This window comes from Candidatus Uabimicrobium amorphum (genome assembly GCF_009002475.1).
In the GTDB taxonomy this organism is placed as follows: Bacteria; Planctomycetota; Uabimicrobiia; order Uabimicrobiales; family Uabimicrobiaceae; genus Uabimicrobium; species Uabimicrobium amorphum.
This window is the reverse complement of record NZ_AP019860.1, coordinates 4,613,717-4,671,387: the sequence shown is the minus strand read 5'-3', so window position 1 is coordinate 4,671,387 and position 57,671 is coordinate 4,613,717. Positions and strand designations below refer to the sequence as shown.

38 protein-coding genes and 1 pseudogene (2 of these 39 running past the window's edge) are annotated in these 57,671 nt (G+C 39.5%); 18 read left to right on the top strand and 21 right to left on the bottom strand.

Translation table 11 applies throughout. The annotated features are described in order from the left end of the window. Positions 1-440, top strand: the end of a protein-coding gene (locus tag UABAM_RS16960) for a hypothetical protein (RefSeq protein ID WP_151969198.1). It extends 1,801 nt beyond the left edge of the window; only the last 440 of its 2,241 coding nucleotides appear in the window; the start codon falls outside the window, past its left edge; the stop codon is at positions 438-440. Positions 441-527: 87 nt separating this feature from the next. On the opposite strand, the gene UABAM_RS16955 is transcribed toward UABAM_RS16960, so the two are convergent. Together UABAM_RS16955 and UABAM_RS16950 are read right to left on the bottom strand one after the other, a co-directional pair. Then, positions 528-1,697, bottom strand: a complete 1,170-nt coding sequence (locus UABAM_RS16955; RefSeq protein WP_151969197.1) for a serine/threonine protein kinase — start codon at positions 1,695-1,697, stop codon at positions 528-530. Positions 1,698-1,705: 8 nt separating this feature from the next. Beyond that, a complete protein-coding gene (locus UABAM_RS16950) occupies positions 1,706-3,136 on the bottom strand; it encodes a sigma 54-interacting transcriptional regulator (protein ID WP_151969196.1) in 1,431 nt (476 codons plus the stop codon). Positions 3,137-3,375: 239 nt separating this feature from the next. Here UABAM_RS16950 and UABAM_RS16945 point away from each other — a divergent pair, with 239 nt between their 5' ends. Next, positions 3,376-4,149, top strand: a complete 774-nt coding sequence (locus UABAM_RS16945) for a metallophosphoesterase family protein (protein WP_151969195.1) — start codon at positions 3,376-3,378, stop codon at positions 4,147-4,149. Between the two features lie 11 nt (positions 4,150-4,160). Here the strand turns inward: UABAM_RS16945 and UABAM_RS16940 are convergent, their stop codons facing one another. Continuing rightward, positions 4,161-4,913 (bottom strand): sulfotransferase family protein, encoded by a 753-nt coding sequence (locus UABAM_RS16940; protein WP_151969194.1) that lies wholly within the window; start codon positions 4,911-4,913, stop codon positions 4,161-4,163. A 304-nt stretch (positions 4,914-5,217) separates the two neighbouring features. Here UABAM_RS16940 and UABAM_RS16935 point away from each other — a divergent pair, with 304 nt between their 5' ends. Together UABAM_RS16935 and UABAM_RS16930 are read left to right on the top strand one after the other, a co-directional pair. Beyond that, on the top strand, positions 5,218-6,918 hold the full coding sequence (locus UABAM_RS16935; protein WP_151969193.1) for a serine hydrolase: 1,701 nt from the start codon (positions 5,218-5,220) through the stop codon (positions 6,916-6,918). A 70-nt stretch (positions 6,919-6,988) separates the two neighbouring features. Continuing rightward, positions 6,989-8,200: a DUF4331 family protein gene (locus tag UABAM_RS16930; RefSeq protein WP_173013372.1), complete on the top strand. Its 1,212-nt coding sequence runs from the start codon at positions 6,989-6,991 to the stop codon at positions 8,198-8,200. Positions 8,201-8,237: 37 nt separating this feature from the next. On the opposite strand, the gene UABAM_RS16925 is transcribed toward UABAM_RS16930, so the two are convergent. From UABAM_RS16925 to UABAM_RS16905, 5 genes are all read right to left on the bottom strand, one after another. After that, positions 8,238-10,271 carry an FHA domain-containing serine/threonine-protein kinase gene (locus UABAM_RS16925; RefSeq protein ID WP_151969191.1) on the bottom strand — a complete coding sequence of 678 codons (2,034 nt, stop codon included), beginning with the start codon at positions 10,269-10,271 and terminating at the stop codon, positions 8,238-8,240. Between the two features lie 68 nt (positions 10,272-10,339). Next, complete coding sequence (locus tag UABAM_RS16920; RefSeq protein WP_151969190.1) at positions 10,340-11,695, bottom strand: hypothetical protein; 1,356 nt, start codon at positions 11,693-11,695, stop codon at positions 10,340-10,342. A gap of 84 nt (positions 11,696-11,779) precedes the next feature. Beyond that, complete coding sequence (locus UABAM_RS16915; protein WP_151969189.1) at positions 11,780-13,504, bottom strand: ABC transporter ATP-binding protein; 1,725 nt, start codon at positions 13,502-13,504, stop codon at positions 11,780-11,782. Positions 13,505-13,516: 12 nt separating this feature from the next. Then, a complete protein-coding gene (locus UABAM_RS16910) occupies positions 13,517-16,621 on the bottom strand; it encodes an efflux RND transporter permease subunit (protein ID WP_151969188.1) in 3,105 nt (1,034 codons plus the stop codon). Next, positions 16,605-17,714 carry an efflux RND transporter periplasmic adaptor subunit gene (locus UABAM_RS16905; protein ID WP_151969187.1) on the bottom strand — a complete coding sequence of 370 codons (1,110 nt, stop codon included), beginning with the start codon at positions 17,712-17,714 and terminating at the stop codon, positions 16,605-16,607. The genes UABAM_RS16910 and UABAM_RS16905 overlap by 17 nt, the downstream gene beginning before the upstream one ends. A 270-nt stretch (positions 17,715-17,984) precedes the next feature. Between UABAM_RS16905 and UABAM_RS16900 the strand changes: the two genes are divergently transcribed. After that, a complete protein-coding gene (locus tag UABAM_RS16900; protein WP_151969186.1) occupies positions 17,985-20,438 on the top strand; it encodes a prenyltransferase/squalene oxidase repeat-containing protein in 2,454 nt (817 codons plus the stop codon). Between the two features lie 214 nt (positions 20,439-20,652). Continuing rightward, on the top strand, positions 20,653-21,231 hold the full coding sequence (locus UABAM_RS16895) for a PEP-CTERM sorting domain-containing protein (protein ID WP_151969185.1): 579 nt from the start codon (positions 20,653-20,655) through the stop codon (positions 21,229-21,231). Between the two features lie 87 nt (positions 21,232-21,318). Here UABAM_RS16895 and UABAM_RS16890 read toward each other — a convergent pair whose 3' ends face one another. From UABAM_RS16890 to iscB, 3 genes are all read right to left on the bottom strand, one after another. Beyond that, on the bottom strand, positions 21,319-21,531 hold the full coding sequence (locus UABAM_RS16890; protein ID WP_151969184.1) for an MbtH family protein: 213 nt from the start codon (positions 21,529-21,531) through the stop codon (positions 21,319-21,321). A 137-nt stretch (positions 21,532-21,668) separates the two neighbouring features. After that, a complete protein-coding gene (locus tag UABAM_RS16885) occupies positions 21,669-23,936 on the bottom strand; it encodes a serine/threonine-protein kinase (protein WP_151969183.1) in 2,268 nt (755 codons plus the stop codon). Next, positions 23,936-25,336: an RNA-guided endonuclease IscB gene (gene iscB / locus UABAM_RS16880; RefSeq protein ID WP_151969182.1), complete on the bottom strand. Its 1,401-nt coding sequence runs from the start codon at positions 25,334-25,336 to the stop codon at positions 23,936-23,938. The genes UABAM_RS16885 and iscB overlap by 1 nt, the downstream gene beginning before the upstream one ends. Before the next feature lie 458 nt (positions 25,337-25,794). On the opposite strand from iscB, the gene UABAM_RS16875 reads away from it, so the two are divergent. Further along, positions 25,795-30,282 carry a serine/threonine protein kinase gene (locus UABAM_RS16875; protein ID WP_151969181.1) on the top strand — a complete coding sequence of 1,496 codons (4,488 nt, stop codon included), beginning with the start codon at positions 25,795-25,797 and terminating at the stop codon, positions 30,280-30,282. A gap of 306 nt (positions 30,283-30,588) precedes the next feature. Here the strand turns inward: UABAM_RS16875 and uvrA are convergent, their stop codons facing one another. After that, the gene (gene uvrA, locus UABAM_RS16870) at positions 30,589-33,447 is read right to left on the bottom strand and encodes an excinuclease ABC subunit UvrA (RefSeq protein WP_151969180.1); all 2,859 of its coding nucleotides are present in this window, start codon (positions 33,445-33,447) and stop codon (positions 30,589-30,591) included. A gap of 10 nt (positions 33,448-33,457) precedes the next feature. Next, on the bottom strand, positions 33,458-34,411 hold the full coding sequence (locus UABAM_RS16865; RefSeq protein WP_151969179.1) for a hypothetical protein: 954 nt from the start codon (positions 34,409-34,411) through the stop codon (positions 33,458-33,460). A 173-nt stretch (positions 34,412-34,584) separates the two neighbouring features. Between UABAM_RS16865 and UABAM_RS16860 the strand changes: the two genes are divergently transcribed. Continuing rightward, the gene (locus UABAM_RS16860) at positions 34,585-35,613 is read left to right on the top strand and encodes a leucine-rich repeat domain-containing protein (protein WP_151969178.1); all 1,029 of its coding nucleotides are present in this window, start codon (positions 34,585-34,587) and stop codon (positions 35,611-35,613) included. Between the two features lie 58 nt (positions 35,614-35,671). Continuing rightward, positions 35,672-36,163, top strand: a complete 492-nt coding sequence (locus UABAM_RS16855) for a GFA family protein (protein ID WP_151969177.1) — start codon at positions 35,672-35,674, stop codon at positions 36,161-36,163. A gap of 32 nt (positions 36,164-36,195) precedes the next feature. Here the strand turns inward: UABAM_RS16855 and UABAM_RS16850 are convergent, their stop codons facing one another. Further along, entirely contained in the window at positions 36,196-36,603 is a 408-nt protein-coding gene (locus UABAM_RS16850; protein WP_151969176.1) for a pentapeptide repeat-containing protein, read from the bottom strand. Positions 36,604-36,921: 318 nt separating this feature from the next. On the opposite strand from UABAM_RS16850, the gene UABAM_RS16845 reads away from it, so the two are divergent. The 3 genes from UABAM_RS16845 (at position 36,922) to UABAM_RS16835 (ending at position 42,978) form a co-directional block, all read left to right on the top strand. Further along, positions 36,922-37,503 carry a hypothetical protein gene (locus UABAM_RS16845; RefSeq protein ID WP_151969175.1) on the top strand — a complete coding sequence of 194 codons (582 nt, stop codon included), beginning with the start codon at positions 36,922-36,924 and terminating at the stop codon, positions 37,501-37,503. Between the two features lie 61 nt (positions 37,504-37,564). Continuing rightward, entirely contained in the window at positions 37,565-42,448 is a 4,884-nt protein-coding gene (locus tag UABAM_RS16840) for a protein kinase domain-containing protein (protein ID WP_151969174.1), read from the top strand. A gap of 11 nt (positions 42,449-42,459) precedes the next feature. After that, positions 42,460-42,978, top strand: coding sequence for a YdcF family protein (locus tag UABAM_RS16835; protein WP_151969173.1), 519 nt, complete (start codon positions 42,460-42,462; stop codon positions 42,976-42,978). Positions 42,979-42,983: 5 nt separating this feature from the next. Here the strand turns inward: UABAM_RS16835 and UABAM_RS16830 are convergent, their stop codons facing one another. The 5 genes from UABAM_RS16830 to UABAM_RS16810 form a co-directional block, all read right to left on the bottom strand. Next, positions 42,984-43,184 carry a hypothetical protein gene (locus UABAM_RS16830; protein WP_151969172.1) on the bottom strand — a complete coding sequence of 67 codons (201 nt, stop codon included), beginning with the start codon at positions 43,182-43,184 and terminating at the stop codon, positions 42,984-42,986. A gap of 12 nt (positions 43,185-43,196) precedes the next feature. Then, positions 43,197-43,964, bottom strand: coding sequence for a ZIP family metal transporter (locus UABAM_RS16825; RefSeq protein WP_151969171.1), 768 nt, complete (start codon positions 43,962-43,964; stop codon positions 43,197-43,199). Positions 43,965-43,972: 8 nt separating this feature from the next. Next, on the bottom strand, positions 43,973-45,130 hold the full coding sequence (locus UABAM_RS16820) for an acetate/propionate family kinase (RefSeq protein WP_151969170.1): 1,158 nt from the start codon (positions 45,128-45,130) through the stop codon (positions 43,973-43,975). Then, positions 45,127-47,169, bottom strand: coding sequence for a phosphate acetyltransferase (gene pta / locus UABAM_RS16815; protein ID WP_151969169.1), 2,043 nt, complete (start codon positions 47,167-47,169; stop codon positions 45,127-45,129). The genes UABAM_RS16820 and pta overlap by 4 nt, the downstream gene beginning before the upstream one ends. A gap of 117 nt (positions 47,170-47,286) precedes the next feature. Continuing rightward, on the bottom strand, positions 47,287-48,066 hold the full coding sequence (locus UABAM_RS16810) for a prolyl hydroxylase family protein (protein WP_151969168.1): 780 nt from the start codon (positions 48,064-48,066) through the stop codon (positions 47,287-47,289). A 232-nt stretch (positions 48,067-48,298) separates the two neighbouring features. Between UABAM_RS16810 and UABAM_RS16805 the strand changes: the two genes are divergently transcribed. Then, positions 48,299-48,868 (top strand): DUF4291 family protein, encoded by a 570-nt coding sequence (locus tag UABAM_RS16805; protein WP_151969167.1) that lies wholly within the window; start codon positions 48,299-48,301, stop codon positions 48,866-48,868. Between the two features lie 15 nt (positions 48,869-48,883). On the opposite strand, the gene UABAM_RS16800 is transcribed toward UABAM_RS16805, so the two are convergent. Next, positions 48,884-49,261 (bottom strand): response regulator, encoded by a 378-nt coding sequence (locus tag UABAM_RS16800; RefSeq protein WP_152022021.1) that lies wholly within the window; start codon positions 49,259-49,261, stop codon positions 48,884-48,886. A gap of 449 nt (positions 49,262-49,710) precedes the next feature. On the opposite strand from UABAM_RS16800, the gene UABAM_RS16795 reads away from it, so the two are divergent. The 5 genes and pseudogenes from UABAM_RS16795 (at position 49,711) to UABAM_RS16775 (ending at position 57,112) form a co-directional block, all read left to right on the top strand. Beyond that, positions 49,711-49,974: a hypothetical protein gene (locus UABAM_RS16795; protein WP_151969166.1), complete on the top strand. Its 264-nt coding sequence runs from the start codon at positions 49,711-49,713 to the stop codon at positions 49,972-49,974. Positions 49,975-50,022: 48 nt separating this feature from the next. Further along, positions 50,023-50,859, top strand: coding sequence for a transposase (locus UABAM_RS16790; RefSeq protein ID WP_173013371.1), 837 nt, complete (start codon positions 50,023-50,025; stop codon positions 50,857-50,859). 259 nt (positions 50,860-51,118) lie between these two features. Further along, positions 51,119-51,563, top strand: a pseudogene (gene tnpA / locus UABAM_RS16785) (IS200/IS605 family transposase). Further along, on the top strand, positions 51,560-52,777 hold the full coding sequence (locus UABAM_RS16780) for an RNA-guided endonuclease InsQ/TnpB family protein (protein ID WP_151969164.1): 1,218 nt from the start codon (positions 51,560-51,562) through the stop codon (positions 52,775-52,777). The pseudogene tnpA and the gene UABAM_RS16780 overlap by 4 nt, the downstream one beginning before the upstream one ends. Positions 52,778-53,071: 294 nt before the next feature. After that, on the top strand, positions 53,072-57,112 hold the full coding sequence (locus tag UABAM_RS16775) for a serine/threonine-protein kinase (protein WP_151969163.1): 4,041 nt from the start codon (positions 53,072-53,074) through the stop codon (positions 57,110-57,112). 259 nt (positions 57,113-57,371) lie between these two features. Here UABAM_RS16775 and UABAM_RS16770 read toward each other — a convergent pair whose 3' ends face one another. Next, positions 57,372-57,671, bottom strand: the 3' end of a protein-coding gene (locus tag UABAM_RS16770; protein WP_151969162.1) for a S9 family peptidase. 1,626 nt of this gene lie beyond the right edge of the window; only the last 300 of its 1,926 coding nucleotides appear in the window; its start codon lies beyond the right edge, outside the window; its stop codon occupies positions 57,372-57,374.

The window sequence follows — 57,671 nt, the reverse complement described above, 5'->3', positions numbered from 1 at the left end:
TTCCGGTTTTTGAATCTTACATTCCGCAACAAACGTACACAAAAGATGGTATCAGAATCGCCACTTCTTTCAATACGGCAAACAAAACTTGGAATTTTGAAAAGGATAAGAGAAAACTTACCCCAAATGTCAACGCTGAGTTGCAACCGTTTTCTGTCTACATACACAGCAAAATCGTAGATAATCGCGAACTTATGGGAAAGAATATTCCACTAAAAGTATACGTAACAGTGCAATACCCTATTCGCAAAAACGGTCAGATTGTGCAAAAAACCCAAGAACTGGAAAAAAATATTGAGTTGCGCATACTTACTGACAACCATTGGATTATCCACGAAATCAGTCGTTACTTGATGGCAATGGGTATATTTACATGGATTGCCTTTGCTATATGGTTGGTCATTTTATCTTCTTACCTAAAAAAGCAAAAACAAGCTTAACTTTCTAAGTGCTTGTAGCTACAAGTAACTCTAATGTTTCAAAGTACTAGTGGATCATCCGATTTGCAAATCGGATGGCCCACTAGCTTATTTTTCTTTGATCATTTGCTGATAGTAGGTAATCATCTCTCTTTGACGTATCACAGTAATCGCCAGACCAATAACAACAACCATTAATAAAAAAATCATCACCAACAATGTCTTTTTACTATACAAAAATTTTTTCACATAACGCCATTTACTCAGCTTTGCCAATACGGGTTTATTATCTAAAAAGTTTTGTAAATCGGCGATGAGTTCTGCGGCGTCTTGGTAACGTTTACGTGGATTTTTTTCTAAACATTTTAGGCAAATTGCGTCGAGAATAGGTGAAACTTGTGACGTTAAACTGCGCAAAGGTGTAGGTTCGTGATGTACAACTTGGTATAACACATCAAGATACGAAGACCCCACAAAAGGGGGACGCCCCCCCAACAATTCGTAAAGAGTAACCCCCAAGGAATAAATATCCGTTCTTTTGTCAATAATTTCACTCTTCGCTTGCTCAGGCGACATATAAGCGGGCGTACCAAGAACATCTCCAGTTTTAGAAATGCTCTCATGAGCCGAAATTTTAGCTAAACCAAAGTCCATCACCTTTGGTTCGCGATTTTCCGTAAGCATAATATTAGAAGGTTTCAAATCGCGATGAATTACTCCACAACTATGTGCGTAACCAATTGCCTCAGCGACCTTAATCATAATGGAGACTATTTGCGAAATCGTAAGAGAGTAGTTTTGCACAAATCGTTTTAACGATACCCCGGAAATAAAATCCATAATAAAAAAATTTTGATCATCTTCATTGCCAATGTCATACAAGGCAACGATATTTGGATGACGTAATTTCGCTGTGGTTTTCGCTTCTCGCAAGAAACGCTCAATATCTTTATCACTAGCTCCTTCACCATATCTTAGAACTTTTAAAGCGACTTCGCGATCAAGCTGTGGATCGTGAGCCTTAAACACGCGTCCCATGCCACCACGCCCAATTTCACCAATGATACGATAACGTCCAAATTGGACATGGCCCGTTTTTTCTACCGCAAAATTTTGTTCCCCAAGAATTTCCTGAACTTGGCTCTCTTCCATATAATTCAAAAAACACAAAATTTCCCCAATCAGCCAACCGCGTTTCTTTTTTTGTACATCAAGCGCGTGCTCCAACTGCTGTGAAGTAATCCATTCTTTTTTGAGTGCAATTTGTCCAAAAAGCATATTCGTCCCTAATTTTTTGGCCAAGTGATTTTATATTCGCGTAGTTTTTTCGTCATGGTATTAGGATGAATTCCTAACATTTGCGCTGTCTTGTTTTGTGTACGTTCTCGGGGACTTTCCTGGGCCCACTTTTGCGCCTGCAAAAAAACTTGGTACTCAATGTCTTTTAAGGTTCCTCCACCAGGGAAAAGCCTTGGGAAAGTATCGTCTTCATGGAATTCATGCGTAACAAACTCAATATGAGAGGGCTTTATTTTACCACGCATTTTGTGAACCTTGTAATATGCACGGCGTACCGTAGCGCGCAACTCACGTACATTGCCAGGCCAATGATGAACGTGAAGTAAGTTACGCGCAGCATCGCTTATCGTTTTTTCAGCGCTATTGATTTTATTCTCTTCATCAATAAAATAATCTATTAATAAATTGTGATCGTGTATTCCTCTATTTCTTAGAGCCGGTATATTGATGATGAAAGAACAAAGACGATAGAATAGATCTGCGCGAAAGGTTTTTTTCGCCACCAACTCTTGTAGTGGTTTATTGTTGGCACAAATTAATCGCACATCAACTTGTTGAAATTCTTTGTTTCCCAGAGGTTGCAACTTTCCATCTTCTAGGATGCGCAGTAATTGTCCTTGCGCTTCTAAACTCAACATTCCAATCTCATCTAAGAATAGCGTACCTTTATCCGCCAAAGAAAAAAGACCTTGCCTAGCAGCAACTCCTGTTGCAACCCCCGATTCACAACCAAACAGTTCAATACGTTGCATTTGGGGGTCGGCACTGGAAAGCTCCGCACAATTAAAAGGAAGATATATTTCCTTGGCTCTTTCACTGCGATAATGCAGCGCACTGGCAACCAGTTCTTTGCCTGTCCCGCTCTCACCATAAATGAGTACCGGAGAACAATTTTGTGTTTTGTACATCTCAATGGCACTAAAAACTTGCTCTTCCATAATAGGGTCAATACCAACGATCTTTTTCCCACCACAGCTCATTCCCATACTGAGAAAACGCTGTAGACGCTGCGAAACTCCACTAGTTTGTGACTCAACCTCCACCTTGGTTTTTTGGCGCAAAATTTCATAGTAACTATGCGATATCATTGCAATAAAATGCTCGACCTCTTGCGAGGGAATCGCCTCAAAGGAGGCAATATATATAGCGCCAATCACAATATTTTGCTCTATAACCAAAGGTAGGCATGCAAAAGCTCCTGCAATATTCATACTTTTGAACAGACTATCCGCAGCGATATCCTCACAGTACTCGGGTTCTTTTAACTGCATCACGCGTTTGAGAAGATGGGAGACCTGTTTACGCAGTGATTCCTCATCGGTAAAATTGTACTCATATACCACATCACTATCAACGGAAACACAAAGGACTGAACGTATATTTTCCCTAGAACAAAACTCATCAAATACTTTTTGCATCTCATCACCATTTCTATGATTCACTACCACAATAACTGTGATCGTATTTTAGCAGTTCGGCACAGAATAGAAAACAGTTATTTTGCGGAAACCCTTATTTTGTATAAGCTTAAACTCTTTCTAAAAAAAAGAAAAACCTTTGGCATTCTTATTGCCTATGTCTGGCTCACATAGTTTGTGATTTGCACCCCAAGATGTAGATTCATCTAGGGCCTGTCATCATTCAAGGAGATAAAAAAATGAAAAAAATAGCCATTATTTCAGACATTCACGGTAATCTTTGTGCATTTGATAACGTTTTAGATGATATTGCCAAACGCAATGTCGATGCCATTTATTGTTTAGGTGACGTAGTAGGGTATGGGCCTAATCCTGTGGAATGTTTTTACAAAGCAATGAAGCATTGCGAAGTTATCATAAAAGGTAATCATGAAGAAGGTGTTATCGAAGGCCCTTTTGGAGTGACAAGAGCGGCAAAAAATGCCATGCTATGGACACGGAAATTAATGCGCCCGGGTATTTTTGATGGTTTATCTAGGAAAAAAAGAATTTGGGACTATTTACGCAATCTTCCTATTTCGCATACCATTGATAGATTACTATTCATTCACGGTTGCCCACATGACCCGATGGAGTATCTACAAAAACAAGACACCGAAGATGTTTTTGGGGAAATTCCCCAAAAAATTCAACAAGCTTTTGCAATGGTCGAACACATATGTTTCATCGGACATACCCATGTTCCTGGAATTATTACCGATAAAAGCGAATGGTTTTATCCTGAAAACTTTGACTACAAGTGGGATATCCATCCCCAACAAAAAATAATATGCAACGTCGGTTCCGTAGGACAACCCCGCGACCGTGATAATCGTTCTTCATATGTAACCTTCGATGGAGAAACCATTGAGTACCATCGAATTCCATATGATTTCACAACAACGCAACAGCAAATACTCACAGTCCCTGAATTAGACAACTACTTAGCGGAACGTCTAGAATATGGTAGATAGTCAAAACGACTTTACTTCATTCGCCATATTTTGTAGCGATAACGTATACGCCACTCGAGATCCTTGAGGATACCACGCTTTTTTTTATAACTACCAATATTGCTAGTTTCAACATGGTCTAAATGCTTTTGCCATGAACTATCTTTCTCATAACCACTTAGTTCTAGCATTTGTTGCATTTGCGGATATCTTTTCAATTGTTGCTTTACTCTAGGTAAATGCTTCATCCACGATTGAATGTTACTTGTATCTAAGGAACGCAGACCTCTCATTGCTTTAAGAGATTCTAATGAAGGAGTGGCATATTTGTCAAAGTCCACAAATGAATATTTTTGTACCAATTCTTCACAAAAACTTTGGATTTTTCGTTGAATGCTATCAGGGGTATGTAGTAAATCTTCATAGCGAATAATTAATACTTTTGGATGCTGCCGTATCTTTTGCATAACGTCATAGCATTTTTCCCACATCCAAAAATCGCAATAGTATTCTTCAGGATTTGAATAGTGTATGCTACTAACTACGCATCGTGGGTCACGTAGCATGCAGATAACATGCACATTATTTTTCTTCTTTAGTACGTATTCGATAATATGCAGATCGTCAGGTTTTTTACTAAAATAAATAGAATGAGAAGCGTCTACTCGTTTAAAAATTCCCTTCTCAAAATTACAAAAACCGCTAGATTCGTAACATGTGGACATCAGTTGGTGCATAAGGGTCGTACCGCTTCTTGGACATCCTACAATATGTATTCTTTTCACTTATACCTCATCAAAATGAATGTTAAGTACAAATTATAACAAAAAATAACTTTTGTTACAATTTTGTTTCCAAAATGAAAAACGAAAATATGTAACGATGGATGGAAAAATGGGAAAGCGTTAACAGTTCGAGGTGAACTCAGAGTGTCGTACAAAATTGCGACAGGTCAATAAACTTCATATCAACTTCAATCTATGATAAGATAGATAACTTGATAATAAAAATTTATATACGACTTGTCCGGGATCGGGATAAGCCGTAATTATAAAAAAATCTATTGAAACTTCCGTTAGGAGATTTACGTTGCGATACTTAATCATTGTCGTATTACTGTCACATTTACTACTTGCGCAAACCAAGTCAAATAGATTTGATGAAATTTTACATCGCAGTCACAACAACAGAGAATTTAATGGTAATGTTCTGATTGTGAAAAATGGCAAAGTTATCTACAAAAATGCCATTGGTTATGCTGAGTTTAAAAATCGTACGCCATTAACAATAAACTCACAATTTCGTCTCGCTTCTGTTTCAAAACAATTTACGGCAATGGCGATTGTGCTTCTCTACAAACAGCAAAAACTGAAATATGATGATGATATTGTGAAATACTTACCGCAATTACCATATAAAGGCATTACCATTCGCCATCTGTTGCATCATACTTCAGGTCTTGCGGATTATATGTACTTATTCGAGTCGCATTGGGACAAAGATAAAATTGCCACAAATAACGATATTATTTCTCTTTTTGCGAAACACAAACCCCCTGTAAATTTTACTCCAGGAGAACGCTGGGAATACAGCAATACTGGTTACGCACTACTCGCGTCCATCGTAGAAAGTGCTGCCCAAGTACCATTCCACGAGTTTGTCAAAAAATACATATTTACACCTTTAGATATGAAAAACTCTTTAGTATACAGTCCTCTGCGAAAAGATATAATGACAAATAGAGTATATGGAGTTTACTGGAATGCCGACGATTCTTTTCGCGAACATGACTTCCACTTCTTAAATGGTATTGCTGGAGATGGTGGGATTTATTCCACATTAGAGGACTTACTTAAATGGGACCGTGCTTTATACACAGAGAAGTTATTAAGTAAAAAGCTATTAGCTGAAGTTTTTACCTCGGGAAAATTGCAAGACGGCTCGCAAACTGGTTATGGATTTGGCTGGGGAATTAGTAAAAGTCCCACAGGTAAAAAACGCGTTAGTCATAGTGGTGGATGGGTTGGATTCCGCACCAATATTACCCGTGATGTGGAAGAAAATAACACGATTATTTTTTTATCAAATGTCAGTGAAACATTTCGCTCTGTACGCCGTGCATTGGAAGATGCTCTTTATGAAAAAAGACACAATCTTCCGCGAATTTCCATTGCACGTAAACTCATTGCCATGAAAGATAAAAATTTAGATATCTACGCGAAATACCAGCAACTAAAAGACTCAGAACAGCAGAACTACCGGTGGGGAGAACAAGAATTAGAAACGATCATCAATTACCTTCTAGATAATGACAAAACATCACCCGCCATTCAAATGACCCAATCAATGATCGATGAGTTTCCCGATTCTTTTATTGCATACTATATGTTAGCAAATGCCTACGAGAAAAAAGGTGACACAAAAAAAGCAATTGAAAACTACCGCAAATCACTAGAAATTCACCCAGGCTTTAAAGATGCACGTCGCAATTTAGAAAAAAGCGGGATAAAACTCGAACCAATAAAAGTAGACGCAAAAGTATTGCAAGACTATGTGGGCAAATATCAACTTGCTCCTACATTTTTCATAATAATTCGTTGCAAAGACAATCACCTAACTGTTCAGGTCACTAACCAAGAAGAATACGACTTATTTCCTATGTCACAAAATAAATTTTACTTAACAGTAGTGAACGCACAACTCAGTTTTCATCGTAATAAACAGCAACAAATTAGGCATCTAATTCTTCACCAAAACAAACGCGAAACCTTTGCGATAAAAATTAAGTAGTGTGTTGGTATTTAATTTGTTATGATGGTGAATATTTACTAACTTAAAAATCATGAACGGAGTCGTCATTGTGACTAAATATATTGTTTTACTTATTTTATGTGTATTTGCGACGACTGTATTCGCTACAGATCATGTCGATACACCATTTGAAAATGATTTAGCAGCAGCAGATATCACTGACTTGTTTGCTTTCCCAAAAAAGACTGGGGATAAAACAACTTTGGTATTAGCGATGACTGTGCACTTAAGCGCGAAACCTGAATCTAAGTTTGCGGAGATGGTAGAGTACAGTTTCCATTTACGTCGTCTCGGCCTAAATGGTTTTGGAAAAGATTTTTCTGTAACTACAGGCGAAGAGTTTATCGTCAAGTGCAACTTTCGTACAAATCGCGAAGGCGGACAAGATGTTGATTGCGTTGTACTTCGCTCGCCACAGCAGGAAATCAGCAGAACAAACACTGTTGTCAATGACCTAAGTGGTGGAAACAACCCTGCCGTTCGTCTTTTTGCCGGACATCGCGCAGATCCGTTTTTCTTCGACCCCATTCGCGTAGGTATGGATCGTCTTCGTACAGTAAGCTATGATGACGTTGGTTTTCCATTTCCAGGAATCATTCCCAAAAACGCTCTTGCCTATAGCAATGTACTTGCCATAGTTGTAGAGTTGGATGTGGAACAACTCTTTGGCAAAAATGCCAACCCAATGTTTGGAATTGCAGCTCACACACAAAGAGTTACTTTTTCGGGAACGGAAAAAGTAATGGTTAGTATCGATCGTGTAGGACGTCCCGAAGTGACCAACTTCATCATGGGAAAGTTCAGCATATCTGATGAAAAACTCAACGCTGTAAAAAAACAATGGAATAATGAAGCCAATAGCTTTGCTCTTACAAAAAGTAAATCAGGTTTATATCGCAAGACAATAGAAGATGGTCTTGTAAATATGGATTTGAAAGATACAGGATTCAGTTCCAATGGTAAGGACTGGCCGTCACCTCACCCACTTACAGACATTTTCATGAATGATTTCTTGATGGTGGATACTTCAAAACACGGTGACGTGAACTCAGCAAATTATTTTGAAATTGAATTGGCAAGATATGAAAATAGATCGCACACTAGTTGCGGTGGGCGTACACCCAATGAAGATTTTGTCGATGCAATGTTAACTCTTTTGATCAATGGACCTGATCGCAAAAAGCCACATCGTGGTGATGGTATCAAAGCGCAGCCGCGTCCTGCGACCAACACATTTCCATACCTTGGAACACCTGAGTAACAACTACGAATAAAGAGAGAGTTTTCCTCTCTCTTTATTATTCAGTACTAAACCCGTCTCCTGTAATTTCCCAACCCATACCGGTCTCGCGAAAAAAGTCGGAAAAATCATCGTCCTTAAGTGCAATGGGCTTTTCGTCAAGAGATTGTTGTATTGTGTAACTTTGTTCGTTGGTCTGCAATACGTTCTTCTGCAACTGCTTGGGAACAAAGGTAAAGCGATATTTTCCCATAATGAGATATGTTTTTTGGGTAATATTTGTTTTTTGACCAGCACTCAATCTTTGTTCACCCACAGTAATGGCGAAATTTTTGCTAACATTCTCAACGGAAATTTTGTTGCCTGAAATATATATAACACAGTGAATACGAGAAATTCCATCGTCATCAAGAATAATATCGTTGGTTAGGGCGCGCCCAATATAGTTTTTTTCTCGTGTCAGCGGCACCATGATTTTACAGCTGTTAATGTACAAGTGCGGCACACTGCTCACTTTTTGCCTGTCTGCAACATAGTTCATCAAGTCAAGACGTAGTTGATCTACGTTGTCGTATCTTTGTTCTTCAGGACTCAAACATTGTAAGCATATATTTTGCAATCGGCGATCTACAGGAGAATTCTCAGGAAATTGTTTTTGTAATGCGGCATTGTAAATCAATTCCACCAAACGCGAACCTTGGTTGGGAACTTTACCTGTAAGAATTTCATACATCACCCCTCCAAGGGAATAAATATCACTCTTTACACTTGGCGGCTTATTCTCAAACCGTTCAGGAGCCGCGTATTTATAGGTAAAGTTTTTTGTCTCGCCGAAGTCAATTAACTTTATTGTCCCCGAAGTAGAAACTAGTATGTTTTCGGGTTTTATATCTGCGTGGTAAACTCCTTTGTTGTGTAAATATGCAAGGACTTCACAGAGATCACTAAATAATTGACATATTTTAAAAGAGACCTCTGCTTCGCTTCTTTTGTGAACTTTCATCTTATTGATATACTGACAGATATTCATCCCCTGGATGTATTCCATCACAATATACAGTTTACCTTCATAATTTCCGAAATCATACAGCTGGACAATATTTTTATGATTTAGTTTTGAAAGGGTGTTCGCCTCTTCTGGCGACAGGCCAACACCTAACTTAATTGCGACATAACGATGTAGGGTTTTATCGAAGGCCATATAGACTTTGCCAAATCCTCCCGCCCCAATTTCGCCGAGGATCTGATACTTATCAGCAATGACCACTTGCTTTTCTGTCAACTTTTTCTTATCTTCGCGATCGACCTCTTCATCACGCGGTAAATTTGCTAAATCCACCGTCATTTCTTTTGCAATTGCCTCTTTTAACTTACTTTGCATCGCCGATGTTACTTCATTACGACTCGTATCTTGTAAGTTGAGATCGGTCATCGTTTGTTCGTTGACAACGCCACTTTGCATCTTATTTATTTCATTTTGCACATTGAAATCCACAGCGGTCTTGGCAGCAGTGCCAGAGTCTGTTACAAGCTGTGCGTCTTTTGTATTTTTACTCTCTTGTGCACCGACAATTTTCATAGACCGTACATCGTCTAGGGTAAATATTTTTCCTGTTGTCGTGCACGCATATCGGTCAAGGTCACGATAGACGCGTATACGATATTGCTTGTCACAATGAGGACACTGTATGACAATTTTTTTGCCAAACATCGTGCTGTCAAGCTTTTGCGACTCTCGCCTTACTTTACTTTCCGTTTCTGGCACGAGTGGCTTTATTTGTGTAGAGTTGAAGTCACGTACCCTACGCTCTGTTGGTTTAATGGTAGAGCTTGGGGACGCTTTTCGTGTTGTAGGTGCTTTTATCTGCGTGGAATTAAATGGATTCAAATCTGGTTGTTTTGATGGCCCTAACTGAGGAGACGAATTCAAAAGAGAGTTTGTCTTCACTACTCGTATGCGCATTGTGTCTGAAGAAAGCGGGAATATATGATCACACCCCTTGCATTTCTTCTTTTTACCCATAGGGGAAAATTCTTTTTTTATGGTAGTTTTTCTACCGCAATTTGGACAAAAAAAGTTCAAAACATCCATACAATTAGCCTTTGAGGAAAGGAAGTTTTCGGTTGAATGAAGATAGCTCAGAGAGCTATCTTTTTTAGTTATTTTCCTTTAGAAAGTGCATATGCTGCGCGAATATCTGTGTTTTCGGAACCTGTTGCGATACCTTCATTTTCCATGTAGATGTCTTTAGCAAAGTTAACCGCTTTGTCATCACCTGAACCCAGTTGGTTATCGTTTCCAATTCCAGAACTATTTTTCAGATCTCCGCCTTGGTCCATAATACAATGAGCATTGTTCTGATTATTCGTATGCCAACACCCCAAGAAATGACCAATTTCATGAGAAGCAATTTTACCCACAACTAGACCAACAGCATTCACCTTTGAAAAACCTCGTGCTAAAGGTAAACTATTGATAGAGTTTGGGTCAGAAGCAGGAGCACTTAATAAATCCAAAAGAACAACCGCCGTATCTTGAGTGGCAAAATTTCCTGGATCAACAGACGAGGCAATTCCAATGGTAGGAAAGCCTATTTGATCTATTGTTCCACCAATAATAACTCGTGACACATGAGGAAGTCCAAAATCATTAGGATGATCATAACTATTGCGAATTTCAAAATCAGCATTAGGATTGATCGCTTTTAGTTTTTCTAGATCTTGTGTGATGGTATTGATAATAGCGTCGGCCACTTGGCGTTCTTCAAACGCAGTCAATCCCCAGTTGGTTAAAAAATCAACCATGGGAGACAAGGTCGCACTCGCCTTACCTTGGCCAAATAGTTCTCGGGAGTTTATCGACTCGCCATCAAAATCGAGAAAAATAATTTGTTTTGTTCCACGAGGTTGTGTTTCGAGAAAAGGTCGTGTGTTGCGAATTTCAAGAGTATAGTCTCCAGAAACACTTTCATCAAAACCTTTCACAACAACGAAAAACGTGCCGTTTTCGGGAGCAATCCATGTCAAAGCTGAATTTTCAGTTGATGTCGGAGATGGTAATGGTGAACCAGCAGGATAGAAACTTGCTACACCGCTGTGGTCGTCATTGGAAATAATTTCATTGCCACTTGCATCGTAGATTCCGACGACAGTGTCAAGGCCATTTCCTTTGATTGCAATACCAACCACATCACCTTTTGTTACCTCTAAACGGTAAGAATCAATGTCATCTGATGTTAGATTACCAGAAACATCTAAATTTTGTCCAGAGGAAGTAATCGCTGGATTCGCGTTAATAGTATTGTCATTTGGCTCTATTTCCATTGAACCAGGATTGGCGAAGGAAGAAACAAAAAATAGGGTTGATGTCGATGGGCGTATGGGATACTGGCACACATGATTTCCCTTGGTTTTTTTGTCCACCTTTTTGAACTCGGGGATGTCGTATTCTTCCGCCATAAGTGCTGAGGTACAAATGAAGAGCACAATAAAAATATAGATTAATTTTTGTTGCATATTGAAGATCTCCCCTAATAGTTTTTAAAAACTAATGAAGCTTTATTATATGTAATCCCCCGCCATTTTCCCAGCATTTTTTTATTAATCCGATGACAAAACAAATTTTCTGACATTTCTGTTTTTAATTTCATAGATAAATTCGCAATTTTGAATTGTACTTAAGCGATGAGTCACGATAAAAATTGTCTTATTTTTACTTATGTTGTAGATCTCATCGATAATTTTTTTCTCTGTCGCTTCATCAAGTGCGGAAGTGGCTTCATCCAACACGAGAATTTCGGGATCATTGTACAAGGCTCTGGCAATACCCACACGCTGTTTTTGCCCACCACTTAGCTTTACCCCTCCATCGCCTACTTTGGTTTCTAAACCTTCTCGCGAAGCGAAAAATTCAAATAGATTAGTTTGATGTAGCACTTGTATAATTCGTGCTTCATCAGAATGTAAACACAATGATATGTTCTGTGCAAGAGTACCATCGAATAGATAAATGTCCTGGGGAATGTAGCCAATTTTTTTGCGCCAATTTAAATAAAAATCGGGGGTCAACTCTTCATTGTCAATGTATATTTGCCCGCCGTTAGGTGTATAAAGTGCTATTATTAAATCAATAAGCGTTGTTTTTCCACTACCACTTTCCCCCACGAATGCGACCTTGGAGTTTTTGGGGATACAAAAAGACACATCCTGCAAGATAGGCTTGTCACTCGCATAGTGAAAACAAACATTTCGCAATTCAATTTGCGATGTAAACTCAATGGAATTGTCAGGTAAATCGTCATACTTTTTTGCAAATTCATCGGCAATAATTTCTAAAGACGGATACGTGAATAGTATTTGATTGTAAGAGGTGAGTATGCGATTGAGTGCAGGTAAAATGCGATAGAGTGCCAAGAAAAAGATCGAAATGGTGGTGATAATGGAAGTGGCGTTGCCATAAAAATACACGCTACAAATCATAATAGTAATTACCACCACAATTCCGGTGGTTTCTAAAAAATTACGCGGAATAATACCAATACTGTTTCCCACGGCATTGGATCGCGACAAACTTTTACTTACATTTTCAATTTGTTGTATCGTTTTTTCCTGTCGCGATAAAATTTTTAACATTTTAAAATTGGCGAAACTATCTTTCATGACCCGCCAAAACACTTTATTATTTCTAGTACGCTGTTCCCCCATGCTTTTGGCCAGTGGTGAAATACATTTTTCTAGAAAGAATATCTGAACAACAAGTGCGATGGTCAGGAAAACTGTAATTTGCCAATTCACATAGATAAGAATGCTATACAGCAGCAAAATAGTCAAAAACTCGGAAAAAAGATAGAGAAAGTGTAGTATAAGTTGTGTGGCGTACGCAGCTTCTATATCTATGTTTTTCATCAATACAGAAGAATTACGCTCTAAAAAATCCTTGTAGGGCATGCGCAAATAGTGGCAAAAGAGTCCCACGGTTATTTTATGTTTTTGTTCCGAACTGAATTTATGTAGTAAAAAATAGTAGGTCGTGTTAAACAACGCACGCCCAATGTAGAAAGCAATGAGTATTATCCCCAAATACACAATTACTTGCTTTGTGTCGAGAGAAAATGTTGTGGCAAATTTTGAAAAATAACGATTTGTAAAAATAACATCCGGTCTTTGAACAAGGGCAATAAATGGCACCACCAAAGAAATTCCAATAGACTCGATGATGGACACCAAGAAGGATAGCCCCCCTAAAAAATATATATATTTTCTATCTTGGTACGTCGTGATGGCTTTAATACTACGCCAGGTGGAAATCATCTTATTTTCTCGCATAGAGAACCTTACTTAACTAGCAATTTTTTGCACTTCTTGCAATTGTGTTTCCAATATTTTTTGTGCATGACTACGTGGTTTCACAAAAGGAGCGATTAGAGCGTATCCGATAGGTGTGAGATACAAGGTCAAAAATGTCGCTAACCCCAAACCACCAAAAATCACCCAACCGATAGCTGAGCGCGCCTCACTTCCAGGACCACTACTAAGTACAAGAGGTAAACTACCTACAACTGTAGACAATACAGTCATCATCACCGGACGTAATCTTATTTGTGCACCGCGAAGAATAGCCTCTTTTACCTCAGCACCTTCTTCACGCAGTTGATCCATAAACTCCACGAACAAAATAGAGTTTTTCGTCATGAGCCCTACGAGCATCACCAAACCAATTTGACTGTACAAATTTATCGATTGCCCTGTAAAGTACAGTGCATAAACTGCCGCAGAAAGGCCAAAAGGAACCGTAAAAATGACAATAAATGCACTACCAATACTTTCAAATTGTGCAGCGAGAACCAAAAATACAATTAATATTGCTAAACCAAACGTGATAGAAAGTTCATACGACGTCTCCCCCAAATCCGCGGCGTCTCCCAGCAAAAGAATGTTGACCCCACTTGGAAGTATCTCCTCGCCGATCTTTTCGACTTCACGTACAACTTCGCTCAAAACAGCATCGGGCTTTAAACCAATATCCACTTCAATAGCACGCCTTTGTTTGTGCCGATCCAACTCAGCAGCAATACCTGACTCTTTTATGTCAACGAATGACAACAGAGGAATTAAATTTTGCTGGTCGTTTACCATGAAGACATTGAGTAAATCTTCGGGATCATCGGCTGCTCCGTCTACAGACCCAAGAATAATGGGAACCTCTTCATCATCTATATTTAATCGCGCAACTTCATAGCCATCCACCATCGCACGCAACGTTCGTGCAATGTCAACAATATCGACGCCTAAGTCATTGGTTTTGCGGCGATTTATCGTAAAAGCGAGTTCGGGTTGCGATGTATCAAAATCGGCCCTCGTATCGGTAACCTCTGGTAGACTTTCCACTGCCAGAACCAATGCATCCGCAGCTGCAGAAATTTCGCTGTAGTTATTTCCCAACAGGGCGATATTCAATCCCCCTCTACCACCGCGAACGCCCAAACTATTCCCGCCTCTTACCCGTGCCTGCGCTCCGGGAATTTCTCCCAAACGTTCTTGAATTTCCTTCGTGAGTTCGAGCTGGTTTATATCGCGCTCTTCCCAATGTTTGAGAGTTGCGACAATGGAACTGCGATTTTTATCGTATTGACCTACCGTTGTATAGATATTCGTAATAATTCCTTGTTTGTAATAAGGGTACATTATTGCCTCTAGTTTTTCCGCCTGACGATCGCTATACGGCAGAGAAGCGCCGTCGGGCCCGGTGAGCATAATACGAACACTGCCTCGGTCTTCTTTGGGAACAAGCTCTTGTTTTAAAGACTGAAACACCGGCCAGCTGCCGCAACATAGAACCAAAATGCTTAACAAACAAATCACTGGAAACTTGATGCATATTTTTAGCGAAAAACGGTAGAAATGACTAAATATTTGTCCGCAAAAATTTAAAATGCCCTTTGTCATCGGAAACCATGTTTTTTCTGCTTCGGCAATTGTTAAACGCGACGCCATCATTGGGCATAAAGTCAGGGCCACGATGGAACTTATAATAACCGAGACAGAGAGCACCAAGCCAAATTCACGAAACAGTTTCCCCGCCTGACTCGGTAAAAACGTAATCGGTAAAAATACGGAAACAAGAGTAACGGTAGTTGCAATTACCGCAAAAAATACTTGTTGCGAACCAATCACCGCCGCCGCCATACTCTTGACACCATTTTTTTGGTGGCGCTGGATATTTTCCAGAACAACAATCGCATCATCCACAATGAGACCTGTGGCGAGAACTAGGGCTAAAAGAGTCAGAAGATTAATAGAAAGTCCCATCAACCAAATAGCGGAAAAAGTACCAATAAGTGAAATGGGGATCGCAACAGCGGGAACCAAAGTAGCACGAACACTACCAATAAACAATACAATAACCAAAATAACTATCCCGACGGAAAATAGCAAGCTCACTAAAACTTCTTTAATTGCCCCCTCAATAAAAATGGCATCATCCGCCGTTTTGATAATTTCCACGTCGCGATTGCGTCGGTTTATTTTGTCGACTTGTTTATCGACATCTTTGGAGATGTTAATGGTATTTGCACCGGCTTGACGTACTACGTCAAGACCAATCACAATACTACCATTGAGTCGCGCATAAGATTCGGCTTCTTCGGGGGCAAAAAATACCACCGCAATGTCTTCAAGATACACATTGTCACGCAAAATAAGTTTGCGAATTTGCTGTGGCGTACTCATCGATGCATTGGCGCGTACTAATAGTTCTTGGTCACCCGACTTATAACTTCCAGCAGGGATATCCAATCGTGCATTGCGCAAAACATTTTCTACTAAAGAAACATTTATCTTTAGCTTCGCCATTTGCGTGGGTTTTAAAAGCACACGCAATTCACGTTTTTGATTACCACTCAGCCTTACCTCTGCAACTCCTTGTATCGAAAGAAACGCTGGCATAATGTCTTTCTCGATTTTTTGCGCCAACTCGTCTTTTGACAAAGTATTGCTCACCGCAGAAAGTTGGATAATAGGTTCCGCATCGTCGTCGGCCTTAACAACAAATACTTCCTCCACATCTTCTGGTAACTGCCTACGGTTACGGTTTATCGCTTCGCGAATGTCATTGGCGGCATCTGTGAGATCAACGCCTGGTTGAAATTCAATGCGTATACGACAATTGTTTTCTTCACTAGATGAACGAATGTTACGTACTCCGTTCACCCGCGCAATAGCTCCTTCAATTACTCGTGTTACTTCAGCGTCCATAGTTTCAGGTGACGCTCCGTCATAAAATGCGCGAACGGAAACCGTTGGCCTGTCGACATTTGGCAATTCGCGAATATCGATTCCAAACATGGCCGCACCACCAGCAATAATGATGAGTAAGTTGATCACAATAATCAAAACAGGTCGACGCACCACTAAAGCGGAAAAGTTTTTACCTTGTCGGTCCATTGTACTCCTGCTCCTTTTCACTATCGTTTACCACCTCACGCCCTTCACGCAGGCGTTGCGTTCCCTCGATAACAACGATATCTCCTTCTTCTATTTGTGCATCAACTAGTACTTGTTGATTGGTACGGGCAACCACGCGCGCTGTGGTTTTTTGCGCCTTACTGTTTTTAATAAGCCACACATATGCTCCTTCACGTCCCCATTTTAACGAAATTTCAGGAACAGCAGGAAAAATTTTGCCCTTGAGATGTAACTTAATCGCAAATGACATTCCGGGACGTAACATATCGTTACTGTTGTCTATACTCACACGAATTCTTACTGTACGAGTTTGTACATCAAAACGACTTTCCACATCTGTAATTGTACCTATAAACGTTTTCCCAGGAAATGCCGGTGTAGTCATCTCGGCTTTTAAATTGGGAGAAAGAGAGCCTGCAAGAAGTTCAGGAACCTGAAAATCGACATAAATACCACTGCGATCATCCAAAGAGGTAATGATGGTATTTGTCGCAATACGATCTCCTAAATCTACCCGAGAAATTCCAACAACTCCGGTAAAAGGGGCAATGATTTTTCTCTCTGAAACCGCAAACTTCGCTTGCTCTAAACGGACTTTCGCTGCATCGAAACCTAAACGAGCTGCATCAATTTCATTTGCGGAAACAGCCCGGCCACCAATAGTTCGTCGATAACGCGTAAGCACTTTTTCCGCATTCTGCAATTCTACCTTGGCAAGTTGCAACGCAAGCCTTTCTTCGCGGTCATCTAGTTGGAGAAGAAGTGCTCCCTTCTTTACTCTTTTTTGCGCTGTAAAGTTTACGGAAGTAACCTGTGCGGCAACTGGCGAGTATATCCACACCGATTTACGAGCAATGCTTGTCCCCGTGGCTTGAAAAACACGATCGTTGGCAAGAAATTGTACAGAACGCGTAACAACTCTTACAGGGGGAGTTTCAGATGTTCTTTTTACTTTTTTCTGCTCTTCTGTTGTAAAATAGTCTGGTTTTGCGGCAAAGAAGCACAAACAGCACAATGCGAATACGACAATTGCTTCCAGAATTCTCAGGATGATTCTCACAATGATTCTCATCTTACACTCCTATTTGGTAAATTTGCAGGTTTATACCGCGAGCTGATGTAAAATAAAAATTACATCCGGCACGCAAGGTTGAATATATTATACATAAAATAAAAAAAAGTTCAACATATACCTGAAAACATATGGCAATTTTTATGCAATTTACTGCGCAATTCGTGTGCGAACAGCACACACTTTACCATGATAATTTTTGGCATTGTCAAATGATATATTGTATATTCGTTGTACAACTACAACCATAACTTAGGAGTATATACGAGTATGCGTATCTTATTGTGTTCTATTTTATTAGCAAATCACCTATTGCTTGCCCTATCAACAAATGAGGCAAAAACCCTAATTTCACAAGCAGCCAGTTTTTCCTCCGAAGATATGACCTCTGCAAAACAAAAGCCCTTATCCTTACTTTTACTCAATTTAAATTTGCACTTAGAAAAACAAATCAATCCCGACGTAGTAAAAGACTTTTCCTACTTCAAAATAGAAAATATCGATCGCCAAGAAATGCTCGCGGCCATTCGCCATGAAAGACAAAACACCTATTCCTTTGTTTACCCACAACACATTGTAAAATGTGAATTCAAATTAGATGGTAATGTAGCAAGTGGCCAATTTACTTTTGAAATAAAAGACCTATATCGAGGCACTGCTTTGTTTAACGCACAACGTCATGATGAAAAATGGCGCATAACTAGTTTTACACTTCCTAACTACGGACTACGCGTTTATCATGAGCAAAAAAAGTGGCAAACGGCTTGTCTACCGACACGCTTTGTGATCGTACGCTTCGCACAAAACGCAATCTACACCTCAAATTGGTTTGAATCCGATATGGATAATGAACAAAAAATTTGCGATTTAGACAACCTCAAAAATTGCGAAACATGGCTCAAAAATTTTGCACAAAAATCGACACGACAAAAAATTTCGCAAATGAAAATGGTTATTCATGCTTCCAAAGCATTGTGGGACAAAGTAAAGGGATTTATAGCACTTGTCGCCAAACACAACATTTACAAATTATATTTTACTCACGATCGTAAAACTATTGTCCAAAATTACCTACCTATGGACGTAGGTGTCTCTTCCTCAAATCATCAAACGCGTCCTAAAATTATTATCATGGTCAATAACAACGTTTTTTCCATTGGGAAAAATTCCTTTTCTGGACAAGAAAACTACAAGCTTCTCACAGCGCATTTGCAGTCGCTATTAAAACCGCTCTCGTCTTCGGAGATCGCATTTGAAATACGAGCAAGCAATGAAACACCTTACGGCAACATAGTTCGTATTCTCGACTTGTGCAGAAATACCGCAGACGGTATGCAAAAAACAAGTGTGATTAAATTTAGTCTTTATGCACCAACAACATCAGACGTAGAAGTCCACGAAGAAGCGATCGGGATCATCGAGAAAATCCCCATCGAAAAAAGTAAAGCCGTTGTCGAAGATCCGGTCATTGAAGATCCCGTCATCGAAGATCCTGTTCTAAAGGAAGTAGAAGAAGACCATTATGAAACATTTGATGAAAGTTATGCTCACGACCGTCTTTCAGATAGACCATTCGGAGATAACCCCTTCGGAGGCAACTCTAGAATTGATGCAATTGGAGTTGGCGGTGGTGCGGGAAGTTTTGGTGCACTGGGAAGTTTTGGCCCACATTTCGGCGGAAAACTCCCACGAATTACAGACGACCAAAGAGTGAAAGAAATAGAGGAGGCCATATGTGCAGGCCTTACATGGTTAAAAAATCATCAGCAAGCCGATGGTAGTTGGAAAGCGGCGACATTTTCTGACTTTTGTAAGACAACACCATGTCGTGGATTTGGCACGGAAGAAATGGATACAAAGGTCACGGCTCTTGCGCTTCTGTGTTTGGTAAACAGTGAAGAGCGAACTTTTGCGAAACTGAAATTAAAACGCCACGCACGTAGTGCCGCACGCTACCTTTGCAGATTACAAAGTGACGAAGGATGCTTCGACCAAAAAGGATACGACTACATGCACCACCATGCCATAGCAACTCTTGCACTCTGCAAGTTATACCAAAAAATTTACAGCCCTGTTTTACGCATTTGCATACAAAAGGCTGTTGATTTTATGATAAAAGCCCAAAATGCAGAATCTGGTTGGGGACATACTTCTCAAAGTGGCAGAAGTAACACTTCGGTAACGTCATGGTGTGTCATCGCACTCACAGAGGCTGCCAAAACAGATTTTGTGGTACCAAGAGATTTTTATTCTGGAGTAAAAAAGTGGTTGTCTGCCACAACGGATGAACATTATTCTCGTACAGGTTATATGCAAAAAGGTGACACTGGCCCACGTTTACAAAACGCTCCCAATTTTCTCCCCGTAGAAACAATGACCGCTGCGGCGATATGCATACGTACAGCATTAGGAATGAGTCGCAGCGAAAATAACAACAGCGCCGTTCTTGTAGAAAGTAATTTGCCCACATGGAAAGAAAATGATAACAGAAAAAGTACGATCGACTACTGCTATTGGTTCTACGGTACTGTGGCAATGAGACATATGAAAGGTGATTTTTGGCAAAAATGGCGCAAAGCGCTACTGCCTATATTGTTAGAAAAGCAATGTCCAAACGATTGTAAAAAAGGCTCTTGGCCAGCTATTGACGCTTGGAGCAAAGCCGGTGGACGCGTCCAGGCGACAGCATTCAACACACTATCTCTACAAATGTTCTATCGTTAGTTTTGTTCTTGTTTCGAGTTCGTAACTGATTTATACAAATTAAGCAAAAGCATTGTATTGAGTAGCCGTTGATGTTACAATTTTAGATTGTAATAAAAAATGAAATTTTAAGAGCTAAAACTTTATCGAACTATTGCTGTTCACTACAATAAATTGTTTTGGGTTTTCGCACCGTACAGCTGGGAACAATTTATAACCACAGAAAGACATATCGATGAAAAAATTAATTGCCTTGCTTGCAATGAGCTTTATTTGCGTTAGCTTATACGCAGAATCATTTACTATTGGTAACACGCAACCAGGAACGTTCTTTTTCATCCAAGGACAAAGTTTTACACCAAATGTTCAAGGGAATGAAGGCACTGGTATAGCGACTCCTAATCCTGACGGAAATATTTTGTTGACATCTTTTAGCTTGGATTTTGTAAATGCCGCCACGGCACCTGGAGAAATCCATATCTTTGCATCTGCACCTACTCTTGCCCAAGCCGCTTCCGGCACAGGAAGTATCGGAACAGGTACTCATGTTGGTGGCGGAGTATATGATTTCGGACCAGGGTTGCTAATCCCTTTTTTCGCCAAATCGTTTGCTGTTCTACCTAACTCTGCAGAGATATTTGACGCACCTAATGCATACGCAGGAGGAGCAGATTTATTTCCAATAGGTGGCTTCGTAAATGAAGGAGGGTTTGACGCAGGTTTCAATGCTACATTCCAAACAGTCCCAGAACCATCCACTTATCTTATGTTTCTTATTTTGGGAGCTTGCGTTATAACTCGCCGCAAACGATAGTAAGAAACCACGCGCACATCATCTAAATGTGAGAAATCCAGCAACTCAAAATTGAAATGGCTGGATTTCTTACATTTATCAAAAATATTACCCACCATCCATTTGTTTACGCAAACTCAAAGGACGCATATCCGTCCAATGTTTCTCGATATACTCCAAACACGTTGCTTTGTCCCCACGAACACCGACTTCTCGCCAGCCTTCAGGAGCTTCACGGTCTGCCGGCCAGATACTGTACTGTTCTTCATGATTCACAACGACTTTCAGCTCTCCATCTTGCCAATCTTTGTATTCACTCATAGTATTTCCTTTATAGAACTTCCTTTGTCAAATGGCCAAACCACTCTTACAATTTTAACTCGCAACTAACGTAATCGAACATTACTTTTTCGCCGCGATTCTCGTTCACCAATAAAAGTTTCAATTTGTCACATCCATCATTTTCTTCGCTGTCTTGCTTTGGCGATTTTCTTTACCATTTCCGGCCTAGTTGCTGGAATCAACGCAACAACTTTTTGCCAATTATCAATAGCCCGTCTATGATCCCCAATAGCAAAGTACACATCCCCACGTTTATCGTAAACCTTGGATACCGCCGGCAACGCAGAACCAAGCTCAATAGCTTTGTCGTAATCTTTGATGGATTTATTATACATACGCAACTTGTGATACGCCAAACCTCTTTGGTAATACTCTTCGTACTTGCTTTGTAGACGAATCGCAACGGTTGCTTGTTCGATGGCTTTTTCATATAACCCAATTATATTGTAAACCGCTGCTAAGTTAGCATGTGCGGGATAGTAACTCTTAATCGAAATAGCTTTTATGTAATCATCAACAGCCTTACTGTATTGTTCTAAATCTCGATAAACATTACCGCGATTGAGATACGAAAATATTTGAGGTTCGAGCTCTATGGACTTGCTGTAGTATTTTACGGCTTTTGTGTATTTTTTTAGTCTTTGGTGCACGAGTCCCATTGTGTAGTAACTGCGTACATGCGTTACGTCAAGCTCAATCGCTTTCTGACAGTTGAGTTGCGCCGCGTCATACTGTTTTTTTTCTAAATACAAACTGCCCAAATCGCAATAGGTATCTGCTTTTCTTAGTCCTAAACTTATTGCGCGATTCAAATCTGCAATGGCTTTATCTAACTGGTTAAATCGAAAAAACAGAATGGCACGTTCACGGTAGGCCGCCGCAAAATGAGGCTGAAGATCAATCGCCTTTTCGAAAGACGCGAAGGCCTTCTTTTGTTTGTTTAAAGCATTATAAAGTAAACCCAATTCGTAGCGATACTGGGCGTTTCGAGGAGAAAGCTCCACAGCATGCAAAAAGTTTTTCAGTGATTCCTCATGTTGCTTTGAGCGAAACAATCTCATGGCGACGGCATAGGTACTTTTTGCATCCTGCGGATTTAATTTACGCGCTTTCTCAAAATAAAATAGCGCCTTTTTCTCCTCACCTAGTTGCTGGTACAAAACACCGATGTTGCGATAAGCAACAAAAGTTTCAGGGTATTTTTTTATGATTTTTTTAAAATCCCGAAGTGCTTGTTCCTTATCTTTCTTGTCAGGTCTGTTACCATAAACAACACCACGAAGAAAAATATGTTCCTCTGCATTTTTCAAATAACTAGACTGCTTGAACGCCTCGTACAGCGGTGTGGTGATTTCACGACGCGCAAACAAATCTTGGTAATCACTACTTAATATATTTTGTGTAAATTTATTCATCGCTTGGTTAAGCACATGCAATTCGCTGTTGATCTCGCGTAATTTTTGTTCTTTTACCGCAAAGTACAGACCAAAAGTAAGTAAGAAAACAATAAAAACACCAATAAGTGTAAAAAGCGATTTATTATTTTTCACCGTACTTTTCATCTGGTCTAAGTAGGTAATTCTTTTGGCGATGATTGGCTTTTGTTCTTTGAAGTTTTTAAGATCTCTTGCCAATTGTCGCATACTCTTATAGCGTTTTTTAGGTGCGCGTGCCAAACACTTCATACAAATTGCTTCGAGGTAGGGAGAAATACTTGTATTGAATTCACGCGGACGAATGGGGTCTTGATTTTGAATGGCATAGGCTATATTGATTTGCGATGTTCCTTGATAAGGAGTACGCCCGGTGATCGCTTCATAAATACAGACGCCCAAAGAATAGATATCCGTTTGCGTCGAAAATTCTCCTGCGATTTGTTCTGGTGACATATACAATAAAGTTCCGACCATATAACCTGTTTTTGACAATTTTTCTTCCTCATCGACATTGCTCTTCGCAATTCCAAAATCCATGATCTTCGCTCTGTTTTTCGTATCGATAATAATATTCGCTGGTTTTATATCGCGATGAAAAATGTTCTTATTGTGTGCTTCTTGCAACCCTTCGCAAACATCAATAATAAAATCGATCAATTTACTGCGTTCTAGTGATTTTTCCGCAATCTTTTTTTCTAACGTTTCTCCTACAACGTATTCCATCGCAAAAAAAGGTTTGGGAAGCATACCGTATTCATAAAAAGTAACGATATTGGGATGTTGCAATTGTGCTAAAGCGCGATATTCGCGTTCAAATCTTTCTAAGGAGCCTTCCGTTACTACTTTCAATGCCACATGTCTTCGCAGATGTGCATCGTAAGCTTTGTATACAATTCCCATTCCTCCGCGGCCAAGCTCTTCTTCTATTGTATAATTCCCATATTTCATCAATTTATGGCGAGGATACCCCGACTTCTATAAGTTGGGGAGGAATCGCCACTCGGACACGAATGCGCGAAGCATGAGCACGATGCCTTTTTCAATCTCGCATCTCCTTTCTGGAAATAAAAATATCCATCAACTTGTTGTATCAAGTGACAATAACGATAAGAAATACCTTGTACTGTAGAATTATTCGTTTTGATATTGAAATATCCGTTAGATCTTACGGCAACACGACCAACATAAACACCCTTTTTTTTACCTTTTGTCACAACGGCTTTTACGATGTCACCCGTTTGAAAGCCTTTTACCCTTTTTTGACTTTTCGCTGTTGTACGAGGAAATCCAAATTGATCCACGCGACACATTTGCCTACTGCCCCTACCTTGAGATTGGATACCCAAAGGTATTAGGTCTTGAGAAATAGTTACATTCTCTCCACTCTCTCCTGCACAGGCAGCATCAATCCAGTGTTGTTTGCTGAATCCGTTGTGTCGACGATTTGCTTTTGTCTTTCCTCCACTTGCAAATTCTACATCTATACCGAGTTTCTTTAACTGGTTGCCGATGACGTAGCGTGTTGTGTTGATGCTTGCAGCATCCCGCAGTGTTTTTTTACTATAAGACACGATTTTCTGTAATCTTTTGTTGTCTTTGCTTAAAAAGTTGTGGATATCACCATTACCTTTGTTTTCGTTGCACTTACGACAACTAATGGTCAGATTAGATACACGATTACTTCCGCCTTTACTTCGTGGATGAATGTGATCTATCTCCAATGCAACATTTTTTGCATCGCAATAAGCGCATTGATGATTCCATTTGTAAAGTAGGTATTCGCGAATTTCGTAGCCAAACAGTGTTCCCTGTTGATACATTACGCCTGAAATCTCAGGATTTTGTAGCTTCTGGGTATCAAAACGATTTGTTTCTACACACAAGTTGTCAATTGGTGCATAAGTGAGTAGTTTTTTCGTCCAATTAAAGATGTTATCTACTTTTGATTTTAAAGAAGGTGCAATCCATCCTTTTTTTCTTGTACGATTACAGAATCTTGGTGGGCGATATCGTGTTTTACGATTGCGACGACTACGGCGAATTGCACGCCTTTTGCTTAGCAAATCGACTATTTTTTCGCCGCGATGCTCTAGTTCTGCTGCCCAAGTAACGACTGTACCTTTTTGAAAAAATACGACAAGAGCCATTCCCGTAATTTTGCTTCCCGGATCAAACTTGAGTTGCACCTTCTGTAAGTCTCCCTCTGTTCTTTTTTGGAGAATGATGGTAAAGGGTTCTTGTCTGTAGACACTTGCTTTTCTTTCTTTTAACAATTGTCGTGCTCTCGCCGCAGAGCATGGCATTAGAGGTTTTCTATTTTTACTGAGTACAAACACTCTTCTTTGCATCAAAGCTATCTTTCTTTGTAAAGTACCAAATTACTTTGGTTTCTCGGTTTAGAACCGGTAAAGGTCTCCTCGCTAATGTTATGAAACGGTTTTGTATGTTAGCAGTACTGGCTTAACCCACTACACCTGTTTAACTACTAACCGTAGAGTCTGGAGCTGGAGAAGCACCCCAGAGTACCTATATTTTCGTTTCTAACGCTTATCAAGTTTGTTACACTTGATATAAGCTGGTCAACAACTGAGCTTACAAGCTCCCACTTCAAGTACCGTTAGGTACTAAGTGGGGGTAGTTGACTTTTACTCCCATACAAATCTTTTGACAAAAAGATCACAAATAATAGATAATTGAAAATTATGATCCCAAGCGAAGTAATCAACCCAGCTACCATTCCTCATATAATTTCACTTTGCTACAGCGGTTCGTCAGCGATTATATTTTAGCAAAATGGAGAAATACAATGGATTACCGAGATCAATGTTTGGCACAATGGTCTTATCACCTGGGCTATTTACCAGTTGAAATTTATCAAAAATTACAGAACAGCTCCGTGAATTTTCGCCAATACTGTTTGCAGAAAAAAATTTTAACGGAAAAGCAGTTTTTCAACACGCAGTTTTTCTTTATATTGCAATTCATACTTCAAGAAGCTCAAAAACAAGAAATGTTAGACAATGCACAAGTTGCTTCGATTATAAACTATCGCAAACAAGCATTGCAACAAAACAACTTTTCCCCCAATTTACATTTTCCCCAAGTTCCTCAATTTAATATGGATCATATTGCAACATGTGTGGAGTCGCTAAAATCGCAGGGAGTTTTTACAAACGAAGACGACCAGATATACGAACAAATCACGAACTCCACTACACAAAATCCCCTGGAAAAATCTCCAGGAGTTTTTACAAAAAACGACCTAGGAACATTTGCGGTATACAAGCTTGAAAAACAGATTGGCGCTGGTGGTATGGGGCGTGTATATAAAGCATATCATGCCCGCTTAGATCGTACAGTTGCCATAAAAGTAATACTAGGAACTCAATCAACAGAAAACCAATCACGATTTTTAGAAGAAGGTAAACTTACTGCTAAACTACATCACCCCAATATTGTTACAGTGCATGACATGGGAACGTATCAAGGACAAGACTATATCGTAATGGACTATATAGAGGGCGGTTCGCTAAGCGATTTGCTTGCCAAAAAAAAGCTAAATATTCGCCGTAGCTTAGAAATTATCAAAGATGTTTGTTATGCTATGGGATATGCGCACAAGAGCAACATTATCCACCGCGATTTAAAACCAAGCAATATCATGATGAACAATGGCGATACTCCTTTGGTGATGGATTTTGGCCTTGCAAAAAATATTGAAAACTCTTCAGAGCTTACCCGAGAAGGTTCAGTAATTGGTACTCCACGCTACATGGCGCCAGAACAGGCAGCAGGCCACATCCACAGGCTTTCTCCGGCAACAGATGTCTATTCTCTTGGCGCAATTCTTTATCAAATGATTACGCGCAAAGCGGTCATTGATGGTCAAACTCCAGTGGAGATGATATTCAGCATTTTACATCGCGATGTCATACCACCACGTAAACACAATAGTAAAATTTCGAAAGAACTCGAGTCCATTTGCTTGAAAGCCCTAGAGAAAACCCCCAAAGATCGTTATCAAAATGGTCGCGAAATGGCCGAAGACATCGAACGCATGTTAAATGGGGAAGCGATCGAGGCACGTCGCGCAAGCTTTTCCTATTTTTTATGGAAAAAAGTACAACGACATAAATTGCCCATCGCCATTACCACAACGATCAGCATGCTACTGTTGTTTACATTGGGGATAATGTCATACGTAAACAGACAAGCGCAAAATAAAAAATCTATACTAGTATGGCAAAAGTGGTGGGAGCGTTTTACGGAGCTGGCCGTACAAGATCAACAAACATTTGGCGAACGTAAACAAAGACTAGAAACGGCCTTCACGATCATAGAAAAACTTCACCAACAATATCCGCAACTGTGTAAAGAAGTTCGCCTTGATCAATACCAAGAAGATAAAAAAATACAGGATAAAATTACACGCTGGCAAAAAAACGATGACGCATTGTTCTCTATCTGGGAATATTTCCAAAACTGTAGCGACATGATAAAAAAATATAGCGCGTTACAAAAAGAATATGAGCAGAATAAACGCGAACACAGTCAAGTACTCGCGCAAGCGCAGCATAACTTTGGTAATAACGATGCCATACGCTCTTATGCGACTAGTAACACGCCCGCGCTTTCTCTGGCAAAAAACTATCAAGATAAATTATCATCATTGGTAAAAGAAATTTCTCAAATTGACCTTACCAAACAGCGTGAACTCAGCAGCAAAAGTTTGGAAAAGCTAAGGTGGAAAGCACAATTCATATACAGGTGCGACAACGCGAACGATAAAGCGCAACAAACTCTGCGACGCATCACCGCCATTACTCAAAACCGCTATGGTCTTGTCTTAGAAAGAATTTTACAGCTACAAAAACCGACACTATATACACTAGAAGCAATACGTAGTGAATTGGAAAACATTGTTTTGGCAAACAGTACCTTTGCGGATAGTTTTTATCGCATCGCACGCTTATATCACCAACAAGGCGATACATTTACCGCACAAATTTACTACGAAAAAGCAACGCGTCGTTTTTCGGACAACCATTTCTTTTCGTTGTATTATTTGGGACAGATATATTCACAACGCTGGCATCTACTAATGGGAAAACGTTCGGCAGTAAAGCATCAGGAAAAATCAATTTCAGACAAACTCGACACACAATATGTCAAAGTATTGAAAAAACATAGAAAAAATATGGAAGATGAAATAAATGACATACGTGATAATTTTCAACAGGTACAAAAAAAATTAGAACAAATTCCCAGTGGGAGCAACCAATCTTACTATCGGACAATGGCAAAATTCTACCGCGAAATCATGAAACGCGAAGACTTTGTCGTACGAGAATTTGACAACGTAAATGCGGGATCTATTTTGCATTTCTACCTATGTCCGCAAAAAAAAGATTCTATGGAGGAATTCAATAAAGGTTTGCAAAAATACAGAGATCTTCTCAAAATACTCGAAAGTATCAATCAGCAAAACTTTATTGGTGAAACCCAATTATACCGCGCAAAAATATACCAAGACCTAATGCTTCTAGAGGGAAAAGGTTCTTATTTACAAAAGGTAAATAATATCATTGTCAATTTTGAGGATGCCGTCAAAAATCAGCGAATGAATGTCGCCTCGTGGCTTGGTTTGGCAAGGATATACAACATGATCGGTGATTTTGAGCGCGCCGCATACTTATATAAACAAGTCGCAGAGGCAGATTTTGCAGCACAATGGCAATATATCTTAGTGCGCATGGGTGATAAAAAATTAAACGATGCAACGCGAGAGTTAGAACGACTATTGAAAAAACATCCTCTGCAAGAAAAACACACGTCCTTTCTTGCCGAAGTCGATGGTAACCCAGAACTCAAGGTTCTATATAATCCTCCTTCTCCACTTGAGCATCTACAAATGGAGCTTAATTTTTTAGCCTTCTTGTATCTGAGACAAGGTAAACTGGATAAAGTCAAAGAACTTATGCCACGTGTCTTCCCACTTATGTCCCAAAGTATACAACTCAATCGCCGTGGAAAAAGCTATGTTTGCAACTTACTGTTCATCATTATTGCACTACAGATGCAAAATAAAAAACAAGCGCACATGGCGAGCAGAATCCTTTGGCAAACTCTTGCACAGTCATTTCCGCCCCTAAGGCAAACTAATTTATTATCTTCTTTTCTACCATGGCTACAAAACTACGACAACATATTAATACAGCATCCGAAGTATCGTCATCCCCCAAAGCACATCGATACATTCATTAATAAACTCGTGAAAATAGACGAAGAACTTCTCTATCAAGTGGTCAACCGCAGCAACCTTCTCAAACAAATACACATATACTTACGCGACAAACCACAACTACACAAAGAATATAGAATCTTAACCGGAAGGGTGACCGGAAATGAAAAATCCATAGATTTGGCCATTTTTTTACTCATAAAATTGGGCATAGACCTCACCGAAAAAAAGATACTAGAAACAAATTTCGTGTCGGCATTGAAAGTGAACTATCGCAAAGCCATCGCTCACTTTCGTCGCAGTTTTTCGGCAAAGAATAAACACGAGCACTTGCAAAATGCACTAGACTACATGCAATTAGTCATCGCAGAACAGCCACAACAAGGCGAGTACCACTATGCCATCGCCGTAATACTCAGTCAAATGTCACAACGCAAAAACGAAATGTACGAACACCTAGAGTGGGCCAAACAACTCGGTTGGAATCTTAACTACCTAAAAATTGATCCACTATTTGCAGATGTTTCCCGCGAAAAGCGTTTCCGATCACTCTTTGCGAAAAAGTCAAAAACCATAGCTCAGATATCCATAAGCGATGTGAACAACAAAATCCAAAGTCTATTAAAGAAAAAACAACCGCATAAAGCCATGCGCCTGTACAATATTTTTATAAAAAACAACAACGTCGCCGTCAAAAACACCTATGAAAAAATGGTACAACAAATGACCCAATTATTCGTAGGTAAAGCCAAAAGAAACTTAGATTCACCACAAAAAATAGAGCAGATTTGTTATGAAATAAAACACACCGTCGCCAAGGACAGTGTAAAAATTTTACATAAAATCGCGATGCTCTATACAAATAGAGGAAAAGGCTATATTTCTCGTCAAGAGCTACGCATGGCAAAAGACGACCTCAACACAGCCATAAAGATAGATCCTTTGTGCTATAAGGCGTATAAATATAGAGGTGAAGTATATAAAAAACAAAACAAACCGCAACAGGCACAACAAGATTTCGCCACCTATCGCCGTTTGAAAAAAGAGGAATAACAACAACAATAACATTAACACTTATCGCGAAGTGAAATATGCTAGTATTTGGTGCTTCCGCGGGAATGACATGAATTTTTTATTGAAGAATAGAGAGTATCCATCTGTATTTGAGAGAACGGGCGGACACTGGGCCCGCCCCTACAACGCACTGTGTTATAGAAATATTCATGCTATGCGTTGTACAACTTCGATGAATCGTAAACCTATATGAGTATCTCTTAGGCATTTTTTGTCGTTCTTAGCTTGACAGCCATGCGCTTCCGCGGGGATGACATGGATTTGTGAGTCTTTACTCCGAAAACATTACAACAACTTTGCCAAAAAACGTCCCGTATGCGATTTCTTTTTCTTCGCCACCTCTTCTGGAGTTCCCACTGCCATAATCTCTCCACCACTTTCACCACCTTCTGGTCCAAGGTCTATGATGTGATCCGCTGTTTTGATAACATCCAAATTATGTTCTATCACAACAACACTATGTCCCTTATCAACAAAACTACGTAAACAATCTAGCAATTTTTGAATGTCGGCGAAGTGCAAACCAGTGGTTGGTTCGTCGAGAATATACAAATTCGATTTTCCACGTTTACTTTTCGATAGCTCCGCGGATAGCTTTACGCGCTGTGCTTCACCTCCGGATAATATGGGTGCGGGATGACCTACCGTTAAATAACCAAGTCCCAAATCATTTAGTACACTGAGTTTTCGTGCGATAAGTTTTTGGTCTTTAAAAAATGTTGCCCCCTCTTCGATAGACATTTCTAAAACGTCAAAAATATTTTTATCATGATACATCACTTCGAGAGTCTCATCATTGTAACGCTTTCCCTTACAACTAGGGCATGTGGTTTCTACGTCAGGCATAAACGCCAATTTTGTGGTGATGGTTCCTTCGCCTTTGCATTCCTCACAACGTCCCCCCTTTACATTAAAGCTAAAACGTGAAGCGTTGTATTTGCGTTCTTTAGCAAGCGTTGTCGAAGCAAATAATTTGCGAATATTATCGTAAAAACCAATATATGTCGCGGGATTAGAACGTGAAGTACGTCCAATCGGAGACTGATCGATATGAATGACATCGTCAACGTTGTCAGCCCCCACTAACTTGCGATGTTTACCGGAAAGTACACGACTATCGTATTTAAGGGCGTATAATTTTTTATATAGCGTTTCGTGAATCAACGAACTCTTCCCCGAGCCAGAAGCACCAGTAATACATACAAAATTTCCCAAAGGAATCTTGACATTTACCTTACGTAAATTATTGTGCTCTGCACCCTTAATCTCAATATACTGCCCATTCCCTTTGCTGCGTTTCTCCGGAGATTTGATTTGTTTTTTGCCACTTAAAAACTGTCCGGTAATGGAATTATTATCCTTGATCATGTCTTGTACCGTACCGCTCATGATGACCTCACCACCATGAATCCCTGGTCCAGGGCCAACCTCTACGACGTAATCTGCGGCACGGATGGTGTCTTCGTCGTGCTCCACAACAATCACCGTGTTGCCAATATCGCGTAAATGGCGCAAAGTCTTTATCATCTTAGCATTGTCTTTAGCATGGAGACCAATACTCGGCTCGTCTAATACATATAGCATCCCCATCAAACCCGAACCTATTTGCGAAGAAAGACGTATTCTTTGCGACTCGCCGCCAGACAAAGTTGCGGAACGACGATTTAAGTTAAGATAATTTAAACCTATATTGATTAATGTATCCAAACGACCAATAATTTCACGCTGAATTGTTTGCAGTACCTCTACATGCTTTGCCTCCGCCTCAATGTTGCCAATAAAGTCGCGCAATTCTTCCAGAGGCATTTCTCCTAATTCATAAATATTCTTGGTCGCAATACTCACTAGACACCGTTGTTTCTTTAATCGTGCGCCCTTGCAATCTGGACATACCTGCTCCACCATAATCTTGCGATAGTATTCCTCTGACCAGTTACTGGCTTCACCGTGCTTACGGTACCAATTATAACGATGTTCAATATTTGTGGCGATACCGCTAAAACTCACTTGCTTACCTTCGTGATGCTTACCTTGTGTTGCTCCTTCGGGAATTACAATGGGAAACTTTTCTCCTTTCGTACCGTAAAATAATATATCCACCACTGATTTTTCCAATTTATTGAAAGCAGCATCCAAGCTAAAGTTATAATAACGCGCCAGACTTTCTAAAATGCGTCCACCCCAAGTATTTTTATCGCACCCAATAGCTTCTTTCACAAATGCCCCGTCGCGCAGCGAACGCGAAGGGTCGGGAACGAGAAGAGGAGTATGAACGCGCATAGATGTTCCCAATCCAGAGCAAGTATTGCATGCTCCCGCGGCATCGTTAAATGTAAACCAACCATGGTGCATTTCACAACACAAAACACGATGTTTGTTACATCCACAATTGCCATAGAATTTATCGCATTTCCCTTTCGCAATTTCACTTAAAATATGAAAGCTAAAAAAGCCAGCACCAACTTTATTTGCGTGTTCCAGAGAAGCAATAATTTGCTTATCAATATTTTTTTCGATGACAAAAACATCGGCAATCACTTCAATAAAATAATCGCAATCTTCGTCAAGCTCTACCTCGTTGCCAATGTCGCGTTTTTCCCCGTCAATGCGTACATGACGGTAACCACTGGCACGAATGGTTTCAAATAGATATGCGTAATCTTCATTATAGATTTTCAGTACTGGCACGCGAATTTCTACTTCCGTTCCTGTGGGAAGCGACAGCAAATGCTCCATCATGCGATACAAACTCCACACCGCAATTTCTTCTTCGCATACAGGACAACGAGGTGTTCCCATGCTCGCGAATAGCATACGCATGTAATCAAAAATATCGGTCATCGTCCCCACTGTCGAACGCGGGTTTTTGGAAATTGTTTTTTGATCAATGCACACCACGGGAGATAAGCCGTTTACAAAGTCGACTTGCGGCTTTTTTAATTGTTGCACAAATCTCTTCGCCCACGATGACATAGATTCCAAAAAACGCCGTTGCCCTTCAGCGTAAATTGTATCAAATGCCAAAGAAGATTTTCCGGAACCGCTGACACCTGTCACCACAATGAGTTTGTCACGTGGAATCTCAATATCAATATCTTTTAGATTGTTTTCTCTTGCTCCATGAACAGACAATGTTTTTCGCATTTCTTCTCCACTATGATTCATTCCATTGATACGCAGGTTCTTCCACATCCACAGTACTTTTTTTCGTCACACGAATAGGCAACGACACTTTTTCCAATACACCTTTATCGGCCAACCATTCGCAGGCACTCGCGATATGCCACGGGTAAATTTGAGTATGCGCGAAGTTATCGCAAATGTGAGACAACGGTACAATTTGTCGATGTGCTTTGAAAAATTTTATGAGCGGACGCAGATAACGCGTATCGTTTTCATGTACATAGTCACGCACTGTTTGTAGGGCTTTTTTTAGCTTTGAAAAAGAACGCTGACGCCCCAATATATCTTCATAAACTACAGAAAATAAATCGGGATTGTAATCTAGCGCTTTGTAGATGAGTTGGTGTTCGTATATTTCTCCCCGCAATATAATCTCTATGGAAGCTAAGCTATGCGCCACCCCAATGAGTTCTTGACGTGCCAGTTCTGCATCTTTTTTGATGTTGATTAATTTATCAATGTACTTTAGAGGATGAATCACCCATGTCATCGCGATCAGGAGAGCAGTATCCTGATCGGAAGTCGCGAGTTGATTTGCCTGTGTAAACCAACGATCAATAGAAGGGTCTTTGCTATGAACAACAAGGCGTTTTGCAAAAAAATTGTGGGTAAAAGCCGTACGTGAATTTCCTTCGACCATCAGTTTAAATCGTGTACGTGGAATCAGTTCAACGACAATATTGATGTCATCTTCCACATATGTACGAAAAATTCTCTCATCTCCCCCGTCACTCTTACGGCGTTTGGTCACATTATCCACTTCGATCACCCACAGAAATAAACGTTCTTTGTGCCAAATCGTTTCTTCACTGATTTCTCCAATGAGTACAACCGCCTGAATCCACTTATCTTCACTCACACGCGACACAAACATATCGAGAGCGTTTTGAAAACGCGTGCACTTTTCACTAAGACTTTTATCCATAACTCCACCCATAATTTGAACCTATCTTTACAAGATTATTACTAATATAGTACTGTTTTATTACGGATTTTGCAATTTTTTAAACGGTCTTGTGGTGAAATTTCCCTTCTTGGGGAACCAATTATTCATTACAATAATCAATCAATCTTGAAAATGAATAGAAAGTGTTGTCAATGAATATAAAATCAAAATCACTGAAAACATTAGATAATAATACGTCCTACCACGGCTGTGCTTTTTTCTTAGAAGAAGACAAGGCGTACCAAATAGAAAATTGTATCTTCGAAAACTGTAGTTTTCGCACAGGTGTTATTTTTGAAAGAGTAGAAAATTGTCGCTTTATTGATTGCAATTTTTCGCATAAACTTGGCTTCGAACTAGAGAATATAAAGGATATTCCCGAAGATATACGACAATTAAACTCTCTCTCTCATTTAAAATTGACAGATGCAACAATGATTGAACTACCAAGAGAGGTACTGCAACTTACTTCTCTTACACACCTAGATGTTGCCAATACAAAAATAGCCATCCTACCCAAAAAAATTGCCCAACTAAGCTGTCTTACTCACTTGAATTTGGGGGCCACAGACATAGCGGAATTACCAAATGAGATCGCACATCTTACTTCTCTTACGCACTTGAATCTGGAAGCGACAGACATAACCGAATTACCATTACAGATTGGACAGCTCTCTTCTCTTACTCATTTAGATTTGAGCTACACCACAGAACTAAGTGAGTTACCACCACAAATCGGACAACTCTCTTCTCTTACTCACTTAGATTTGACAGGCACAACAATAGAAGAGCTACCAAAAGAAATCGGTAACCTTTCCTCTTTGACACACCTATTTTTATGCGACATGGCAATCGAAAAGTTACCAAAGGAAATTGGTCTACTTTCTTCTCTTGTGGAACTAGATTTGGGAGAGACGGACATAGAAGAGTTACCCAAAGAGATTGTACGACTTACTTCTCTTACTCATTTAAGTTTTCATGGTACCGAAATAGAGGAATTGCCAAGAGAAGTCTTATCCATTTCTTCTCTTACGCATTTAAACTTGTCTTACACTGCGATAGAAGTATTGCCAAAAGAAATTACACAACTTTCCACTCTGAAAGAATTGCGTTTGACAGGAGCGCCAATAACAGATTTACCACAATTCAAACAGCTTCCGAATCTAAACATTTTAATGTAAAAAGCTAATTTTGTCCTTCAGTGAAGTTAAACTTTTGGGTATTTGAAACGAGGAAAACATGACAACACATTTTGGAGAGGAATACGCATCAGTTAATGATGAAAACTTTAAAGCAAAATACCGCGCGAGTTGTTATTGTGGGGCTATTTGTTATGAAGTGCAGGACGATCCTGTCGACGCGAAAATCTGTCATTGTATCGCGTGTCAAAAATTGCATGGTGCCCCCATGCAGTGGGCGGCAATATTTTACAAACGCGATGTTCGCATCACCGCAGGTGTCGAAAATATGGAATTCTACAACAGTGAATTACACAAACACGAACGTATTCTACCGTGTAAGGTAAGTTGCAAAAAATGCAAAACTCTTATTGCCGATGAGGGACGTAATATGTGGCTAGCATTTCCTTCGTTGTTTGATTTTGGTAGTCCGCCGCGCATCCCTGAAAAATTTCGTCCTACATGTCACATCTTTTATGGAATGCGCTCCATGGATGTGGAAGATGGTGCAACAAAGTGGTCGGGGCATAAAAACAAATCGCAACGTTTGTAAACACCTCTCTCTAGTTTTAAACGGTTCGTTCGTCACAAATCGGTATCGGCCAAATTCGTCCCAAACAAACATGCATTTGTCAAATTGGTTCCCGTCAAGTCTACATCGGATAGATTGGCACCTTTCAGGTTGACTTTCTTTAGATTTGCCCCCGATAAATTCGCTCCAGATAAATCGACCCCCGATAAATCGGCGTTTTTTAAATTTGCCCCTGACAAATTTGCCCCTGATAAATCCGATTTTTCCAATTTGGCGTAGGATAAGTTGGCGTTTTTTAAATTTGCACCACTCAACTGAGAATTTTTTAAATTCGATCGGCTTAAATCAACTCTTTCTAAATTTACTCCAGATAAGTTAACATTCTTCAAATACTGGTTCGACAAATTTGCCCCCACCAGATTTTCATCTTCTATACTATTTTTTTTACGAAAAAATATCATAACGTCCCCCGCAATTTATTGTCATTTTCATTTAAGACGTTTACACCGACAAATAGTTGTAAAAATTTATTGGAAATACAGTTATTTTTTTACCGATATATTTTATAGCATACCATAAAAAACCGTACATTTACCGTAAAAATAAGTTTTTTTTGTGTTAACGCCTTATATTATGCGATATCGTCAACATAGAATAAGATTCGTAATGAGTACAAATATTCATAAAAAAATTTTATTTTGGTATATGACACCGTATCTTTTGTAAAATCTTACTCGTCATCTATTTAAATCTTATTCGCAAAAAAGTATGGAGAAGTTATGTACCGCATAATTTTATTACTTTTGATAGCAACATTGGTATATCCCAGTGTTTGTTATCCACAAGAAAATATTATTCAAACTGAAGAGTTGCAAGAAATCATTTCCTACGTAAAAAAAATGCATCACACAACAAAAAGTATACAAAAAGATACACATAAAAATTTCCAAGAAACCATCACACTGTTAGAGAAACTTAAATCGTCTTATGACAATCTACCCGAGTTTGTAAAAAACATCACAGAAGAAAAACGCTCGGGAATAAAAGAAGATAATACGCAAAACATAGAAAAATCATTACGTATAGCCGCAAAAGACATTTCGCAAGCGGCGAAAGACCTAAATCAAGTAGCAAAAACAGTAGACAAAGCGACATCGCACATTAGACAAACGGCGAAAGACATAAACAATGCAGCACAAACATTGAAAAAAATAGCATCACGCTTATCGCAAATGACCAACAATGTAAAAAAAGTAACGGATGAAACTTTGGATTCTGTGGAAAAAATCCACAAAAAACTACATGGTTCGTCGCGCACATCTCATTGTAAAACGCAAGAAACAACTCGCGATAATAAGTAATCAGGCGATATATTTCAAAAAGTTTACAGATAAAAACAACTCTATTTATACATGGTGAATTATGACTCCCCAAGAAAAGCAGTTTCTTGAAAAAGCTCTGGTAGCCAACCTCATCGACCAACAACAAGCACAACATGCGATACGCTTACAACAACAAACCGAACAGCAAGGTAAAAACGCATCTATTGCGCAATGTCTTCAGCACCTGAAATATCTTTCGGCAAATCAAATACAACACCTTCAACAAAGTACAGGCGTTGGCGAGCATGCCATGACGCAACAGTTTCCCCAAACTAAGGAAGCCAAATTTGGACGCTACACGATTATTAGCGAGCTTGGTCGCGGTGGTATGGGGAAAGTATACAAAGCCTATGATCCTAATCTTGACCGCGTTGTTGCCTTAAAAATGCTCCTCACCGACCAAGACCAACATGCCATTGATCGCTTTATGCGTGAAGCACAAGCTACTGCCAAACTAAAACATGCTAATATCATTACGTTGTATGACATAGGAATTGAAGACAGTCAACCATATTTCACCATGGAATTTATCGAGGGCGATTCTCTCGAACAAATGGCCAAAAAGTCAACGATGTCCAACCACCAAATTGCCATACTCATGGCCACAGTCGCAGATGCCGTACATTATGCAAACAAACAGGGTATTATTCATCGCGATTTAAAACCAGATAACATCATGATGAAAGACAACACTCCCATCGTCATGGATTTCGGTATTGCTAAGCTCGATAAAGCGCAAAAAAAGTTATCAAAAACGGGAATGATCGTTGGTACATTGCAATACATGGCTCCTGAACAAGCGGCAGGGAAAAACAGAGCGGTGGACCAACGTAGCGATGTTTACTCTCTGGGTGCCATTTTATATCGTTTGTTAACTGGACATAAAATGTTTCCTGCTGGTTCGCAAATATATATTCTCAATCAAATTCTCAATCACGATCCTGTTCCCCCTTCCAAACACAAAAAAATTATTGCCCGCGATTTGGAAAATATTTGTTTGAAGGCTGTGGAAAAAAAACAGAGCGATCGCTACCAAAGCGCAAAAGAACTCTCAGAGGACTTAAGGGCATTTGGCGCAGGAGAAACCGTAAAAGCAAGCCCTACCACATGGCAGCGCAAGCTGTGGCGTAAATGCAAACGTTACCGCGCACACATTGCGGTTGCCATCATCGCATTGATCGTTACTAACTTGTATTTTTCTAGTTTGAGTGGATCGGTAACGATCTCTCCACGCAATGAACACGGTGAATTTATCTCTCCAAAGGCGATTCTTATCAATGGTAAAAAAATTGCCCAGACACAACTCAAAAATCACTACATTGCGCCAGGAAATTACAATATTACACTCAAGTTTAACGATTACCAAGATGTCGCGTGCGAGAATGTCGCCATCACAGCAGGGGATGACAATACACAAATCATTGATGTAAAGCCCAAAAAAGGAGAAATTTCTCTCACATCTTCGCTGTCAGAAGTAAAGGCTTCTTTTGTCCACGACAAAAATCAAAAAGAAACTACCTTTGCGGTCCCTGCACAGGAAAAACTCGCCACAGGTAATTACACCGTCACTTTTAGCAAACTCAATCATTTTTCCTACAAACATCACCTCACTGTTGACAACAAAAAAAAGACAATCAATAGCGATTTGCGCCCCATGATTTTGTGGCGAAAAGAGATAAACTACAATGTGGTATCCAATGGTATGACGTTAGCCCATCTTGGTGACTCTCTGGAACTCATCGTTTCGGATCGTGGTGGAAAAATTAACAGCTACGGTTACCCCAATTTTTTTCCTAAGTGGGAAATACCGTTAAAATTAGATATTGCAACGCCACGGCAAAAAATCACCACACATGATTTTAACAAAGATGGTATCATGGATTTAATCGTGGCCAACTATGCGCAATTTATGGTGTTTGATGGTAAAACCAAACAACAAATTTTTCGCTGGTATCCATTTTGGGATCACAAGTTTATCATTGCCGATGCGAACGACGATGCTTATGAAGATATCGTTTTGCTCACAAGGTATCATGGCATTCGCATTTTCTATTCGCACCAAGGTTCTTTTGATTCACAAAAAAGGTTTTCACACATAAATACGAGTGTGTCGGGTTTGTCGCACCCACTTCTACTCAATAAATCAACTGTTTTATGCGCTAGTGCAAATACTGTTCTACATGTGGATTTGCAAAAAAGAAAGGTACGGTCCATCTATACACATGGCAGTGATATTTTAGATATAAAAATCGCAAAAACCACAAAGCAAAAACTTCTCTTGTTATATGACTCACAAAAACTCATTTCTTTAGACTTAGATACCCTGCGCACGAAGGAAACAATTCACGAATTTCCCACGCCACATCGCATCAACGAAATGTCAATGATCGACATAGACAACGATGGAAATGAAGAAGTGCTCTTCCAAAGAGACCAACTGTACTGTGTTGATATACACAACAAAAAAATAAAATGGCAGCTCAATACCCAAAACGATTTTTTCGAAGGATCTCCGGTTTTTGTGAGCGATTTAGATCACGATGGAAAACTAGAAGTGGTTACCTGGACAAGACAGCAAACTGCTGGACAAAAAAGTACCAACACGATTTTCGTTGTAGATCATCAAGGAAATGAGCAGCAAAAAGCGGTCATTGATGATGAAATTGTGTCCATGGTTTTCGTCGACACCAATCAAGATCATCGGCTAGAAGTTTTATTTTTAGCGGGTAGTGCCATACATTGTTTGGAATACTATCCGGCAAACACCTCCCCTCAAGTATCTACGTTTTCGCGTAATCTACCCGCAATGGCTATTCCCCCTGTGGCTGCAGACTTAAATGGAGACAAGATCAAAGAACTCATTATCATTGACGAACTTGGATATTTGCATTGTCTTGATGGCAGCAATAAACAAAGTTTGTGGAAAACAGACCGTAGTTTAAATGTTATGCGCGCTACCACAGCTGACTTTGATGGGAACGGAGAGGTGGAAGTTTTTGCAGTGGGAAAGAAAAACATCGCCTTATTATCCAAAGACGGAGAAGCGATTTGGAAGAGTCCTATTGTGATTGACATTGTCAACTCTCCTATCGCCGTAGATGTTGATGGTGATCATTACAAAGAGATTATATGTTATAAAAGAGCTCCTGCGCGCGTTCACTGTATTGATATAAAAGAACGTAAAGTGCGTTGGCAAGCTGCAAAAAAACAAGGTTTACAAGTAATTCATGGTACAGCGCAAGCGCAAGATGTTAATAATGATGGTACCCAAGAAATCTTTATCCTTTCCGGGTATCAAGTGCATTGTTTGGATGGACCAAGTGGAAGAGTACGTTGGAGCCAACCAGTTCCTAATATTGGGGAAGGAGGACAAATTGTTAGTTGCCGTGTGAGAGGAAAAACACTCATTTTTGCAGGACAAGTCGCTGGATTTATATCGTGCTTTGATGCTCTTAGTGGAAAAAAACATTGGCACAAAAACGTTCTCAGCGGTGATATCCGTACGGTCGTACTCCATCAAATTTCAGGTCGACAATGCATTGCCTTTACCACAGCCAACGATGAAGTTTTTTGTCTAGATGCCTTTAGCGGCGAAATCGTATGGCAGCGTAAGATAACCCCCCGCTATTATTTGGAAAATGTACAGCAACCGCGTACTTACGCACAAATTATTGCTCTAAATGTCGATGTCAATGCAGATGGAGTCAACGATTTGGTAACCACTTGCTCTACACACACGTTCTATACACTCTCGGGTATCGATGGAAGTTGGTTAGGAGACACCAATGCTTTTACCAAGGTAGAAAGACTTCCACGTATTCTAGATCTCGATGGCGACCACAAACAAGATATGCTCTTTGTCGACCGTCATTTACAAATTTTCAGTATGAATGATATTGAAAAATATTTTTCCCATCTTTTGCATGTGCCACAACAATTCACAACACTAGACCAAGACAGCGAAGCGCTGTACCTACATTACCTAGATAACTTAGTAAAACATAGAAAATACTCTTTACTACAAAAGCAACTTCCCGCAGTAAAAAATAAATTGCGTAACACAAAGCGCATTGATTTTTATAACGCCATTCTCATGATCTCGGAACAAAAAGTGGGACAAAAACTACCACTACTTCCGCAAAGCTCTGCCGAAAACACCATGCTACGCATCGTTACTCTTGTCAATGCCAAACAATTCAAACAAGCATTACGCGAAACAGAATTCTCCATGCGTAAATCCATTATTGATTTTGATATGCAACGGCAAAAATACCAACACCTCTTTGCCAAAGAACTTGCGCATCAATACTTGCAAAATTTATCCAAAATCGCCAAAAAAATCAATTGTACATCCATTTTACAAACATTGGCGTACCATGAACAACAATTCTTGTATAAAAACGTATCATACAATCAACTACTAGAACTCACTATGCGCTATGCCGATCCACGTAGTAACTTCTACAAACACATGCACAAAAAATTTGTGGAAAACATAAATCGCGAGTACACCCACTTCTATACAGCTATTTATACAAGACATATATCTCGTGAAGTTCTCGACTATGCCATAGATTTACTACCCAACAACTACGAATTCCGATGGAAAAGAGCACAAATGCATCTATATCACATGCACTACGAAAAAGCAGCGCAGGACCTCTCCATAGCCATTCGTATACAGCCACAACAAAAACAGGCAAAACTGTTGCGTATTATTGCGCACATCGGACTTATGTTGCAGGGAAAACATTCACAGCAACAAATACAAAAGGAAATACAAAAGATTTCTCCACAACAACTTTCTCCACAAGAAAATGTCCTGTTACAGGCCATTTATCAGGTTTTAAATAGGCAAGCTGTACGCATCAATAATAGAGAACTACAAGAAATATTTCGCAACCTGCAATATTTTGCTTTTTAGAGAGAAATGTGATGAACACACACCATGATGCGCTTGTTGTTTTAGGGATGGTTTTAGACTCTTCGGGAAAGCTCAATACTCTAGCACAGGCAAGAGTAAAATTAGCTGCCACATGTTATAAAAAATATAATTGTCCCATAGTATTGAGCGGTGGAGGAATGGGTGAGATCAGCGAAGCGCGGTGCATGTTACAGGCTTTACTCGATTTGCAAGTACCGGCACAGCATATTTTTTTAGAAGAAGAGTCATTGGATACACTGGGCAATGCCTATTTTACCAAGAAACAATTTCTCGAAAAAAACAATTGGTTTCGTATTATGGTGATTACTTCAGAGTTTCATGTTGCCAGAACGCGCAAAATATTTTGCGGTGTTTTAGGTAAAGCTTTTTCCATAACGTTTCTTGGTGCAGAAGACTGCATTTCACAACAACAAAAACAGCAGTTATACGCTATGGAAAAGCTTTTTCTCGAAAAACTACAACTCAGTGACAACTTTACAACGCCACCCAAACGCAGTGACTATAAATAAAACCTCTATTCGAGTTCTTGCGCGTCATTTTTTTCATTTTTTTTACTGACTACGATTTGCACAATGGTAATGACATCAATCGCAATCCATGTGGCAATGCTAATTGTAAGAACTTTGCCAAAGCCGTAGCCGACAAAACCTAATACGATCGCCAATAACACCCCTACACCAAAACCCGGCATGGAAACACCGTTGAATCTGTACATACATTTTTCCTCTTATAAAACGATTTGTAGTAAAATCATTGTACAAAATCCCCAAATAAACGCCCAGGCAATTTTAACGGCGGATTCTTGTTGCAAGGCATCGGGTATCATTTCCAGTATGACTAAAAAGATCATTGCTCCCGCGGCAAATCCCATCAAAGAAGGCATGAGAGGCTGAAAAAACCACGCGAGAAAAACCGCGGGAATTGCAGCAAGTGGTTGCGGAATGCTTGTAAAAACCGCCATAAAAAAGCAACGTCCTAAACTCATTCCCGCAAGTCGCATTGGAATCGCCACGGCCAATCCTTCCGGGATATTATGTATACCGATGGCAAGAGCGATATAATCCCCCAAACTCGAAGAGTGTAGCTCACCGGAGGTGTAGCCAACACCCACCGCCACCCCTTCCGGTATACTGTGGATACACATAGCAATAAAAATAAGCACAACACCTTTCCCGCCCCAATTTTCCACGGTCTTTGATTCATGTGTATCCATGTATCTTTCAACAAGCCAGATAAAAAAAGTCCCAGCGAGAATACCTGCAACAACTTTAAGGGCAAGAACAATTTCGATTTGATGCCCTTCCATTTGCAAACCCGGCAAAATCAGGTTGTAAACAGAAGCAGAGAACATCAAACCTCCGGCGAAACCGTAGCCAATACCTATTTGCTTTTGGTTGTCAATTTTTTTGAAGTACAGAGGTAAAACTCCAAGTCCACAAGCTAAACTGGCAAGTATTCCGGCAAAAACAGCATCCCATATAATATGATTGAGCATAAGTTTCCCTAAACATTGATTAGAGTGTAGGTTTGTCGTGCAATTTCCATCTCTTCGTTGGTAGGAATTACCAATATTTTTACCTTACTTTGTGACGATTGTATTTCCCCACAAGTCACATTGTTATTCTTTTCGTCACATAACTCAATTCCCAAATGCGCAAGATTTTCACAACACAATTTGCGAATTAGTTTTGAATTCTCACCAATCCCCGCCGTAAACACCACCGCATCGAGTTCCGGAAGCTGTGCATAAAAGCTACCTATATATTTTTGAATGCGATGCACCACCATTTTAATGGTTAGTCGTGATTGTTCGGTGTTTTGCGCTTCAATATCACGCATATCATTGCTACCACACAAGCCAAGTAAACCACTTTTTTTGTTGAGTATTTTATCAAGCTCGTCGTGACTGTATTTTTGCAGTAAAAATAGCAACACCCCAGGGTCAATATCCCCACAGCGCGTTCCCATAATAAGTCCCTCAAGAGGTGTCATCCCCATCGAAGTGTCAATACTCTTACCATTTTTAATCGCCGCGACACTGGCTCCGTTCCCCAGATGCAAGGTAATGAGATTTGTTTGCTCAGTAGGCTTTTGTAAAATACGCGCCGCTTCTTTACTCACATATTGGTGCGAGGAGCCATGGAAACCATAGCTACGTATTTTTTGCTCTTTGTAAAACGACTCTGGTACCGCATAGCGATACGCATGCTCTGGAACGGATTGGTGAAATGCTGTATCGAAAACCGCCACTTGTGGTACATCGGGAAACATGTACATTGTGGCTTCAATCCCTTTTAAATTCGCAGGATTGTGCAAAGGTGCTAAAGGAATATTTTTTTCAATGGTGGCGATCACATTGTCATCGATTTTCACAGGTTGCGAAAAGTCTTCTCCGCCATGAACAACACGATGCCCGATCGCCGTAATATCCACAAGAGCATTGTTGTCTTTTAGAACAGTAAAGAACTGCTCTAAACCTTCGCGATGGTCTGCGCATGTGATTTGTTTATCAATTTTGTTTTGTGCGAACTGACAGTGCAAAGCGCTGTGCTCTTCGCCAATTTTTTCCAGATTTCCATGCACAATTGCCGGTGTATCGATATCGGAAAATATCTTTATTTTTAGTGAGGAACTTCCACTGTTGATGACAAGAATACTCATGACTGACGACTCCTTTGCGCCTGAATGGCCGTAATAGCAATGGTATTAACGATATCCGTTACCGTACAGCCACGACTTAAATCGTTGATGGGTTTCTTTAACCCCTGTAAAACTGGTCCGATGGCCAATGCCCCTGTAGAGCGCTGTACGGCCTTATAGGTGTTGTTTCCGGTATTTAAATCAGGAAAAACAAAAACTGTGGCGCGCCCAGCAACCTTGCTGTCAGGTAACTTCGTCTTCGCCACCTCTAAATCCACTGCCGCGTCATATTGAATCGGACCTTCGAGGAGTAAACCACTATTCTTATCCTGTGCAATTTGCGTAGCTTGCGCCACTTTTTCTACGTCAATTCCTTTTCCAGATGCTCCTGTGGAGTAAGAAAGCATAGCAATACGCGGGTCAATTCCAAAAATTTTCGCAGTTTCCCCAGAAGCAATCGCAATTTCCGCTAACTGTTCCGCGGTAGGGTTTGGATTAATCGCACAATCTCCATAAACAAGTACGCGATTACGCAAACACATAAAAAATACACTAGAAACAATCGAACTGCCTTCACTAGTGCCCACGATCTGTAACGCCGGACGAATTGTTTGTGCTGTAGTGTGCACACTTCCCGAGACCATTCCATCCGCTTCTTCATTGTGCACGAGTAACGTTCCAAAATAATTTTCATTGGTGACGACTTCACGACTCACATCCAGAGAAAGTCCCTTATGCTTGCGCATTTCATAATATTGTTGCGCAAACTCTTCTAGTTTTGGCGACTCTTTGGGGTCAATAATTTCCACATCATCGAGATTTAAATCGAGGCGATTGATTTTTTCGGTTATTTGCTGCGGATTCCCCAACAATATCAGGTGAGCAAAATCTCTCTTGCATACAATTTCTGCGGCCTTAAGTACACGCTCTTCATTTCCTTCAGGAAGAACAATACGCACCTTATCACGTCTTGCCTGTGCAATAAGACTATATTCAAACATTTTGGGCGTAATGGAGTGCGGCTTGGAAAATTCAATCGCTTGTTGTAAAGCTTCGCGATTTATGTGGCGCTCAAATATTTGTAGCGAAGTCAAAACTTTACGCTCATCGTAAGGTGTGATCTCCGAGTACATTTTCTGAATCTGCGCGATCACCGAATATATATTATCACTACAACGCAAAATCGGAACATGAAACATTTCGATATTACGTAACAGCATCAAAACGTCTTCACTAAGAGCATGATTACCACTGAGTACAATTCCAGAAACATTCTTGCCCTTCTTCGCAACAAAAGATACCGCACTTGTAAAAATAACATCTTCGCGATCCCCTGTAGTAACAACGAGATGTTTGTTTTTTAACTGCGGTAAAATTTTATGCGAAGTGGCAACAGTGTACCCTTCAATATTGCGATTCAAATACTCCTCGCCGTACATAACCTCCGCGCGAAGCATATTCTTAACATTGCTAACCGTAGGAGACGTTAAGATCGTATTTTCAGGTATCGAATACGTATCTTTTTCCTCATATTTTCCTTCCAAGCGATTGATGATAGTTGCCACAACCAAACACTCTTTTTCGGCAAACACTTCCTTGGAAAAACGAATCGAATCGTTAATGCGCTCTAGACTTTTTCCCTTACCATTGATCACCAAAAGCACCGGACAATTTAGCATAGTTGCGATTTCGGCATTGATGTCAAACTCAAAAGAAGACGTAATCCCACGATAATCGGTTCCCTCACACAACACAAAGTCACATCGTTCCTCTAAAACTTTGTATTTCTCTAAAATTTGACTCAACAATACATCTTGCTGCCCGTTGGTGATGAGATCAAGAGCTCTCTCTCCCTTACAACCATACATAAGTTCATAATCAAACTCTAAATTAAAGTATGAGCGAATCATCTCAATATCGCGATCTTCATCACGAGCAATGATAGGCCGAAAAAAACCAACGTTAGGAATGTGCTGCAATAACAACTCCATAACCCCAAGTGTAATGAGCGACTTACCGCTCTGCGCCTCAGTAGTTGTGATGTACAAATTATTTGCCATGGTGTATCCTTTGAATGTTTTTGAATAATAACAATGTTAAAAATATGAACACTTCGCATCCTGTGCGAATATCATACCAAATACATCAAAGGTTATCTGTATTCATCTTTCGATTTCCTACTTATAGTAATTTCCACACCATGTAGGACATTCGTCAAGCGGTGTTTGTTGATTACGTGAACTCATGCACCACATAATCATGTTGATTCTTTCTCCACTTTTGATGTGCTGTGCACTATGACGGTGTTTACCGCGATGCAGTATCGCGTGCCCAGGCTCGTGACGCACTCCGATCTCTTCCTCTTTTAATGGTGGTGTTTGCTGGCACCACGCACAACGAATACCGCCAAAATACAGGTCACCACCGGTAAACTCATTTCCCAAGCAAATATTCAAAGTGACATCACTAGCGTCAACGTGAAAATCTAGACAAAGGTCTTTATTTAGTGCATATTCCACGATAAAACTATGATGGTAATCTAGACTATCTCCACCAACATCAGGATATAAAATCGTGGTGATTGGTTTTATATACTCCAGCATCAACTGTTGCAAGAAATCGTAAAAGCCAAAATCCCCTAGCACAACACCGTAGTTGTTCATTGAGTTTGGTAAACGTTTTTCGATATCGTTTTCCATGCACCATTTTTCAAAATGACGCACCTCGGCAATAAACTCGTAACAAAATTCGGCCGTAAAAAGCTCCCATGAGTAGATTTGAGGGTAGATTTCGACAATAGTGCTCAATAAATCCTCTTTTTTATCCACAACGCAACGGAAAGACGGGGCAAAAACGTCTTTGTTGAATTCATAGAGATGTGAATGTAAAGGAGTATAGTGCTCTTTGACATACGCCACGTATTTGTGATATGACTCGGGATCTGTGATTTTCAACATCGTAAAATTTCCTTACGTAAAACTTTGCGTAGCTCCTTAGTAGATCTGGACAAATAGATATGGAAATCCTAGTATGCGATGCCCTCTCCAGCGGCTAATCGCATCTACCAAAATTATAACAAACTTTACATATCAAAAATACACAGTTACCAAATAAACGTTTTTTGATAAAATGACTTGAGATTGGATCAACATAGAAAAACAGAAGACAATTTTGAAATGAGTTTTGGTGATGGATGAAAGAAAAATAATCGCTCTATACGACAATAAATGTGTTTATGTGTACCAAGCCTTTGGCAAAGAAATCGCCAAAGAGGCGTTGCAACGTCAGGTGTTTGGCGACCACTTTTACTTGGATCGCCTTAGCTGGATAAAACCATCGTTTGCATGGATACTATATCGCTCGCATTATGCGACCAAACCGGGGCAGGAGCGCATTTTGCGCATAGGTATTTCTCATGAGAATTTTAAGAGCGTATTGCGCGTAGCCATTCCTACTACGCAGGATAACCGACTTTTTTCTTCGGGGAAAGAGTGGCGTAAAAAACTGCAAAAATCTGATGTCCGTTATCAATGGGACCCAGACCGCGACTTTACTTTACAGAAAATTCCACGGCGTGCGATTCAAATTGGCCTGCAAAAACAGATGCTCCGCAACTATGCGCGCAAATGGATCTTGTGTATTGACGATGTTACCGATCTTGCAAAAAAAATCCAAAAACAACCTAGCGATGCGAATTTATGGCCACAGGAAAAAGAGTATGCTATCGATAAAGATTTACAGCGATGTTTGGGAATGTAAAAATTACGAAAAGCTTTAACCCAATTCAACTAACCGCGAAACTTTACTGCGAAAAATTTGAGGGGTAAAGGGCTTGGAAATATAATCGTCAGCACCTGCTTTGTCGATCGCTTCAATAACTTTATCCATACCTTTTTCACTGGTAACCATAATAATCGGCGTATCTTTGAATCGTTCCAAGCTGCGCAATTTTCTTACTAAATCAATGCCTGACATCTTCGGCATATTCCAATCCACAAAGAAAATATCGGGTTGTTGTTTTTTTAATTTCAACATTGCCTGTTCACCATCTTCCGCTTCTACGAAATCAAAAGTGGTGATATCCGCATCGCGTAAATTTTTCATTACCAAAAGTCTCATTGTTCTAGAATCGTCGACCACTAATGCTTTCAATTTCATCCATATTCTCCCATAATTTTATCCCTACAATACCGCGTATTTTTTATTATCGGCCATTCATTTGTAAAATTTAGCCATACACATAAAAAATTCAGTATTTTGATAGCGTTTTTATTCACCAAATGAAAAAACGTATCGTTTTACCCCAGAAAACAATTTAACATTTTAAGCGAGAAGTTCCCCATCCTCTATAGGTCAATGTCATTCGGTTAGTAAAAGATCAGTATTTATATGCACTAAATAAGCGAAATGTTAATATAAGTAAGAAAACATAAAGGTCGATAAATGAAAAAAACTTCTCAATAGAGATAATTGAACATTTAAAAAGAGATATAGCAAATAACGATGTAAAAAAGCGATTTAGAACAAAGAAAAAGTATTTTACAAGAAATCGTAAGTTAACTTTTGCTAGATTAGCAGTCATGATCCTAACAGGAATAAATATGAGTTTGGGAAAAAGAATTAACAACTTCTTTAAAAAATTGGGCAATCTAAAAGAGATGGTATCTCCAAGTAGCTTTTACGAAGCTAGAAAGAAAATAGACCCAGAATTATATAAATACCTAAATTCAAGTTGTGTACAACAATACTATAAAAAAGGATCAGAGTATGTAAAAACATGGCGCGGACGACTGCTCTGGGCAGTAGATTGTACAACAATTAACTTGCCAGACACCGAAGAAACAAGAGCTTTCTATACCAAATAAGGTAAGAATAAAACTTCGGATGTATGTATCCAAGCAACAAGCAGTATTTTGTATGATGTTCTAAATGAAGTCCCTATAAATGCAGAAATTTCTCATAGACAAGCAGAAAAAAACTTCGTGATAGACAAGCATCAGCATTTATATCGCGAAAATGCTATAGTACTCTATGACCGACGGTATACAGACTATGCAATAATAGGTTTGCATAACATGCTACAAAAAGACTTTATAATACGTTGTCCAAGCTCTCAAACCTTTTCGGAAATTGAAAAATTTATTGCTAGTAAAAAAACAGACTCGTTGGTTGTACTCAAAAAGCCACGAAATTTTACTAATAAAAATTTATCTCTTTGTGAAGCGCAAGTTAGGTTGATTAAAGTCGAACTCCCTACCGGAGAAATCGAAATTTTAGTAACATCTTTACTCAATCAAGAAAAGTACCCTCTAGATGAGTTTCTTTGGCTTTATCATCAACGCTGGGGAATAGAAACTTACTTTGGTCGCTTAAAAAATATATTGGATGTTCAACGATTTAGCTCTGGCTTTTCCCAAGAAATAGAGCAAGATTTTTTTTCTATTATTCTTACGTCTTCTATTGAAAGTATTATATCCAAAGAAGATGAAATGCAATTACAGCAAGAATGTTTTGAAAAGGGAACCAAGTACCAATACAAAATTAATAAGTCTGTTTCTTATGCTGAAATTGCTGATGTTGTTGTCGATCTTCTATTAGACACTAATAAATCAGCAGAAGAAATTTTTGAGCAGTTAAAAATCACTTTTCGTCGTTCTCCATGTGCTATCCGTCCCAATCGCTCTTTTGAAAGAAAAAAACGCGGTTCTAACCTGCGATTGAGATTTCACAAGTATAGAAAAAGAACATAGTCTAATTTTCTTGTTTATATCTTCATTTTGACTGTCAAACCTTTATGTTTATTATATTTTTCTTAACCGAATGACATTGTCCTCTATAGGTGGGGGATGAATCGCTAGCTACCTAATACAGTGATAGAAAATTTTTAAAATTTTGCTATCGCTGTACATGATATTTTCGTAACTGAGAATAAAATTCGTAATTTTCCCGTATCTTTTTAGGGAAAATGCTTGAAAGCAAATTCAAGGAATGATAAAATTTCTTTCACTTATGAAAGAAAAATATAACAAATTAGTAAAGACTTTAGATACAAATAATCATTCAGTATTCAATCTGAATTACCACTTGGTATTGGTGGTGAAATACCGTAGAAAAGTATTGAACAAACAAATGGTAAGTCGTATAAGAGAAATAGGTGAGTACATAGGAAACAGATATCATATAAATTTCTTGGAAGTAAATCACGAGAAAGATCATATGCACATTCTATTCAAAGCCCATCCAAAGAGCGCTTTATCAAAGTATATCGGTGCTTTCAAAAGTGCATCTTCGAGACTTATCAAAAAAGAGTATCCTCATGTAAAAGAAAAATTATGGAAAGAGTGCTTCTGGTCACAAAGTTATTGTTTGATCAGTACCGGAGGAACCGTTTGAAGTCATTAAAAGTTATATTCAAACACAGGGAGAGAAAAAAAGAAAGGCAAACGGTCAGTGATAAGAGTAAAGAAGACACCTTTTCAAACGAACAAAGAAAGTCTCTCTCGTCTTTTCAATTGCAATCGAATAAGTGCCCAGGTATACAATGACTGTTTGAAAATATCAAAAGCCTATAGCAAAGATAATGGCAGGTGGATCAATAAAACACAATTGCAACAGGCAACAAAACGCAAATATCCTCTTCACTCTCAGTCGATTCAAGCTGTGTGCCATAAGTATCTTGATGCCAGAAATGCTGCACGCGAAGCACGCAAAAAAGGCTATAAAAACCGCTATCCTTACAAACAGAAAAAGTATTTTCCAACAAAATGGGCTAAAGATGGATTTTATATTGACTATGACAAAGGAAAAATTACTTTCTCTATGGGAATCAAAGATGGTAAAAGGCGAAAACCGCTTTCTGTTAAAGTCGATAAACTTCCAAGTGGTAAGATCAAAGAAATAGAACTGGTGTACAGTGGTAAATTACATTTAGCAATTACCTATGAAGATGGGTATCATCCCAAAGAAAATAATAGTAAAACTATTGCTGCAATTGATATGGGAGAGATTCACTCAATTGCAAGTGTCACTGAAAATGGAGAGTCTCTAATTATCACCGCACGACAATTGCGCTCCATCAAACGTTTGAGAAACAAAAAGCATAGTCAAATAAGAAAGAAACTCTCTCGTACTAAAAAAGGCTCTAGACGCCACCGAAAGCTGAGACGAGCCATGCACTCAATCACTAATAAAACTGACCGACAACAACAAGATATTCTCCATAAAACCAGTCACAACTTTCTCAAGTGGGCCAAAGAAAATGAGGTCAAAACGGTTGTTGTTGGTGATGTTGAGGGAGTACAACGCAACACTTCTGCTCGTAAAAAAGCAAATCCCAATAAAAAAAGACGTCGACGTCAAGTCAGTCAAAAACTCAGCCAATGGTCTTTTGGCATTCTCCTCACTTACCTTGCATACAAACTAGCTGCTAACTCTATTGAGTTAGTTTGCCGAAGCGAAGCATACACTTCTCAGACATGTCCTGTCTGTCACCGGAAAAAGAAACCTTCTGGTAGAGTATATCGTTGTCACTGTGGTTATCGCGAGCATCGTGATATTCATGGTGCTAAAAATATACTATCGCTTCACAAATATGGCTCTATCCAAAATTTGGAGATAGATGTCAAACAAATAACGTATCTACGGCCTGCCGCTTGCGGCAAAAAGTAGTAGAAAGCTCTGTTCCGAGCCTGTAGGAGAGTCCGGTAACCATCCCTGATTCATTTGTACTACAGTTGTCAGGAGTACTGATGGAATGATGCGCATCCTTCGTGGATGAGGTTGTTCTTGTGGATGACCGTCTGTGATTACTTGATGTATACTCCTTGAAATCTCTTGCTTTTGGAAGCCCCGGCTTCTTCAAGCCGGGAGGGTTCACTGTCCTCCAAAGCAAAAACACGTTATAATGAAAAAAATGCTAATAAAATAGAGACTCATAGAAAAAATCGTTCGAGGAGAAAACAAGTGGGGTCGGAGCTACTCAATAAACAGTGGAAAAATTACATAATCATAGAAGAAATAGGTCGCGGTGGCATGGGTGTTGTTTACAAAGCGCAACAACTTTCTCCTCAACGAGTTGTTGCCATCAAATTTTCTCAGGCAAATTCTTCTGCGAAAAGTAACCGGCGTTTTCTCCGCGAAATGAAAGTGTCTGCCCAATTACAACACCCTGGTATCCCCAAAGTATTTGACGCGGGAATTGAAAATAATCACAAGTACATCGTTATGGAGTATATTTCCGGCCATCCTTTGAATGTGTACTTACGCAAAAACGCGTTATCGCAGCAGCAAAAAATAGACATATTCTTGCAACTTTGTGCGACACTTGATTATGCACACCGCCAGGGTATCGTTCACCGTGACATTAAGCCTGCCAATATTATTATCGATCATTCGGGGAAGCCGTATGTGATTGACTTTGGTTTGGCAAAGCAAATAGACAACGAGCAATTCGACCTAACCAAAAGCGGTGAAATTATTGGAACACCTAATTACATGGCTCCGGAGCAAATCTCGGGGAAACGCTCGCGAATTGATCACCAAGTGGACATTTATGCTTTGGGGGCAATGCTCTATGAAATGCTTTGTGGTAAATTGATGATTGAAGGTAGCAACATTTTTGAAGTGGCGTGTCGTATACAAGATGGTAACTACCTTGCTCTTTTAGAAGTAAATCCAGAGTTAGACAAAAATCTACAGGTCATATGCAACAATGCCACACACCACAATAAGCGTTACCGTTATACAACGGTAAAAAGTTTGATGAACGATGTCGAAACGTTCTTGTGTGGTGGAAAAGTAAAAAACAATTATTCTTTGCCCACATTTTTATTGCTCGCTAGTTCTGTGGGTCTATTGCTGATGGGTGTTTGGTTTTTATTTAGCCATAATCGACCACAAACAATCGAATTGAGCGAAAAAGACAAAAAACGCCGCCAACACTTCCAAAAAATAGTCAAAGCCCTACGTAACGAAGCTCCTCTTCCTGGACAAGATATACAAAAATTAACTCCACAACAAAGGTTTGAAGTCGCCAAAGTTCTTTACCAAGAGCAACGCTATAAAGAATCAAAAAAAATACTCACAACACTAAAAAAGTCGGAGGAAACAACATATTATCATGGGCTTATTTTTTATCAAAGGCGTCAATACAAACAGGCACAAGCGTCTTTTCAAAAATTAGTTACCGCCAAACCCCAAAACGCAAAATACAACTACTACTTAGGTATATGCTATCTACAACAACAATTTGTTCCCCGTGCTCTTCAATGCTTTTTAATCGCCATAAAAGACTTTCAAGATGATATTTCCTTACTTGAACTCATTGCAAAGATCTATCAACAAAACAATGACGTTGACAAAGCCGAAAAGTATTGGAAGCGTTGTGTAGAGCTGTCACCGAGTGTTAGTAAATACATGGTTGCCCTAGCAAAGATCAGCTTACAGAAAAAGAAGTACTACCATGCGTTCACCTACCTGAAAAAGTCTTTTTTGCTAGGATATAATCCTCAGGCAATGGAGTTAATGCAAAAAATCCCTTACTACGAGCCACGTTTGCGCAAGATGTGTTTCCACACACTAATGCATGAAAGTATTATAGAAAGGGAAGCCAAACGCCCGGACTTCTACACGAATTTATGGATCAGGCTAAGGAAACGTTATCAGCAATCCTACATTTCTTGGCAAGAGGGAACAAAAAACGCCAACGCTTCAATCAAGAATTTTTTAATCCCCATAAAGAATAAAGAATTACGTTATACGGTAACAAAAGCGTTGTCTAGCTTGCGATATAGTAAAACGTTCGATAAAGAAATGCAAAAAGCCTTTGATTCGAAAAAACTATCGCCGCAAAGTGTCCAATTTTTTCTGCAAATACAAAAAAAATTGCGCAACCTAAGAAGACGTGAACTGCGTGGACATATCCTATATCAGTTAACCTATATGCAAATTCATAACAGTTGGCACAAACTTCCGCGTATCAGCACCAAACAATTTTTGCAAATGCTGCGTAGCAAAAGCAACGTGTTCGCACAGTACTTGCTAGTAAAAGGTTGTCTACACAGCTGTGGCTTCAGACCTCTCGTGCAGATTGCAACTAACAACAAAGAGAATCCAATACTAAGAATTCTATGCTGTGCCATTTTGCGCGAAAACTATCTCGCAGCCAAGATAGATATTTTTTCTACATTGCCAAATATACAAATCAAATCTGATCGTCAAAGGGAGTTTTTACAAGTTGTCGTCGCACAAAACATGTATGTTCGTCACGAAGCCAAACGAAAAGATACCTACTACCGATACGAAGACGAGAAAGGCACACAACTTCCCCTAGCAGAAAAAAAATTATTACTATTTTTACTGCGACAAAAGTCTTCCCGAGTAGCTCTATCAGCGGCAACGAGTTTGCATGGGCTTTTGGGAAAATCTATCTTACGCGAAAATCCTAAAGTACGGGACATTATTGTATCAGCAATTCAGTCACAAGACATCCATCAGTGTGCTTTTGCAAACTATATGTTTTGGGGAAGTCTTCATCTACAGAAAAATGAAGAATATCTTCCCTTATATAGAAAAGCGTTACTACATCCCAACAATAGTATACGCGAAATAGTGCTTTCCTATCCACGAACCTTCCGCTATCAAATACCAAACCTACTCAATGAAATTGACGATTGTCTACAATCTTCTTCGGACAAAGTACGTCTATCAGCTCTGTTCATGTGGACTCTTTCTCCCAATCGCAAAACTGTCATTTTTAACCACCCTGTGTACAAAAAAAATTATGCGTCATTCACGGATGTGGAACACAGTTTTAGTGTAATTTTATTTTTTACCAAACTTTTTGGCGGCATACAAAAAGTAAAAAATCCCCAAGCTATCATGCATGCACTATCTTTTTTTAAGCAACTCAAACAACAATTGCATACATTTCCTCCCTTGTCGCAATGTACAATATCTTACACTCTATCCATGCTGGGTATACATCCTACCATAGCGGAAATCAGCAACAAAAAAGATCCATACCTGCTGTCATACTTTATTTACCAATTGCACCAAGAACTTAACATTTCTCAAGAATTCCAAATACCGTTTATACAAAAACAAAGTAGCGGTGAACGAAAATATATGGCGCAAAAATTTATTCATCACAAAGACAACCGCATACGCATGTCGGCACTTAGCACCTACATCGCTTTTACTTCAGAAAAAGAACGTCACAAATGGTATAACAAAGCTTTTAGCTCTCAAGACATACATCTTCGTAAGGGTGTCGCCCAAGGGTTTTATTTAGCGGTGATCACTTTTTGGACACAAAACAATAAAAACCATAAATTCGGGCAGGATTTAGCAGAACAATCCATAGATTCGCTGTTGTATCAAAATATTTCTCGTTTGGAAAACTTCATACAACACAAAAAACAAAAGTTTCCCAAAAAATACGAAAAGATCAAAAAATGGATCACAAAGGCGCATACACTAGATCCCAAAAACGATCTATACATTTTTATTTTAGCGCTATGTGAGTCTCCAGATCAAAAAATTGAAAAAATAACGCAAGCCATACAACTAGACAAACAATACCGCGCGGGTCATTTACAAGATTTATACACATTAAAACTCCTAGACACGCTAATTGCACAAGGTGATGACAAAACAATATATAACCATCTACAACAAATAAAAATTACCTCTCCATTTTTAACCACTCACATAGGTAAAATTTTCTACACCTTAAAGCAGTATCCTCAAGCATTAGAAATGTATGAAAAAAACTTTCTCATTCGCTCAACAGAGTATTCACCATTTAAAGAAGTTTTCACACAACATCTACAAATAGTACGCGCCTACATTCAGTTGAATGATCTATTTATGGCAAAAACCATGCTGGAATATATGTATCAATTATATCGGCGTGAAAGATGGAGATATGAAAACATAAGTCGTGAGGAATTTTTAGAATTGGTAAAGGGTAGTCACCCAGATATTATGGAACAATTGAAATAAGAGTTATTATTATATTGACGGATGTGGCACGAAAACGCTTAGAAAATCGTATTAAAGTTTCCCCCGGTTGTCATTCCTGCGAAAGCAGGAATCCACAATATAAAATCGACTTGTAAACGCCTGGATCCCTGGTCAAGCCAGGGATGACAACCTGGGGTGGATTCAAAAACCTAGCCCTAACGGTGCTTGAGAGGACTCTAAAAACTAGACTATCTCGTATTCACTACGAGATAATCCATATAGTTAATGATCGACAAACTTACTTATTCAACAAAAACTTTTGCATAAAGAGTATCGCTGTGTACTGGTAGTAGTTAGCGTTTTTCTTCTTGCGGAACCCGTGGCCTTCATCCTTTGCCAAGAAGTACCAAACTTCCCCACCGTTTTTGCGAATCATCTCCACCATTTGTTCACTTTCGCTCACCGGAACACGAGGATCGTTCAACCCTTGTGCAATAAGCATGGGCTTACTGATTTTGTATGCTTGGGTTGTCGGAGAAATTTTCATCAAAAATTCCTTCATTTTCGGATCTTGTTCGTCGCCGTACTCGGCGCGACG

Excerpts from the sequence above, each read along its gene's own strand:
- UABAM_RS16920 (WP_151969190.1), bottom strand. The coding sequence starts at position 11,695 with ATGCAACAAAAATTAATCTATATTTTTATTGTGCTCTTCATTTGTACC.
- UABAM_RS16865 (WP_151969179.1), bottom strand. The coding sequence starts at position 34,411 with ATGGATAAAAGTCTTAGTGAAAAGTGCACGCGTTTTCAAAACGCTCTC.
- UABAM_RS16795 (WP_151969166.1), top strand. The coding sequence starts at position 49,711 with ATGAGTTTGGGAAAAAGAATTAACAACTTCTTTAAAAAATTGGGCAAT.
- UABAM_RS16810 (WP_151969168.1), bottom strand. The coding sequence starts at position 48,066 with ATGTTGAAAATCACAGATCCCGAGTCATATCACAAATACGTGGCGTAT.
- UABAM_RS16805 (WP_151969167.1), top strand. The coding sequence starts at position 48,299 with ATGGATGAAAGAAAAATAATCGCTCTATACGACAATAAATGTGTTTAT.
- UABAM_RS16900 (WP_151969186.1), top strand. The coding sequence starts at position 17,985 with ATGCGTATCTTATTGTGTTCTATTTTATTAGCAAATCACCTATTGCTT.
- UABAM_RS16925 (WP_151969191.1), bottom strand. The coding sequence starts at position 10,271 with ATGGATGTTTTGAACTTTTTTTGTCCAAATTGCGGTAGAAAAACTACC.
- pta (WP_151969169.1), bottom strand. The coding sequence starts at position 47,169 with ATGGCAAATAATTTGTACATCACAACTACTGAGGCGCAGAGCGGTAAG.
- UABAM_RS16840 (WP_151969174.1), top strand. The coding sequence starts at position 37,565 with ATGACTCCCCAAGAAAAGCAGTTTCTTGAAAAAGCTCTGGTAGCCAAC.
- UABAM_RS16915 (WP_151969189.1), bottom strand. The coding sequence starts at position 13,504 with ATGCGAGAAAATAAGATGATTTCCACCTGGCGTAGTATTAAAGCCATC.
- UABAM_RS16875 (WP_151969181.1), top strand. The coding sequence starts at position 25,795 with ATGGATTACCGAGATCAATGTTTGGCACAATGGTCTTATCACCTGGGC.
- UABAM_RS16820 (WP_151969170.1), bottom strand. The coding sequence starts at position 45,130 with ATGAGTATTCTTGTCATCAACAGTGGAAGTTCCTCACTAAAAATAAAG.
- UABAM_RS16945 (WP_151969195.1), top strand. The coding sequence starts at position 3,376 with ATGAAAAAAATAGCCATTATTTCAGACATTCACGGTAATCTTTGTGCA.
- iscB (WP_151969182.1), bottom strand. The coding sequence starts at position 25,336 with ATGCAAAGAAGAGTGTTTGTACTCAGTAAAAATAGAAAACCTCTAATG.
- UABAM_RS16835 (WP_151969173.1), top strand. The coding sequence starts at position 42,460 with ATGAACACACACCATGATGCGCTTGTTGTTTTAGGGATGGTTTTAGAC.
- UABAM_RS16955 (WP_151969197.1), bottom strand. The coding sequence starts at position 1,697 with ATGCTTTTTGGACAAATTGCACTCAAAAAAGAATGGATTACTTCACAG.
- UABAM_RS16825 (WP_151969171.1), bottom strand. The coding sequence starts at position 43,964 with ATGCTCAATCATATTATATGGGATGCTGTTTTTGCCGGAATACTTGCC.
- UABAM_RS16845 (WP_151969175.1), top strand. The coding sequence starts at position 36,922 with ATGTACCGCATAATTTTATTACTTTTGATAGCAACATTGGTATATCCC.
- UABAM_RS16855 (WP_151969177.1), top strand. The coding sequence starts at position 35,672 with ATGACAACACATTTTGGAGAGGAATACGCATCAGTTAATGATGAAAAC.
- UABAM_RS16885 (WP_151969183.1), bottom strand. The coding sequence starts at position 23,936 with ATGAAATATGGGAATTATACAATAGAAGAAGAGCTTGGCCGCGGAGGA.
- UABAM_RS16950 (WP_151969196.1), bottom strand. The coding sequence starts at position 3,136 with ATGCAAAAAGTATTTGATGAGTTTTGTTCTAGGGAAAATATACGTTCA.
- UABAM_RS16860 (WP_151969178.1), top strand. The coding sequence starts at position 34,585 with ATGAATATAAAATCAAAATCACTGAAAACATTAGATAATAATACGTCC.
- UABAM_RS16850 (WP_151969176.1), bottom strand. The coding sequence starts at position 36,603 with ATGATATTTTTTCGTAAAAAAAATAGTATAGAAGATGAAAATCTGGTG.
- UABAM_RS16895 (WP_151969185.1), top strand. The coding sequence starts at position 20,653 with ATGAAAAAATTAATTGCCTTGCTTGCAATGAGCTTTATTTGCGTTAGC.
- UABAM_RS16905 (WP_151969187.1), bottom strand. The coding sequence starts at position 17,714 with ATGAGAATCATTGTGAGAATCATCCTGAGAATTCTGGAAGCAATTGTC.
- UABAM_RS16890 (WP_151969184.1), bottom strand. The coding sequence starts at position 21,531 with ATGAGTGAATACAAAGATTGGCAAGATGGAGAGCTGAAAGTCGTTGTG.
- UABAM_RS16910 (WP_151969188.1), bottom strand. The coding sequence starts at position 16,621 with ATGGACCGACAAGGTAAAAACTTTTCCGCTTTAGTGGTGCGTCGACCT.
- UABAM_RS16830 (WP_151969172.1), bottom strand. The coding sequence starts at position 43,184 with ATGTACAGATTCAACGGTGTTTCCATGCCGGGTTTTGGTGTAGGGGTG.
- uvrA (WP_151969180.1), bottom strand. The coding sequence starts at position 33,447 with ATGCGAAAAACATTGTCTGTTCATGGAGCAAGAGAAAACAATCTAAAA.